The sequence below is a fragment of the Bacillus sp. FJAT-26390 genome (assembly GCF_001682865.1).
Taxonomy (GTDB): domain Bacteria; phylum Bacillota; class Bacilli; order Paenibacillales; family Paenibacillaceae; genus Pristimantibacillus.
On record NZ_MAQX01000032.1, the window covers coordinates 486,559 to 544,229 of the forward strand.

Consider the following 57,671-nt stretch of genomic DNA (forward strand, 5'->3'; position numbering starts at 1 on the left):
GAGCTCAAGCTGCTCCCAGCTCTCGTCTCTCACTCGCTCGATGAAGAGCGCCTCGTCAAACGGGCTCCATGCCGTTTTCACCAAGCTTGCGAACCGTTCTAAAAATAACCCGTCATATATTGCTTTAAGTGGTTCTGCCAACGTAAATCCCCTCCTCCAGCTATTATACCGAAAAAACCAAATTCTTCACTATCGCCCTCATAAAGCGCAGCTATAATGAAAAACAGCCCAGAAACGCTCCCGCAGGAGCACTCCCGAGCTGTCTTCTATTCGTTATCCTTCTTATGCATAACGCGAAATGATGCCGGAAAGCTGATTGGCTATCGCATTTGAACCGGCCGCCAGCTGTTCATTCGTGAAGCGAGCGCGTACGAAAGACTCATCCATATCCATCGCCTCCGCAAAAAAACTGGATAAGCCGCGCGCACGGCGATCGATCTGCAGCACCAGCTCCAGCTCGCGATCCGACGGGTAGAACATAACCTCAAGCTCATCGAGCTGCCCGCGGAACTGCGTAGTCGGCACGAACTCCAGCTCTTGAATAAACGGTATTTTGCCGCCAAGACGGGAGGAATACTCGCACTCCGCCTTGCGCAAGCGGAAGCCCAGCAGATTCAGTGCCTCCAGCACCGTATTCATCGGAGCGGTCGGAACAACTTCGATGCGGTCATTATCGCCTGGATCAACGCCGCCGCGAACGTCAAGCTCCGTCTTCACCCATACCGGCGCCCGGCCAATCGTAAGCGGAGTTTGATGCGGAAGCTGGAAGGAGAACGGAACCTCGCGGCTCTCTCCTGCTTGCAGCGTGAAAGGCGCGCTAACATGATAGCGTCCAATTTCGCCGTGATGCGTCAGTTTTGTATCGTTGCTCTCTTTTATATATTCGGTCATGACTGACAGCTGTATCGTCTCAATGCGCTGTTCCACGCTGCCGCCTTGAATCTTTACAATACCGCGAACCTCTTCACCGGGTGCATAACGAGCCTTCTCCAATACCGTATCGATCTTCGCGGAACCAATACCGATACTCGCCAAAAAACGATTAAACATCCAATCAACCCCCACTCCAAATATCGTGAATCCTCACTGCTTAAGCATATTACGGCAGCTTCAAATTTAGGTTTCAACCACAGGCTGTTCTTTGTAGGGCAATTGAATAATAAAGGTCGTTCCTACGCCCATCTGGGTCTCCGCCGAGATATGTCCCTGATGGTTGTCCACAATTTTGTAGGTAACCATTAAGCCTAATCCCGTTCCTTTATCCTTTGTCGTATAAAATGGCTGCCCGATCTTGGACAGCTGCTCCGTCGGAATACCCGAGCCTTCATCCTTGATTCGTATCAATACCCCGCGAGCTTCATCCAGCGACATATTAATCGTAACCACGCCTCCGCTAGGCATCGCTTCGATCGCATTTTTAAGTACGTTAATAAACACTTGCTTCAATTGATTTTCCACGCCAAAAACCCATAATGGGCGATAATCGGCATGGAACTCAATCACGACGTTGTGCAAGATGGCCTGCGTATCCAGCAGGTTTACCGTCTCCGACATGATTTGGCGCGAATCCTTATAAACAAACTCATAAATTTGAGGCTTGGAGAGCATAAGCAATTCACTGACGATGGATTCAATCCGAACAAGCTCGGACTTCATAATCTCGTAGAAGTTGCTGCTGTTGCCTCTGCCGGTTGAAAGGAGCTGCAAAAAACCTTTTAACGAGGTAAGCGGGTTCCGAATCTCATGGGCGATGCCGGCAGCCAGCTGGCCTGCTACGTAGAGCTTCTCTGAGTTAATCAGCAGCTCCTCGTTCTTTTTCCGTTCGGAGATGTCCCGAATAATAACCTGCACAATCTGCTTTCCCGAAAAAGCGGAGCTAGCCCTGACCATTTCCGTATGGAGGAGCTTGCCTTGAACCGACAGCCATTGCAGCTCAATCGGCTTGTTCGGCGCGTCCTCACCCGCTTGTCCTGCAGCCATCCATTCCGCCATCTCAAGATGGTGCTTCTCGTCCAAGAGTTCGAATATGCTTGTTCCGATAATTTCATTCTCCGACTGCACCTCGAACATACGCAGGCCGGCACTGTTCATAAATTCCCATTTGCTGTTGCTGATCAAGGCAATTGTATCCATTGAGTTCTCGACAAGAAGCTTGTACCGCTCATCGATCTGGCTGTATTTGCTCGCATTTAGCCAAGTCGTCAGACTAAAGCTAAGAATGATTAAAGTGGACAGCCCGAGCAAGAAGGCAAGCATCCGCATATATTCGTTTAATAAGTCCGTTGATAAAATGTCGTTGTAATCGACCTTTAGCGCGTACAGGCTAATCTGATGCATCACCATGCTGGAGATGCCAAGCGAAAGGCAGCTCTTGAGCTTGTACATTCGCGTCTTGGTCTCAAGCCTTCGGAATGCAATATAAGCACCGATGAAACTAACAGCGTAAGAGAGCAAATAGAGCAGCCAATTCATTTTTAAAATAATAATGGAATCGGACAGCATCGACATATATTGCAGCGTCGTAGCTCCAAGCGCCATTAATAGAGCACTAAACAAATAGCGCCCTCGCACAAGCTCCTGTTTCCTTAATACAGATAATGCACAATAAACGATAATCGCGCACACGATTAGTACAAGCAGCATGCTCCAATCCATCAGCATCCGATAATCGGAAGCAAGCAAAGATACGACATGCATCGTCCATAGCCCGAGCCCAAATACGAAGGCCCCGCCAATCAGCCAGTTGAATCCGGTTACCCGTTCACGCAGCTGCGGCTGCTCAATCATATTGACCATCGTATAGGCGGCAAAGCACATGATAATAATAGACAACACTAAATAGTAAGGATTTCCAATAATAATAGATTGGGTCATAAGACTCCTTGAATATCCATAAATTTACTTACTAGTAGTAAAGTTCGACAATTTTCAATAAAACCCTCTCTTTTTTGTGCAAATTTTTGCATGATGCTGTCATAATGCTAGAGGCTGTTTCTCTTCGTCTCGTCTTCGGCTATTATGATAGGATGACAGAAGTCAAAAAGGGCAATACTAGATGATATATTAATAGACTTCTGTAAGGCAGCCCGTTTTGCTTCACAACATTTTTAGGAGGAAATGCAATGAAAATCATCAAGGAATTTAAAGAATTTGCGATGAAAGGCAATGTCATCGACCTAGCTGTCGGTGTCATTATCGGAGGAGCGTTCGGCAAAATCGTCACCTCGCTCGTCAATGACATTATTATGCCGCCTATCGGCAGGATACTCGGTGGGGTTGATTTTAAGGATTTAAAGATACCTCTTTATTCAAAAGCAAATGAGCCAGTGGATCAGGCAACGGCACCATACATTAATTACGGTCAATTCATCAACGTCATGCTCGACTTTTTGATCGTCGCTTTCTGTATCTTCCTGCTTGTCAAAGTCATCAATGTTCTGCGTCGCAGCGAGAAAAAACAAGAAGCTCCCGTAGAGGTAACGGAGAAAGAGTGCCCTTACTGCTTGTCTAAGGTTCCGGTGAAAGCTACGCGCTGCAAGCACTGCACGTCCCAGCTTGAGGCTGTTGCACATGGCTGAGGAGCTGTTCGACATCTATGACGAGCAGCTTCGGCCGCTTGGCACGGCGACGCGCGCGGAGACGCATGCGCAGGGCTATTGGCATCGGACCTTCCATTGCTGGCTGACTCGGCGCGAGGAGAACCGCCGATTCGTGCGGTTCCAGCTGCGCCAGGCCAGCAAGGATACGAATCCAGGCTGCTTCGATATTACAGCTGCCGGTCATTTTGCCGCAGGCGAGACCCTTCGCGAAGCAATGCGCGAGTTGGAGGAAGAGCTCGGCGTAAGCGCCTCATTCGAGCAGCTTATCCCGCTCGGGCAAATACGAGAAGATGCCCATGGCGAAGTAAACGGCAAGCCCTTCATCGACCGTGAGGTCAGCGACGTTTTTGCACTCGTTTGCGAAGTGCCTTTGACTGAACTGAAGCTCCAGCCAGAAGAAGTGGCCGGCGTGTACGAGGCCGATTTGGATGAGCTGATTGCGATGTTCGAAGGCTCATTATCCGAGGTGTCTGCGATTGGCGTCGAGCTTGACGCGCAGTCCGGGCAGCTATCGCGCGTTTCTCGCCTTGTACAAGCGAATCAATTCGTGCCTCGCGATTATTCTTTTTATGCGAACGTGCTTCAGGCGCTGCATGGCTGTACTTAGTCCGTGCGGCGCTTTCGCTCTCTTGCCCGCGAACTCCCCATGTCCGCTCCCAATTGGTGTACCACTGATCAATTAGTCCGTGGATGTTATAAAACTCGGTATTGCGCGGCGCCAGGTCAAAGTCATTCAGCTCAGGCTGGTTGTAGATCCGCGCCGCCATTTCATGAAAGCACCCGTGCAGATTGCTTTCAATAAAGCTGCCCAGCTGATCGACAGACGTAAACGATTGCGGATCGAACTGCACTCTCTGCTCCGCTCCCGCATCGAAACAACTGGAACGGCGAATGCCTTCCGGAACCTGATTCCATCCCGCAACCATTCTTCGATCGTAGCCCATTGAGTCATACCAGCTATAGACCCGATTAATAAAGTACCGATGAAAGCGCAGAAAGCGATCTCCATAACCCGGCGGCGGCACTGTCCCAGGAACCAAATGGTTCGTATGATGCCATACTTTGTGTTCTTCGAGCAATGCTTGCGGAAAATTAGGTATTCGCGGCATCCGATTCCCCTCCCTGCTTGTTCCTTCTTAAGCTCTCACTCCTATAACGTATGCGCCTTGCGCAGCCGCTGTGATATACGCCAATCAACAAAAAAAGAACCGCCCAACTAGCCCGGGCAGTTCTTCTTGTGGAATACAATTACCAGAAATTACGGCGGCGCTCATCGAATACTCTTCTTACGCAAATATCGAACGTAACCGTTACATCATGATTTCTTCCGAATGAGCAGCAAATTCTTACACAATCTTTATCACGCGTACAGAAGAAGTGGACGACACGGCAGTGGCAGTCAAGCAGGTGCTGGATCGCTCTTGCATCACGGCAGCGAATAGCTCTGACAAGCATTTCCGCAGTGCGTTCGTCTTTCAATTGCCTGAAAATATCGCTTAGCTCTTTTCCTGCTTCTTGCATAGCTTCGACTGCTGGATCCTGTCTGCGGCCACAGCTTTTATGATCGTCTTTGCATTTGCAGTCAGAAGAGATGCGTGCGCGGCTGGATGATTTGCGTGCAGATTTAACACTCTGTACTTTCAATTTCAATTTGGCGGACATTTCTATCCCCCCCTCCCTCTCGAACTTACTCTATTCTATGCAAAGTTGAGAGAGTGGTATGGACGAGTGGCACCCGCCAAACGTTGGAATTTGACTATCCCATTTTTTGTATGACACGACTCGCTCCTGCATACCTATATGTCATACCATTCGAATGGAGGTCTTTGGCTTGGCAGAAAATATGACGAACATGGGCAGTATCGGCAACATGGGAAATATGCCGAACTTAGGCAATATGGGCAATATGGGCAGTATGGGACAGATGAGCGGTATGCCGAATGCCGGCAACATGGGCCAGATGGGGCAGATGAGTGGCATGCCTAACTCCGGCAATATGGGCAACATGGGGCAAATGGGCGGCATGCCGAATGCCGGCAACATGGGCCAGATGGGGCAAATGGGCGGCATGCCTAACGCCGGCAATATGGGCAACATGGGGCAAATGGGCGGCATGCCTAACGCTGGCAACAAGGGCAATATGGGGCAAATGGGCGGTATGCCGAATGCCGGCAACATGGGCAACATGGGGCAAATGGGCGGTATGCCGAATGCCGGCAACATGGGCAACATGGGGCAAATGGGCGGCATGCCTAACGCCGGCAACATGGGCAACATGGGGCAAATGGGCGGCATGCCAAGTGCCGGCAATATGGGCAAAAAGCCGGTTATGGGGCAAATGGGCAAGGAGAATACCGCGCCGATACTCTATGAAGCTGAGCCGAAGCATACGGCTATGGTTATGGAGATTCGCGATCGCGTAATGGGCAAGTGCGGCGGTCACATGCATAAATATGTGTGCGTCCAAACGGTGGATGGCCATGTCTTTGAGGGGACGATTATGCACATCGATAATTGTATTTTGTATTTGCAATGCACGATGAGTGATCCACGCGCCTTTATGAATCCCTACAGCGCCGTACTCCCGCTCGTTCTCTACGAGCTCCTAGTCATTACGCTTTTGTAGCTTAAATAAGTGCCTTTAGAACCTCTGTCCATTCGACAATAGGCTGTCCCTTTTGACACCGACGGTCTACGGTAGCGAAAGCTGTCATAGATATGAATAAATGGAATTGTCGATGAAAAGAGGTGAGCATGCTCATGATCGAACGAATAAACCGGCTTCAGATCGAGCTACCGCCTTCCCCTTATGCGGATGCGAATGCTGCGGCAGCGGTGCAGGAGCTGCTTGGCGGGAAGTTTGGCGAGATGTCGACATTAAACAACTACATGTACCAATCCTTTAATTTTCGCGAGAAAAAGAAGCTGAAGCCGTTCTATGATCTTGTATCCAGCATTACGGCTGAGGAGTTTGGCCATGTGGAGCTTGTTTCCACAGCAATTAATATGGTACTTACTGGGACGACGACTACGGGCGACCCGAATTCAACGCCGCTGAGGGAGGGAGTCAATAAGCGAAACAGCTACTTTTTTATCCAGACCGCTCAAACCTCCTTGCCCGGCGATTCAATGGGCCGCGCTTGGACGGGTGATAACGTGTTCAGCAGCGGGAACCTCGTGCTTGACCTGCTCCATAATTTCTTCTTGGAGTGCGGGGCGCGAACGCATAAAATGCGCGTCTACGAGATGACCGACCATCCGACAGCTCGCGCAATGATCGGATACCTGCTTGTTAGAGGCGGCGTACATGTGCTGGCTTACGCCAAAGCGCTGGAAATCGCAACGGGCGTTGACGTGAAGAGGCTCATTCCGATACCGGATCTTAGCAATAATAGCTTTGAAACGGCGCGAAAATATGAGGCTATGGGGCTAGGCAATAAGCTGTATACATTCAGTCCGAACGACTACAAGGACATCGTCCTCATTTGGAACGGCCAAAATCCGCTTACCGGCGCTCAGCTCGAGGTCATTCAAGGCTCCCCGCAGGGTGCGCCGATGCCTGATTTGAGCGAGGTGCCGGAGGAGTTCGCGCCGGGCATCTCTCAAGAGGACTTTATTGAAATTGCACGGCGGCTCCAAAAGAACGCAGGCCTATAGCCGGCTCAAAATCAACCAACGAAGACCTCCTTATTCGCGCAAAGCGGCTTGGAGGTCTTCCTTGTTCATATTCTCTCGTATTCTTTGTGCTATACTGGGTGCAAAACGAGAGAATGAAGGTGGTTTCCATACAATTTTTGGCGATGCTTACGATGCTTATCGATCATATTGGGCTCGTATGGTTCCCTGATCATATGGCATGGCGAATCATTGGACGGCTGGCGCTGCCCTTCTATGCATTCGCAATTGTGCTTGGCTATTATCGAACCAAAAACGTTCAGCTTTATTTGAAGAGAGTCGCATGGATCGCGCTTCTCTCGCAGCTTCCCTATCAATTTGCCTTTCATCGGCTTGAAGTCAATACCGTAGGCTCGTTGTATGTATGCCTGCTGCTTTTATACCTTCTTGATAAATGGAGAGGACGCCTCCCCCTTCAATGCCTTCTAGCTGCTGTCTTCGCTGGATTGCTGGAATTTTTACCGTTTAGCTACGGTGCTTACGTCCTTCTGCTCGTACTCATCTATCGCTATGCTCAGGTTCACTGGTTTGCTTTGTTTCACTTCTCGCTGAACGTGGTAAGCTTTCTGATAAAGGGCTGGTTCATTCAAGCTTTTAGCATCTTTGCCACTGTACTGATCGTATTTTTGCCCGACTTCATGCGCAGCGCTGACAAAGTGAAAATACCACGTATGGTGTGGCGAAGCTTTTACCCGCTTCATCTGACCCTTATTGCAATCATCTACTATGTTGGAAGCAACCAAAGCTTTAAAGAACTGATACGTACGCTATCGCTCAGCTAATTAATCCGGCAAAGCTGCAATAAGCTGCTCAAGCTCCTGCTTGCAATGCTCGGCGGATTGCCATCCCGGCTCGCTTTGCTGGAGCAGTCTGCGCACGAACATCTTCACGGTCGGCGGAAGCTCCAGATCCTCCTCCCAGCTAAGCTCCGGTTGCCCTTCGCGGTATTCGTAGCCTGCATACATCATGAATAGAAACAAATGCCCGAGTCCAAACAAATCGCTAGCAGGTTCAGGCCGCCTCATATGGCGCTTGGCGCCTGACCAGCTGCTGCTCCGACCGTTATCGTTTTCAATTGGCTCCATTTCCTTAAGCGCTGAGCGCAGCTCTGCTGGCAGCTGCTCCCCGATACGGCAGGAGAGCCCATAGTCGATTAAATACAAACGGCCGCCTTGGTCCATCACATTCGGAATACGTACGTCACGGTGCACGTATCCGGCTTGGTGCAAATAAGCAAGCGGCTGCAACAGCTCCTTAATGACGGTTAACGATTGTTTTAGCGAATAAGTTTCGCCCTGCTCCATTAGCTTATGCTCCAAATTATCGCCTGCTACCAGCTCCATAACAAGCGCTGCATGACGGCCTTGCTTCACATAACGGAGCCACTTTGGAATTTGGGGATGATTCAATTGCTGCAAAATCAAGCTTTCCCGCTCCAGCAGCCATTTGCCGGTTTCTTTCTTGCTAGGCATGCTGCGTTTGAGTAAAACCTGATGACCCGTGACCATATCGGAGCATGCATAGGCTTGGCCATAGCTGCCCCTCCCGATAAAGTGTTCAATGCGGTATCGTCCCAACCAAACCTTTCCGTTTGGAAGCGGATAATCCCGCCAATGGCTGATCATATCCTTACATTTGCTCGCCACTAAAGTCCACATCTTTATTTCACCCCCAGCAGCTATTGCTGTTGTCGATTATCCGCCTTGCAGAAACTTTGACGATAAAAATTCGTACTACTTCCATATGAGAGCGTACGCTTTCGATCCATGCAATGTTTCAATAAACATGGGCATTGCATTCCGTTTTTTTCACAAACTCTCTTTAGGGGGCTGCAAATATGTTAAAACATCTTCTCAAACGTTTATTATATTCATTAATGGGACGCAAGCAGCATCGTCATCGCCGTTACAGCAGCAGCGATTACCGGAATAGCCAATATCGTCGTCCGCATCGCGGGCATGGCTATTATAAGAAGAAGTACAGCAGCTATTCCAGCTAACACATGCAGAAAAAGTCGAATATGTTAGAAAAGTGTATGCAAAATAAACAAAATCCTGACGAGAGATTCATAAGAGGCTAAAAGGTTTACGTTAGAATAGGGGAAATTGATCGGAGGTGTTATAGGAAATGATGAAAATCGTTACCTTCAAAAGTCGCTCTGTCCCTGTTTATTATCCTAACGAACAATCCGCATCCTTAGAATTGCTTCATCATAAATTGTACGAATTGGAATTGGATTTTGATTTCCGCAAAAAGTGGAGAAGAATTAAATCGGTAGAAATGGTACGTGATGTAGCCATTTTCCAGTATAACGACGGCACGAAGCTTTATCTTGAAGTATGCTGAATAACGATAGAAAAAAGACCTGATCGCGCACGCTTCATGTGCCTTGTCAGGTCTTTTATATTTTTGCCCCTTCCGGCGTGTAAAAAAAAAGAATGCCCCGCAGCCAGTTCCTATCGCTGCCGGGGCATTCTTGCCGCTATTATCAGCTATACCTTGAACCTCAAAATTTCCTTTTGCAGGTGCTCCGCCATATTGGCAAGCATAGCAGACGCCGCTGCTATTTCTTCCATAGAGGCAGTCTGCTGCTGCGCGGCGGCAGCCACCGTCTGCGTTCCTGAGGCACCCTCCACCGCTATATCGACAACCTCTTTTATAGACTGCATGACTTGCTCCGTGCCTGCTGCAATGCCTGTTGCCGCTTCTGACACCTCATCGATTTGCTGGGCAACCTGCATAACCTCATCCCGTATCGAGCCGAACATGCGTCCTGCACCCTCAACGGCATCAATACCGCCGGACACCACGTTGCCCGCTTCATTCATCGCAAGCACGACGCGCTCTGTCTCCGTGCCGACTGCCATTACGACTTTAGCAATGTGCTCGCTGGACTCCCGCGTTTGCTCCGCAAGCTTACGTACCTCGCCTGCTACAACCGCAAACCCTTTTCCATGCTCGCCTGCCCTTGCCGCTTCGATCGAAGCGTTAAGCGCGAGCAGATTCGTTTGCGCGGAGATGTCGGATATGACTTGTACCATTCTAACAATTTCATTAGAGCGAGTGCCCAGCCCTTGAACCGCTAAAGCAAGACTATTAAAGGATTGCTCTATCGTTTCCATTTGAGAAACAGCCAGCGAAAGCGCCTCGCTTCCTTCTATTGCTTTATCGGATGTTTTCTTGGCCAAATGCGATACTTGGTCTGTGCTGTCCGCAATTTGCCTTACGCTCGCAGACATGCCATGAATAACCTGATAGCTTTGCTCTGCGGTAGCTGATTGCCTCTCCGCTCCGTCAGCAACCATCTGGATCGTATAGGCAATATGCTCGCTTGCCTCACTCGTTTGCTCGCCGCTAGCCATCAGCTCCTCGGAGGATGAGGCTACCTGATCGACGCTCCGACCAACCTCGCCCACGAGCGTCTTCAACTGGACCACCATAGCATTAAAGCTATTTGCAAGCAGGCCTACCTCGTCTTGGCGCTTGCATACGATAGGCTCGATTTGCAGATTTCCCAGCGCTACCTCATTTGCGAGCTTTGAAACCTGCTTAATCGGCTTCGTCAAACGGCGGGTAAAGAGCATTGCCGCTGCTATTCCGACTACAATCGTGATCAACAACGTAACGACTGTCACTTTAATGATTTGATTGGCGCTTTGATTAAAATCCATCATATACGTGCCTGAAGCCACAATCCAGCCCCAGTGCGGGTCCTTCTCCAAATAAATAACTTTAGACGCCATTTCATCCACCGTACCCGGAAGCGTCCAATCATAATAAACAAATCCGCCGCCGGATTCCGCTTTCTTGAGGAAAGCTTCTGTAATGGGAAGCCCCAGCTCCGAATCGACTGCAAGCTCGCCATGACTGTTCTTCAGCCCAATAAGGCTAGTTCCTTCCGTACTCGGATGAGCCACCATGATGGAATCAGTGTCAAAAGCAAAAGGATAGCCATTTTTACCAAGGTCAATATTTTTGTTGATAGGCCGCTTGCCTGCTGCATCCTTCGGACCGAGCATCGACACCTTCACGAATTCCTCTGCCGCTGCGCGGTCAATCGCGCCCGATTTCACCTGCGAATCCAGCATTGCGATTAAACCAATCGTGCTTTTCACACTGTTTTTAAGCTGTTTCTGACCGCCGCTATCAAGCCCCTTCACCGCGGATTCATAGCTGAGGGCGCTAACTAAAAGGCTAGGTATAAGCAAGAGCGACAAACATAGCAGCATGATCTGCAAACGAATGTTTGGTTTCATGGATCGGAAATTGTTTCGCATACGGAATCGTTTCACTGGACAATACCCCTTTTGGTCTATTTCTCTGTTGTAACACTCGAGTGCCGAAACATAGACAGGTCAAGCACATCAGGCTCCTGCGGTTTGCCGAGCAGATATCCCTGCACGTAATTGCAGCCCCATTCGCTCAGCAGCTCATATTGCTCCTTGTATTCGACACCCTCGGCGATAACCTCAAGTCCCAGCTTATGAACAAGCTTAATTATGCCTTCGACGATAACCCGTTCCGCACTATGCCGATCAATCTGTTTGATAAAAGACTTATCGATCTTCAGGGCTTGAACCGGAAGTTGCTTTAAATTCGATAGAGAAGAGTAGCCGGCGCCAAAATCATCAAGCACGATGCGCACGCCTGCCGCGCGCAGCCAGCTGAGATTGGACAAGGCCACATCCGAGGAGTTCATCATCGTATTTTCCGTAATTTCGAGCTCAAAGCAGGAAGGGTCCAGCTTATGCTCCTTTAGCGCGTTTAGAATCATCTGGGAAAAAGTTGTATTCTGCAGCTGCAATGGCGATACATTTATCGACATTATCAAATTATTGAGGCTGTATTCACTCATATTTGCATGCATTCTGCATGATTCCCGCAGCACCCATTCACCGATAGGAACGATCAGGCCGCTATGCTCGGCAATGGGGATAAATTCCGAAGGCGTAATCTCGCCCAGCTCCTCGTGATGCCAGCGAATCAGCGCTTCGAATCCTCTCAGCTTGCCATCGCTGATCCGATAGATCGGCTGATAGCTGAGGTGGAACTGCTGCAAATATAGTGCCGGCCTAAGCGCCGCTTCGATATCGATGCGCCGGTTAAGATGAATGGTGTCCTCCGTATTATAAAACCTCGCCCGGTTGCCGCCTTGTTCCTTGGATTGGTATAAGGCCGACTCCGCCCGGCAAATCAGCTGCTCGCTGGTCCGTCCATCCTGTGGAAATAATGTCGCTCCGATACTGGTAGTCAAATATAGCTCCGTTCCATCGACATCAATTGGACGCTCGATCGCATTTTTTATTTCTTCTACCGCTTGCAAGCTCTGATGCTCATCATGCTCAACCGGCATCGCAACCAAGAACCGGTTTCCTCCGACCCTGCTCACCGTTGTTGAAACCGCTCTTGCATCAGCCAGTCGCTTCCCCATGATGATCAGCACATCATTGCCAAATTCCGTTCCCTTTGTTTCGTTCACGCGATAAAACCGATCCAAATCGACCAATGCCACCACCATACGCTTACCTGTCGCACGTACGACATTTACGGCCACTTCAAGCTGTGCAAAAGCTTCGTTGCGACCAGGCAAACCGGTCAACGCATCCATTTCCTCCAACCACCGTCCTAGTTCTAAAGTTACAATCATTCTGTCATACATTCATTAGAAAAATTTAGGGGATATCTTTAGGAGAGTGTTAGATAATTTAATAACTGCCTTAACAACCTTGCTTATAAACAAAAAAAAGAACCATTCCGCTGACGCGAAATGGTTCCTCAAGAGAAAAACAATTTAACCGTAATTAGCTTTGGCTCATGCTGCTTGTATGCTCAGCCATATACTTGTAACCGAATCCCCAAACCGTACGGATCAACCTTGGTTCCTTCGGGTTCTGTTCGATCTTCTTGCGAAGATTGACGATATGTACGTCAATGGCACGGTCTGTCACGAAGGAGTCAAAGCCGCGAATCGTATTTATTAGTTCTTCCCTGCTGAACACCTTGCCGGGGTAAGCTAGAAATAGCTTCATCAGCTCGTACTCCGAGAAGGTTGTCTCAACGAGTTGGCCGCGAACAAGCAATAGACGCCTTTCAAAATCAAGCTGGATCGGCTCACGATCGTCAAGCACTTCTACCGCTGCTGCAGATTGCTGCTTCGTTTCTGCCTGCATCGTATTCGAACGACGAATTAACGCTTCTACCCGAGCTGTCATTTCATGCATGCTAAATGGCTTGCACATGTAGTCATCTGCCCCAGCCTTCAAGGCTTGGACCCGCTCAGACACTTCACTCTTCATAGAAAGAATCATAATGGGTACGTTAGAGCGCTTTCTAATGAGTGAACAAACCTCCATACCGTCCAAATCGGGCAAAATCAAATCAAGCAGCACCAAATCAGGCACAAACTCTGACGTGAGCTTCAACCCTTCGTCCGCTCTGTAGGCTTGCATGACGGAATAGCCTTCTTCTGATAAATACATAGACAGCATATCACTCATCATGACGTCATCTTCAATAACTAAAACTTTATACATTGTCGTCACCCTTTTTGAGGATTGAAGATTTCTGTCGAATATTTAACGTATCTCTACTATACAATACGGAAATTAAAGGAACAACAACTTGTTAGAAATTTGTTAGGATTTATTGTCGAATACTTCTTTAGCATAACGAAGTTCCGCCAACAGCTGCTTCAGCTTCAACTCCAGTTGGTCAATCGCCGTATGAAGCGTCTCTATTTCAAGCTGCGGCTGCTTAACGATACGTTCCACCTCGCATACCGCCTCTAACAACTCATAAGCAGACAAATAACCCGCTGCTCCCTTTAAAGTATGTGCCATGCGCTTGACTATCGTTATCTCTGAATCTTTGAGCGCGATCCGCAGCTTATCGGCAAAAGAGTCATAATCGAGCATGAACTGCTCCATCATATGAAGCAGGATCGGAAGCTTGCCGTTAACTCTTGCCAGAGCGCCCGCCACATCCATTCCGGCAATGGCCGGCAACGAGCTGCCTTCTGCTGCTTCCGATAGATTGGAACGCTTGGACTTGGCATGACCCTCATGCATCGTCTCCGTCTTCTCGACTGGCTCTTTGCCCTTCTTCAGCCAATAGGCAATGACCGTATGCAGCCGATCCGAGGAGATCGGCTTGGTCACTACATCGTTCATGCCAAGCTTCAAGTAACGCTCATGATCGTTGCGAAGAACGTTGGCAGTCACTGCAATAATAGGAAGATCATCGTATATCGGCTGGGTCCGAATTAAGCGAACCGCTTCCGAGCCATCCATCACCGGCATATGAATATCCATCAATACCAGATCCCAGTGTTCTTCCATAAGCCTGTGAAGCACTTCCTCGCCATTCTCTGCTAAGCCTACCTCGTAGCCCTGCTCCTTCAAAATTTCAATCGCTACCAATTGATTGATCTTATTGTCCTCGGCTAACAGAATGCGCGTATTCGAACCGTTTCTCCGCTTCTCTACAATTTGAGGCACTGTTTCCTGCTCGCTTACGCCGGTCCCTTTCTGCTCAAGGACACTTTCGATCGCGCGCAGCATGCCTTTGCGCATGATCGGCTTGATAAGCAGCGTGACCGGCCTTTGCTCGGCAGGCAGCTGCATCATCTCATCGCGCCCATAGGAAGTTGTCATCGCAATCGTCTTCACGCCAGCCGCTTCCGCATCGCTGTGGAACTCAAGCCAGGTTTCCGCGCCATACATATCCGGCATTTCCATATCCAGCACGATGAGCCTCGGCAATGCGCCCGCTCCAATGCGGCGTAGGCGGTCACGGGCCATTTTCCAAGAATGGAACGCGATAGGGGTTAAGCCGAAGGATTCGATAATTTCGCTCCAATGCCCTCTCATCTCGTCGTCGTCCTCTACGATCCACACCAGCTGCTCCTTCAAATCCGGCCGAACTTGGCTTCGCTGCTCCGTATACTTGTGAATGACGGTGAACGGCAGCGTAAAGCAGAACTGGCTGCCCACGTAGGCTTCGCTAGAAACCTCTAGCCTGCCGCCCATCAGCTCAACCAACGTTTTGGAAATGACCAGACCAAGGCCGGTTCCGCCAAACTTCCGGGTCGTTGACCCATCCGCCTGCGTAAAGGGCTTGAACAGCTTGTCCACCTGCTCTGCGCTCATGCCGATGCCTGTATCCGAGATGCTGAACCTTAGGCTTACCCCCTTATCCGACTCCTCCGCAAGCTCTACCTTCATCCTCACGCGTCCCCGGTTCGTAAACTTAATGGCATTCATGCACAGGTTGAGAAGAACCTGCTCAAGCCGCAGCGCATCTCCAATGATCGTCTGAGGCATGTGCTCGGGCATATCGACAATAAATTCGAACTGCTCCTTGCCTCCCATAAAGACGCTTAATTGGTCAGTTATGCGGTGCATGAGCTCATCCGGTTGGAACGGCAAACGTTCAATATCCACCTTGCCTGCCTCGATTTTGGAGAAATCCAAAATATCATTAATAATGCGCAGGAGCGTCTCGGAGGATGTATTCATCTTATCCATATAATCCTTCTGTGACGCAGAAAGCCCGGTCTTGCGCATCAACTGAGTCAAACCTATGATTCCGTTCAACGGGGTTCGAATCTCATGGCTCATCAGCGCAAGGAACCGGCTCTTCGCCTGATTCGCCTCCTCCGCTTCAAGCGTGGCGCGCACAAGCTCCTCTTGCACGATTTTCTGCTCGGAAATATCACGGGCGATGCAGGAGAAAAACAGTTCTCCCGTATTTTCATCCAAATGGGCAACGACGACCATCGACACATGCACCGTCTCGCCATTGCTCTTCAGCAGCTGCGCACCGCTCTCCCAGAAGCCATATTCTTTAGCCAGCATAGCGCCATTCACAAGCTCGGAATACATCTCCGACTGGGAATGCTGCTTAACGGTATATTCGCCGTCAATCGCGTCTTGCAGGCCTAACATCTCTCTGCCGGCTCGATTCATATAGACGACTTTGCCGTCGGAGTTGACGGAAGCGATCAGGTCCTTTGCCGATTCCACAATGTCGAGCAACCGGTTGCGCGTTTTCTCCATGTGCTTGCGATCTGAAATATCCAAAACCATGCCTACGACACCCGAGAAGCGGCCATTCCGGTCACGCAAGCCATTCGAGCTGTGCAGCGTCGGAATCCGCGTGCCGTCTTTATGTATAAAGGTCCACTCTCGCTCATAGGAGAAGGACTGTCCGCGAAGCTCCTTAAAGAGATCAATGCCAGGCTGCACTTCCCTGCCAAGCTCGATGGACAGCTTCTCCGCTTCCACGCGAATTTCATCCAAATCCATGAACAATAGCGGCGTTGCGATCCCGGCCAGTTCCTCGCTTTTATAGCCCAGCATCTCTTCTGCCGTTTGGTTCAAATAGGAAATTTTATATTGATCGTCAAGCACGATGAAAGCATACTGGTTCTGGTTAATAATTGCCTCAAGCCGGTCGAACATTTCCTGCAGATGCTCCATCATGCCGTTGACGGAATGGCCTAGCTGACCGAGCTCATCATGCGGCTCAACCTCCAGGTGCTCAGCCTCGAAGCGCCCAGCCGCAGCATGCTCCGTCACAACAAGAATTCGCTCCAAGCGCTTAACAATACGTTCAAAATAAAGAAAGAAAAAGATAACAATGATGACCTCCGAGACGGCGATGGTCGTAAAAATCCGCCAAAAGATCGGCTTCATCTTCTCTTGCAGCTTCGACATCGGCTCCTGCAGCGCAAAACGCCATGGCGTATCATTCACCTTCGTGTGGAAGACCGCGTAATCCTTGCCTTCTATCGTTAAGCTCGTCATACCCTCTTGCGAGTCCAACAATTTGTTAGCAATCGGGTGCAAGGGGGACTGCTTATCGAACAGGCTCGCAAGCGTCTGCGTATCGGCATCCGAATGATAAAGGATGCCGCCCCGGTCATTGAATAAACGAATGATCGAGTTCTCTTCTGCAAATTCAATAAATGGCTGCAGCGTCGAAAATACGAAAGAAGCATATACGACCCCTTTTATTTCATTCTTGGCCCCATAAACAGGGACAACGATAAGCGATTGCCTCGTATCCGAGAACGTTGGCGTTACAGGGTCTGTAATGACTACCTCCCCTTTGATAGCCTCTTGGAAGAATGACTCGCCGCTCATATCCACCCTTCTGCCATCGGTACGCAGGCCGAGTCCATTCTCGTCGACGAAGCCAATCGCGTGATAGATGAATCCGCCGCGGATAAGCTCACGCCCAAAATAATTAAGCCGCTCCTCATCCGTACCGAATCGCACCACTTCCGTGCGGCTCATGACGACAACCTCCGCCTTGCGAATAGCCATCCATGACGCCAAAATGTTAGCGCGATTGCTTTGCCGGCTGCTTGTCTTCTCGATTTCCGATTGAAGCATCGCTTCCTTCACTGCGGAATAGTTGCCCACCCCGGCAATCAAAAGCGGGATAAAAGAAATGAGAACAATCAATATCAACCCTTTTGTGCGTAACGACACTTTTTTCAAGCCGCTTTCTCCTCCCGCTCCGCCTTATCTTTACCGAAATTGTCGAACTTTGACACTATTATACCTCTTTTAACTTGCACCGGGAGAATAAAAAAACGCTAGATCCAGCATGCCGCATTAGCGCGGTCAGCTTCTCTAGCGTTTCATTTGTTTCAGTCTGCAACATATAGCCTGCAACAAGAATTATATCCTTACTCAGAGGCAAGAATCGATTCAATGCGGCTAAGCTCGTCATCGCTGAAATCCAAGCGGTTAAGGGCTGCAACATTGTCGTCTACTTGCTCAACGCGGCTTGCGCCGATCAAGGCTGATGTCACCTTGCCGCCTCTAAGTACCCATGCAAGCGACATTTGGGCAAGCGTTTGACCTCGCCCCTCGGCAAGCTCATTAAGCAGCTTGACCTTATTCAGCTTGCTATCCGTAATATGATCTGCCTTAAGGAATACGCTTGGTCCTCCGGCGCGTGAATCAGCAGGAACCCCGTTCAAATAACGGTTAGTCAGCAAGCCTCCTGCAAGCGGCGAGAACACGATAGAGCCAATGCCTTCTTGCTCCAGCACATCCTGCAGTCCATCCTCGATCCAGCGATTAAACATCGAATACGATGGCTGATGAATAAGGAATGGCGTGCCGAGATCTTTCAAAATAGCTGCCGCGCGAGCCGTTTGCTCCGCGTTATAGTTAGAAACGCCGACATACAGCGCTTTGCCTTGCCTAACGATATGATCAAGCGCTCCCATGGTCTCTTCAAGCGGCGTGTCCGGATCCGGACGGTGATGGTAAAAAATATCGACATAATCTAGCTTCATGCGCTTCAAGCTCTGATCCAGGCTTGAAACCAAAGATTTCCGAGAGCCCCACTCGCCATAAGGCCCGTTCCACATATGATAGCCTGCTTTTGTCGAAATGATAAGCTCATCCCGATAGGCAGCAAGGTCTTGCTTTAAAATTTGCCCGAAAGTTTCTTCGGCTGAGCCCGGAGGCGGTCCATAGTTGTTCGCAAGGTCGAAATGGGTGATGCCTAGGTCGAATGCGCGGTGAATCATAGCTCGTCCGTTCTCCAAACGGTCAACCCCGCCGAAATTATGCCATAGCCCAAGGGAAATAGCTGGCAGCTTCAAGCCGCTGCGTCCGACGCGATTATACTTCATGCCCTCATACCGATTGTTAGCCGCTAAATAAGTCATGTTCGATATCCCCTCAACCATTTATTAGTAAATCTCATCCCATTTGGAATAAAAATGAAGCTACGTCTATTGTACATCTGTAAGCGGACAAAGGAAACTCTCTTTATCTTGCAAGTTTTTTGTCCAGCTTAAGGTGCGGACTGTTTCGAATCGTTTCCTCGAAGAAGCCTGGCTGCTCGCTCACGAGCCGCACCCATGCCTTCACGCAGAGCGGATCAAAGTGACGCCCGCTCTCCTTCACAATAATCTCCATGGCATCCTCATGCGACATTGCTTTTCGATAAGAACGCGAAGAGGTTAAGGCATCATAAACATCTGCCACGGCGGTTACTCTTGCCAGCAGCGGAATCTGCTCTCCAGCCAGTTGATCGGGGTAGCCGCTGCCATCCCATTTCTCATGATGAGAGCGTATAACGGAAAGCTCTTCCGGCATAAAGCCTAATCTCTTGCACAGATCGTATCCCGAAACGGGATGCTCCTCAATTACGCAGCGCTCCTCGGGAGTAAGCTTCCCGGGCTTGTTCAAAATCGTATCCGGAATGCGCAGCTTGCCAACATCGTGGACAAGGCCGCCCTGCGCGATAGCTCTTAGATCGCCGGAAGTAAGCTCAAGCTCCTCGCCTAGCTTCAGAGCATATAAAGCAACCCGGTAGTTATGGCCTGCCGTATACGAATCTCTCGCCTCTGTTGTCATGACCAGCTCCCTTACGCTGGTTGACATGTAGGTGTTGATCCAGTCGCGCGGATTAGCCCGGAACATCAGCTTAACGGAAGCGGAAATCGACTTGGAGCTGACATACTGATTGACAATGCCTATGACCATAACGATAACGGCGGCAAGCAGCAGGAAATGGTACAGCCACCAGCTCATATCCCAAGTATGGCCGCTTACAATAATGATTTGAGCGATAATCATCCAGCCGGAGCTATATACAATAGCCATTTGAAGAGGGAATCGGGAGGATAAGTAAGTTTTCAAATAGCGGTATATCGTCCAGCTGTTCAGGCCAATAACGAAAATACTGATGAGCCACTTCATCGAAAGCTCTTTCAGATGGAATGTGCCGGTGATTTCAGGATTAAACCAAAGCACCGCGCAAAAAATGAGCAGCAAAAATGTCCACACCGGAAGCAGCAGCCGCTGCCAATGCGCAAACCATTTAATGAGAGGCTGATCCACGGAAACCGAGGACATCCATAGCCAGACGACCGCTAGCATTACGCTAAGCTGGGCAGCATTGCTTGCAATGCTGGCATGATGCATCAGAAACCCGGGCGTAGATAAGCCATGCAGCACAAACATCGCCGTTAGGGACACATAGGATAACGATAAAAAACTAATCTTAATATTGCGAAGCTGTATAGCGACAAATCCGACCGCGACCGCTAAAGCCAGCGAGAGAGCAGATACGAGACTGACAATATAGAAATGCTCCTGCGGCGCATTGATGCTCTTATCCATCTCAGAGCCGCGCAATATGTAATAGCCCGTCAAAGGGATAAGCATCGATAGTGACAAGCGTATGAATACTCCCGCATTTTTGCGCAAGCTTATTCCTCCTACAACTTACATAGTCATATATTTGTTTATCTAACCACAAAGGCTCTGGATGGCTTCTCTATTTGGAAAAAGACTATTCATTCAGTATTAAAAATAAGCTCGAATTTTGTAGGATAATGTTGGAATATATTCTATTACTATAATACCATCCCTCCAGCCTCCTTTAAACAGCGAAATTTATGTCGAAATATGAGGTTGCCCATTTCCAGCAAATCATTTGCAAGCACATCATGTTATGTTCTTTATTTATATCATTAATACGGATCGACAAAATCAGCAAGTTATATTTTTATGTTAGATTAAGGTTTTTTCATGCTTGTTTTGTTATAGTAATGAAAGAAAGGCAAAACGAAGGGAGTTTATGGAATGACTAACAAGGACTCGCAGTCCAACAAAGAGCCAGAAAAAGAATTGGACGCGAAAGAAGAACGTTTTACGCTCGACAAGGAAGAGCGGCAGGACAAGCTTTCAAATGAAGATGCGGCTATCGAAGCGGAGCTTCTTAATGATTCCGACGGAGATTTGCCAGAAGCATCAAACGACGATATTCGCACAGCAGCGGCAGGTGCAGAGAGCGTTCATGAAGCGCCAAAAGGCGGAGGCGGAAAAGCATGGATGATCGTCTCGGCCGTTCTGGCGATTTTGCTCATCGTCGTGCTAATTAAGCCGCCATTTGGATCCAGCAACGAAACCGTGGCAACTGTCAACGGTGTCAACATAGGCAAGGACAGGCTGTATGATGAATTGCTTAAAGCAGGCGGCCCGGCTACGCTTGAGAACCTCATTACGCAAGAGCTTATTATGCAAGAAGCAAAAGCAGCTAGCATCACGGTTACCGATGCTGACGTCGATTCCGAAATCGCGCTCATCAAGAAGAGCTTCGGAACGGACGAGCAGTTCAATTCTACGCTTGCTCAGTACAACATGACGCTTGACAGCTTGAAGAAGGATACAAAAATCAATCTGACGATCCGTAAAATTTTGGAGCCAAAAACAGATGTTACGGAAGATGAGATTAAACAATACTACGATGCGAACAAGGATCAGCTCGGCACGCCTGAGCAAATTCAAGCATCGCATATCTTGGTAGCTACCAAAGAAGAGGCTGACGCCATTCTCGCTCAGCTTAAGCAAGGCGGAGATTTCGCAGCAATCGCGAAGGAGAAATCAATCGACCCAGGCTCGAAGGATAACGGCGGCGATCTTGGATTCTTCGGCAAAGGCGCAATGGTTCCTGAGTTCGAAGAGGCTGCTTTCGCACTGAAAGTTAATGAGATTAGCGGCGTTGTTCAATCCGAGCACGGTTTCCATATTATTAAGAAAACAGCTGAGAAAGCTGCAGTCGTTCCAACCTTCGAAGAGAAGAAGGAAGAGATCAAGAAGCAGCTTGTTGCTACGGAAGCAAATGAGCTATCTGAAGCATGGATGAATGATATTCGCGCCAAAGCGAAAATCACAAATTCATTGACTCCGGCGGCATCTGCAGACCCTGCGGCTACTGAAGCTCCAAAAGCTGAATAATCGAAGTTAAACAAAGGGGCAGCGCCTCGCAGAGCTTAATGGCCTGCGGGACGCTGCCCCTTTTTTGGGGTTCGAACGTGTGAAATAAAAAAATAAAGCCATCCTTTGCCCGGAGGGAGGAGCTCCGGATGGCTTTGGCTTCGGAAAATGCAAGAGGATGTCGGTAGTTGTCGTCGCATGGCTGCATGTTTTGGCGGATCGTCATAACCTGCTGCTTTCTGAAGTTAATCTATTCTATGCGAATCTCTTAAATAGGAGTAGATGTTTGATTTACTAGATTAGACTATTTTTAAACCTGCATCTTCTTTATGCTTGATGAGCCGACGGATGGCGGGGATAGAGGTATGACGCCATAGGCATGAGCAGAACGGGCACGCCAAACGAGATTGTACGAGATCGTGCATAATGAATATGATATGATGGGAACAATATGTCATTCATCTATTAATTGGAGGGAAATAAAGTGAGCAACTACGAGGTACGCAGCTACAAGGATACGTTTACGCTATATGAATTAACGGAGAAAAGCACCGACTCACGCGTGCTTGTATGTCCGGAGCGAGGCGGTATCGCAATCGGCTGCCAGCTGAATGGTTTGGAACTCTTTTATCTGGACAAGTCGACATTCGAGCATCCAACCGCGAACATTCGCGGCGGCAATCCGATCTTGTTCCCGATCAGCGGCCAGCTTGAAGGACAAGCTTATGAATGGAACGGCCAAACGTACAAAATGGCTAACCACGGGGTAGCCCGCACGGCTGTATGGGAGGTTGTCGGCACCAAAGCAGAGGACGAGGCTTCCATTACGATTCGCCTGCAAAGCAATGAAGAAACGCTTCGCTCCTACCCTTTTGACTTCGAGCTGCTGTTTACTTACGTGCTCAAAGACGGCGAACTACATACACGCCAGCAATACCGCAATTTGAGCGAAGCAGCCGCTATGCCTTTCTATGCAGGCTTCCACCCTTACTTTGCGATAGATTCAGGCAAAAAGATTGCTTACGATATCGACGCTACCCGCTACCTCGACTACAACGATAATATCGAGAAGCCGTTTGATGGCGTCATTGATTTGGAAGGGCTTGTTGAGTCCGTTACCTTGCTTGATCCTAAGAAAAGCGAAATTTCCTTCCGCGGCTTGCAAGGCGCCCTTGTTCGTCTGACTTACGATGACATTTTCAAATATATGGTGTTATGGTCAGTCAACGATCGTCCGTTCGTATGCGTAGAGCCATGGATGGCTAAGAATGGTGAGCTGAATCGCCAAGAGGAGCTCGTTATGCTAGAAGCTGGCGGAGTACTGCATGCTAACCTAACGATTAGCTGCGAGCGTTAAGCCCGTTCTACCTGCCTTAAAAAAATAGGGAAGCCTTGCTCGCTCTGAGAATATTCTCAGGGCAAGCAAGGCTTCCCTTATTTCTTAGCTATTTTGCTGCTAGATGTTAATACCCTTCGCCTTGGCCGCCTGTAACGATAGCGATGCCAGAGCTTGCCCCAATGCGCGTTGCGCCGGCCGCGAACATTTGCAGCGCCGTTTCACGGTCGCGTACGCCGCCCGATGCCTTCACGCCAAGGTCAGGGCCAACGGTACTGCGCATAAGCGCGATATCCTCTGCCGTAGCTCCGCCTTTGCCGAAGCCTGTCGACGTTTTTACGAAGTCGGCCCCTGCTTTTTTGCAAATGGCACTTGCCGTAACCTTCTCTTCGTCTGTCAGAAGTCCGGTCTCCAAAATAACTTTAAGCAAGGCATGTCCTTTAACGGCAGCCACTACTCCTTCAACGTCGCGCAGCACGCCTTCAAGATCGCCTGATTTCAGCAGCCCGATGTTCAGAACCATATCTACCTCAGTCGCTCCATCTTCAATGGCAAACTTAGCTTCCGCAGCCTTGGACCTCGTTGTGGTTGCCCCAAGCGGAAAGCCAACAACCGTTGTAATTCCGACTCCCGACCCTTTCAGCTCTTCAGCAGCAGCCGATACCCAGCCCGGATTCACGCACACCGTTGCAAACTGATATTGCTTAGCCTCGCGGCATATTTGCAATACTTCTTCCCGCGTCGCGTCCGCCTTTAAAATGGTATGGTCGATCATCGCCGCTATTTCAGCGGACGTGAAATTAGTAACATTGCCCATTATTGTTCCTCCGATTCATCTCATACTATTCTAAGTGCTGGCAAAACGCCGCCAAGGCGCATTATCACTAGCTTATCCTATCCAAATCATAGAAAGAGATATGCATATTACGTTTTATTATACGTAGCTTTCAAAAAAACAACAATAATTTACTGCCATAAATGCCATACATTCACTTTCGATTGCATGTTCAAGGAGCCTTAGACTTATGGGCTTCTTTTTTTGCCATGCCGCATAAATATTAATGCTTAAGTGCTGTGGACAAACGAATTATTGTGTTCTATTCTTTACTATATACTAACATTCTTATCCAGTATGGACAGCAGAAGAGGTGCGCAGCTTGACCCTGATTTCAAAACCGAATCGCGAAGCCGATTTATTCCGCAGCGCATTCCAATACGCCCCAATCGGTATGGCTTTAGTTGATTTAGACGGCCGCATTATGGTAGCTAATCCCTCCGCTCAAACGATGCTGGGCTACGAGGAGAATGAGCTTTGCAGCTTTAACTATGCACAGATTACCCATCCAGACGATCTAGAGCAGGATGACCGCTATGTGAAGCAGCTTTTGGATGGCGAAATAGATACGTATCAAATGCATAAGAGATATTTCAAAAAGTCCGGCGAAACGTTGCCCGTGCTGCTCTCCGTATCGCTTGTATACGATCAGCAGGGAGAGCCGCTTCATTTTATATCTCAGATAATGGATATATCCGATGAAAAGAAAGCGATATCAGAAGTAGAGCAGCTGACACTGCGAATTTCCAACATTTTGGAGAGCATCTTGGATGCCTTCTTCTCGCTCGATGAGCAGTACCGGTTTATTTATACGAACGAAGCGGCGCAGACGCTGTTTAGAAAAAGCGGGAAAGAGCTGATCGGACGCAACATTTGGGAATTGTTCCCCTGGTTAGTCGGATCTGTTAGCCAGAAGGAATATAAGATCGCGATGGAGCACAACCAGCAGCGGCTGTACGAGCAGTTTGTTCCGATGCTGAACCAATGGTTTGAAGCGAATGTATACCCTTCGGAGTTCGGGCTCTCCGTTCACTTCCGCCAAATTACGGAGCGCAAGCGGACAGCCGACCAGCTGCAGGAAAGCGAAAAAAGCTTCAGGCTGCTTGCCGAGAACTCAAGCGATATGATTTCCAAGCACAATCGGGATGGCTTATTTACTTATGTCTCCCCTGCTTGTTATACGCTGCTTGGCTATCGGGACGATGAGTTGATCGGGCTGTCGCCCTTCCAGCTGTACCATCCCGATGACCATCAGCGGATGCTCGACAATCAAGAGCTGATATACAAAAATGCTGACGCTAGCGCCATCACTTACCGAATAAGGCGCAAGGATGGCACCTATCGCTGGTTCGAATCCACGTCTCGCGTCGTCTTCCACGACGGGGATCGTACGCAAACCTTGGTCTCGGTATCCAGGGATATTACCCCGCGCAAAGAAATTGAGCTGAAGATGCTGGAGCAATATCAAATTTTGCATGCTCTCTCTCACATTGACGAGCTGACGAACATCGCGAACAGGCGAACATTCGATGAATCATGGAACAACGAGTGGGAGGATGCGCAGCGCCATCATATGCCAGTCACGCTGATGCTGGGCGATATCGACAATTTCAAAGCCTACAATGATACGTTTGGGCATCAAAAAGGCGACGAATGTCTCAGACAGATCGCCGCCGCCATGCGCAGCGCCTTGAAGCGCCCGCTCGATATAGTCGCCCGTTACGGAGGCGAGGAATTCGGCATTATTTTGCCGCAAACGAGCAAGGAGCGTGCCGCTACAATCGCGCACCGGCTGCTCGAAGCGGTGAGGCAGCTGCAAATTCCCCACGCCGAAGAAGCCAGCAATCCTTTTGTCACGATCAGCATCGGCTCTGCCACTTGGAAGCCCGATTGCTCCTATACGCAGGACGAGCTGTTCACCCAAGCGGACAAAGCGCTTTATCAAGCGAAGCGCGAAGGGAAAAACCGCTACGTCTCCCAGTAAATCTACGCGATCGTAGCGCTGCCTTGCAGAGCTACGATCGCACCCCTTCCGCTATTTGGTTCTCCCGCTTCAGCCGCCTCTCATACAAGAAGTACACGACCAAATAAATAAGGAAAAACACGCTCGACACCAAATACATCGTGGCATAGTTCGACCATGTAGCAACGAGCCCAAGCAGCATCGCACCACTGCCGATTCCAATATCAAAGGCATTATAGAACGTAGCTGTCGCCACGCCTCTGCGCTGCGGCTCTACTCTGTCGATCACCCATGCCTGCAAGCCGGGGAAAATCGCCCCAAAGCCGAACCCGTAAAACACCGCCGCAAGCAGCAGCATCCCCGTAGATTTTGTTAGAAAGAGAATCACGCAGCCCACTATGCAAAAAATAGCCGCCGGGAACAGCACCCAGAACCGCCCTCTTGTATCAAAAATCCGCCCGCTCACAAATCGAATCAGAAATTCGCTTATAGCGAGCACTAAGAAGAAGAAGCCGATGTTTTCCACGCCCGTCTCTTTGCCGAACAAAGTAATAAAACTGATAATTCCTCCAAGGGATAAGCCAACTAACGTCCCGAGCAGGGATGGCATCAAGGCTCTAGGCTCCACGAACCTAAGCATCAGTGATGTGTTTGCTGCTGATGCCACCTGTGCCTTTGCCCGCTCTTCGCGTGAGTCCCCCTGTACAAAGGCCGTACAGATGATGGCGATAAGCAGAATACAAGCGCCGACAATGAACAAGACGGAGAAGCCAAACTCCTCCATTAACCAAATGCCAAGAAAAGGCCCGAGCGAGATCGCTACCGCGTTGCCCGTTCCGAAGAAGCCCATTCCCTCGCCTCTGCGCGTGGCAGGAATAATGTCGGAGGCGACTGTCCCGTACAAGGTCGTTGAAATACCGAAGCCCACGCCATGCACGATTCGAAGCATGAGCATCATCGTGATCGTAACCGCCGCATAGTAGCTGGCCGTTCCGATTAAGCAAATCGCTACGCCGACGAGCAGCAGCAGCTTTTTGCCGAATTTATCGGATGCCATGCCGACAAAGGGCCGCAACAATACAGCTGAGAACGTAAATAAGCCGATGATAAGTCCGATTTGTGCATCCGTGCCGCCTTTATTCGCCGCAAACATCGGCAGCGTCGGCAGCAGCATTTCGAGCGATAAAAATAAAAACAGGTTGGATAAAATCAACAAAATAAATGGTTTGGTCCAAAGCGTTTCCTTCACTGTTGTTTTCCTCTCGTATTGCCCGTATTTGCGTGCAGCTTTTACTCATTATATCTAATATACAATTTCAAAATGCCGATTTATACTATAGGTACTGTGTACTAGTCTAACAGACATTTCGGGAAAAGAGGTCACCATTTATGCATTTACTTAGCGAGCGCGAACAAGCCGGGGGCCGTATTTTCGCCTCTTTCCTGACCCAGCTCCTTCGTAATTATATTTTCGGATCAACGGTCGCAGTGCTCGGAGTTGGCGGCATCGTCGTGTTTTCCACGCTTTCGATCCCGGCCAATGAACGCTTTCTGTTAGGCATCATCATGATTAGCTCGCTTCTCATTATGTTCGTTTGCGAGCTCTTTGTCTTCTATCGGCAGCTTCGCCCTATTCAAGCTATTTTCAAAAATGCACATCCGACGTCCGAGCAGCTCAAAACGGCTTATCTCCAAACGCATCAATTTCCTACATTAGCGGTTAAACGTACCTTTGGTCCGCATTTTCTCGGTTTGCTGCTGCCTGCTGTCAGTATGGCATTCGCGTTCATAAAGCTAGGGTTTCTAAAGCTGCCCTATTCGTACATCGGGATTGCAGCCGCGGTCGCCTTAATGATTGCAAGCATGCATGCGATGATCGAGTTTTTCTTATCGTCCAAAGCGATCAGGCCTGTCGTTACCTTTATCCGCGATCAGCATAAGCAATTATATATGCAGGATATTACGCTTGGCGGCCGCGTGCTCGTTTCCATCCGCACAAAGTTTAGGCTTAGCGCCTTTTTGATCGGAACGCTGCCTTTATTGCTGTTTGGACTGGCTTCGCAAATTAGGCTCGACCATCTTCAAAGTGAAGGCACCATGGCTTACTGGCAGTGGGCGGGCATCATTCTCATCATCGGTGTCATTTACTCGCTTCTTGGAGCATCGCTGCTGTCCCGCAGCATTGAAGATCCCATACATACGATTCAAAATGGCATGAGCAGCGTGCAAGCCGGCAATTTCAACTCGAGCGCAGCAGACGTGTACTCCGATGAGTTCTCCAAGCTTGTTGCCGGCTTTAACCATATGGTGAATGGGCTGAAGGAGCGCGAGCAGCGCAACAATCAGCTTCTGCAAAGCTATTTCATGACTTTGGCGGCAGCACTGGACGCGCGCGATACGTATACGGCAGGCCATTCCACTAGGGTAGCCCGCTTCTCCGTACAAATCGGCAGGCTGGACGGCTGGTCCGAGAGCGACATCGATATTCTTCACAAAACGGCTCTGCTCCATGATATCGGCAAAATCGGCGTACGTGACGCCGTCCTCCTTAAAGAAGGCCGGCTCACCGACGAGGAATTTGATCAGATCAAACTTCACCCTGTGCTTGGCGAAAATATTTTGAAGCAAATCGAGCCTGCCGACGCGATGGCTGATCTGCTGCCTGGCGTGCGCTCGCATCATGAGCGCTATGACGGCAAGGGTTATCCCGATGGGCTCGCCGGGACTGACATCCCGCTGTTTGGCCGTGCAATCGCCATAGCGGATGCCTTCGATGCAATGACCTCCGACAGGCCATACCGGAAGGGAATGACCTATGAGCGCGCCCTCTCGATTATAGAGGACGGCAAGGGCACCCAATGGGACCCTAAGCTCGCACAGCTGTTCATTGACTCGCTGCGTGAGAAGGCAAACGAGGGCGAAGAAGCTTCCTAATACATATAAGAGCCATCCGGCAAGGTAATATTCCTTCTCGGATGGCTCTTTCTAAGTTCTGATTATATAAGTGCTGGTAATATAAATGAAAATTACCGTTTTATGAGTTTAAAATCATCATAGTGGAAACCTGGCGCTACGACGCAGGATACGAGCACCGGCTCGTCGCCCAGCGGACGCGACATCTGCCATTCATTGGCCGGTACAAGCGCCTGCGGCTGATGCCCTGCCAGCACGTCTGGTCCAACAATGATTTCTTTTCTTGTTTCCGGCGCTTCTTTGGTTCCGCCGAGCGTCAGCATCAAAGGGCTGCCTGCATGCCACATCCATAGCTCGTCCGAATAAACGGTGTGCCAATCGGAAAACTCATCGGGATGAAGCAGGAAGTATATAGATGAAGCCGCAAAGCGTGGTCCTGAATAGGGAGCACCAAGCACCTCCTGCGGTATTTCAAATCCGGCTTTCCAAATTTCCTTGTACCATCCGCCTTCAACATGCTCCTTGAGTCCAAGCGACTGCACGAGCGGCGACAGTTGTTTCACTGTTACTCCCATCCATTTCAACCTTCTTTCTCTCTTTTGCGTTCTTGTCGTTACTTGTCGTTAATCAATGCGTTTCCTCATTCTATAACGCATCCTCTGCGATCGTCAATTCATTAAACAGGTGGGGATAGAAGGCGAATGTTCATTTTTTTGCCTAACTAATATGTGGAAACAGCTTTGTTATTTATGATTTATAAGTTATACTTATATTAACTAACTTTTTGGAGGTGGACAGATGAACAATCGCGCACTTGATTTTGGTCACATCAGTCGCAAGCATTTGATGAATTTGCTCATTATTGTTCCGCTGCTCCTAGCAGCGCTGTTCGCCTACCAAGCAGGCAATACGTTCGAGCTGACTGCTGGCGCTAGTCGTATGACCGCGTCAGCGAAATACTCTACGTCCATTGTAGGCAAGCAGAACACCACTACGAAAGTCTTTTTTCCCGAAAACGTACTGCTGGCTGCCTATATGCATGCCTTTTTGCATATGCACTGGCTATCCACAAGCTTAGCCGCACTCCGCACGACCGTTCCGCAGCGATTGCGAGATTTGCTTATGACTCCGATAAAATTCACATCCCATTTCGTTGGTTAATCCTCTCATTTGGTTCGCATACTAACCACAAATGAGGAGGAAAACACAATGAATATTAGAGAATCCGATTTGCCCGGTATTGGCCGCAAATACCAAGTTATGACGAGAAGCGGTGACAAGTTTGTCATTATCATTCATGATGATGGACGCCGCGAGATGTACCATTTTGAATATGAGGATCCAGACGATAGCATTTCCATGGTTACGTTAGACGATGAAGAAGCAAGGCAAGTTGCTGCTATCGTTGGCGGCATGACCTATAAGCCGAAGGCGCTCGAGACCATTGAGGTGGCGCTTGATGACCTGACGATTGAATGGTACAAAATCGAACCAAACGCCGCATGTATTGGCAGATCGATCGGTCAAGCCGATATCCGCCAAACGACGGGAGCGACGATCATCGCTGCTGTCGAGAAAGAAGCAAAGCATATCAATCCCGGCCCCGACTATATTTTCAAGGCAGATACGACCCTCATCGTTGCAGGTGAACGCCAGCATTTGAAGCTTCTTAAGCTTATGCTGCAAAACGGGAGCCGTTAATTATGGATCACATGGTGCTGGAAATCGGTCTTGCTGTTATTCTCATCGCCTTAGTCGGGCTGTTAGCTGCAAAAATTCGGTTCTCCGTCATCCCGTTTTATATTTTAATCGGCATGGCCGTAGGTCCACATGCGCCTCACGTAGGCGTATTGGACTTTAGGTTTATTCATAGTGCAGAACTAATCGAATTTATGGGACGGCTCGGCGTGCTGTTCCTGCTATTCTATTTAGGTCTGGAGTTTTCTGTGGGTCGATTAATGAAATCGGGTCGCTCTATTGCGATAGGCGGAACCATCTATATTTTAATCAACTTTTCACTTGGCTTGTTATTTGGCTGGATCAACGACTTCCCTATCGAGGAAACGATGGTCATTGCCGGCATTACGACCATTTCGTCTAGCGCGATCGTCGCGAAGGTGCTCGTCGATCTGAAACGGACGGCAAATCCGGAAACCGAGATGATACTTGGCATTATTATGTTCGAGGATATATTCCTCGCCGTATATATATCCGTTCTCTCAGGACTTGTGCTCAGCGACTCATCATCCTTAGGCGGCGTGCTATTGTCCGCTTCTTACGCATTAGGCTTTATGCTGCTCTTCCTTATTATTGGCAGGAAGGCTGCTCCGCTCCTGAACAAAATTTTTAATATTCGCTCGAATGAGCTGTTCCTGCTGCTCGTATTCGGCTTCCTGTTCCTCGTAGCAGGTTTCTCCGAAACGATCCACGTAGCAGAAGCAATCGGCGCGCTGCTCGTTGGCCTCGTGCTGGCTGAGACGGTCCATATGAAGCGGATCGAGCATCTCATCCTGCCCTTCCGCGATTTCTTCGGAGCATTATTCTTCTTCAGCTTCGGTCTCACGATTGACCCGTTCGCGCTTGGCGGTGCGGTATGGCTGTCGCTTGGCGCCGTTGCCGTTACGCTGTTCGGCAATTTTCTCGCTGGTATGCTGGCCGGAAAAAGCGCAGGCTTGTCGCCAAAAGCTTCCGCGAACATCGGTCTGACCATTGTATCTCGCGGCGAGTTCTCCATCATCATGGCGAACCTAGGCAAGGCCGGCGGCTTGCTTGAGCTCCTGCAGCCGTTCGCTGCCTTGTACGTCCTCATCCTAGCGATACTGGGGCCGCTTCTGACCAAAGAATCGAAGCTGGTGTTCAAAGGACTCAACACCATCTTTAGGTGGGAAAAACTGAAAAAACCTCGAGAGCCTGCTCCGGTGAAAGAACCGGCAGGAAAGAGCTGATATGAAGGGCCTGGATGCTTAGTCCAGGCTCCTTTTTATTGTTCGGACTAGTAGCTAGTGGGGTGAGCGGCACATCCCCCGCTACATTGCAGTTACTACAACAGAATAGCCGCTTGCTAGCTCATTTCCCTATCTATAAGCCATCTGGGCTGCAATTCAGCAGCGTTGCTCCTCAAATCGAATGCAATATCAGGTTTTCGTTGCGCTTTCTACAGCGTCCCCCTACTTTCTTGAATCCCCCGGCATAGCTATCCGCGAAGCTCTGCCTTATAATCTAGACATAACATCAAGCAGCAGGAAAATAATTGGAAATACGAAAGGAACTGAATCGAAAGATGACTGCTTCGCTGCTATATATTGAAGATGATCACGAAATCGGAAGCTTCGTTTACCAACACCTACAGGAGCAAGGGTATGAAGTCAAATGGCTGAAAAATGGCGAAGGCGCGCTTGAAGCCGCGGCGGGCTGCAGACTTGTCATCCTCGACGTCATGCTGCCGGGGCTCGACGGGTTTACGATCGGGCAAAGGCTGAAAAAGGCCGCGCCAGACATCCCCATCCTCATGCTGTCGGCCCGAACGTCCATAGATGATAAGCTGCAAGGGCTGCAATTCGCGGACGACTATTTGACCAAGCCCTTCCATCCCGACGAGCTTACGGCTCGTATCGAGGTGCTGCTACGCCGCTCGGGAGCGCGCCTCTCTGAGCCGCTCGTTATTAAGCATCTGCTCGTGCATGAGCAGCAGAATCGGGTTGAAAACCGCGATACCGGGGATGAAATTACGCTCACGGGCAAGCAGTTTCATATTTTCAGCTACCTGCTGCGCCATTTGGGGCAAATTATGACAAAGGAGCAAATTTACGAGTCCGTCTGGGGAGAGGCTTTTATCGAGGGAGATAAAACGTTAATGGTTCATATCCGGTACTTAAGAGAAAAAATCGAACGGGACCCGGCAGCCCCGGAAATCATCGAAACGGTGCGAGGCATCGGCTACCGGGTTCGCGCATGAAAAAACCTCGGAAGCGCCCGAGCGGCATGAGATTTCGCAAGACGCTATTGTCCCGTTATCTGCTTATCATCTTATTCGCGTTTTTATTTATCCCAATCGTTTTTCCGCTTGCCTCTGTCCTCTATCTCCTTATTCAAGAGAATACGCATACCTCTGACGCGAATTATTTAAAATACGGAAGCGGCAATGACCTAGCCGATATGTGGCATAACCAAGCGGCGCAGCTGCGTGAGAGCAATGCTGCCGATATCGACGGCAAGCTGCGCGAACTCAAGCAGAAATACCCCGAAGCCTCCTTCTTCTGGGTGGATTCCGCCGGCTTAACCAGAATTCAGCTGCCGGTTCAAGAGGGGCTGCCAAGCCGCTGGATGCCGGCGGACGCCGTTCAATTCATGAAGAAAAGCATCGACGGCGACCCTTATACCGTCGTCTCGTTTCTCGGCGCAGCACATGAAGAGCCTTCCTTCATGGTCATGCAGATGCCGCGCAGCATCATCAAGCTGGAGAGGCCAATCGGAACGGGGACGCCCTTTTACATTGCGTTTTTATTCATTATGCTCGTTTTGTTCTTCTTGGTCTCTCTGCTCTTCTTCCGCCATATTCGCAAGCGTCTGCTCGGTCTGCAAGCAGCCATGACGCTGCATGGCGAAAACGGGCTTCCGCAGCCGATCGCCTTGAACAAGCCTGATGAAATCGGACAGCTCGAGGCTGCCTTTAACCAAATGGTCGAGCAGCTGCGCGAAAGCACGGAACGAGAGCGCGCGGAGGAGGAGCTTCGCAAACGTCTTATCGCCAGCCTGTCCCATGATTTGCGGACGCCTTTAACGGTCATGAGCAGCCATCTCTATTCCTTGCGGAAGGAATCGCTAAGCATGAACGGACAAAGCTCCCTCAAGCAAATGGAGCAAAAAATCGCCAGCATTAGCAGCCTCATCGAAAATCTGCTCTCTTACACGCTTATGACCAGCGGCCGTTACCCTCTGCAACTGGAGCGGCAGGATTTGCTGCGCATCGTTAGGGAAAGCGCGGCATCCTGGTTCCCATTATGGGAACAGGAGGGGATCGCTGCGGAGGTAGAGCTTCCCGAAGAACAGCTGCTGCAGGATGTGGATAAGGCCGGATTCCGCCGCGTGCTGGACAATTTGTTTCAAAATGTGACCAGGCATGCGGTTAGCGGCAAATATATAGGCATTACGATAGAGCAGCATCAGGAGCGGACTGCGCTGGTCATACGCGATCATGGAAATGGAATGGAAGCCGCTTCTGACGGCAAAGGCGCAGGCATTGGACTCGCTATTGTCGACTATCTCCTTCATGAGATGCATTTAGAGTGGCAAATGGAAAGCTATCCTGCTGGAACAAGCGTCTACATCTATCCGAGGTGAGCTGCCCTTTTTTTAAACGAAATTTAAACTTGGAGCACGCTGGGTTTAACCTTCATCCGTTAATGTAAGTACTGAGGTGATTAACGTGAATGAATGGGTTATCGAAACGAAAGGACTCAGCAAGCGTTACAAAGGACGTTATGCGGTTTCCAATCTGAATTTGAAAATTGCAAGAGGGGATATTTACGGCTTTCTTGGACCAAACGGCGCCGGCAAAACAACGACGATCCGCATGCTGCTTGGGTTAATTAAGCCATCGGGCGGGTCTGTCCATATTTTTGGCAAGTCCCTGAACAAGGAACGGCTGTCGATCCTGCGGCGAATTGGCTCCCTTGTTGAATATCCGTCTTATTATGGGCACTTAAATGCCATCGACAATCTCGAAGCGATCAGGCGTATCATCGGGGTCCCTGCCGCTAAAATCGCCGAGGTGCTGGATATCGTAGGGCTGGCCAAAGATGCGCGGCGGCCAGTAAAGGGTTATTCGCTCGGAATGAAGCAGCGATTAGGCATCGCTAGCGCGCTGCTTGGCAATCCCGAGATGCTTATGCTCGATGAGCCAACAAATGGACTGGATCCGTCAGGCATCTTGGAAATACGCGAGCTCATCAAGCAAATGCCCAAGCAGCATGGCATAACCGTCCTCATATCCAGTCACTTGTTGAGCGAGGTAGAACTGACGGCTGGAACGGTCGGCATCATTCGTCAGGGCGAGCTTGTTTTTCAGGATACGATTGAAAATCTTCATCAGCAGGCGCAGGGCAGCATCTCCCTTGTCGTCTCCAAGCCTGAGCTGGCACTGAGCGCATTGCGGCAGCAAGGAGTGGCAGCGGTGCAAAACGGTTCAGCGCTGCTGCTTGAGCAGACGGGCAACCCTGCCATTGCGCGCATCGTAAAAAGTCTCGTTGAACGGAATCATGATATTTACCGGGTTGAGGAAAAAAGAAAGTCGCTTGAGGACCTCTTTCTCCAAATTGTCGGGGAGGGAAAGCCGCTATGATGGCCAAGGCGCTTTCGTCCGATTTTTTGAAAATACGCGGCAAGGGGCTTTGGCTTCTCATCTTTATTGGCCCAATCGGATTGATCGCCATGCAGGCGCTCAATTTCGGACTCCGTTATGACTATTTGACGCAGCAATACGCAGGAAGGCTCTGGGAGATGCTGCTGGAAAACTTTCTAATGTTTGTTCCCATCTCGCTGTTTCTTGGTGTTACCCTCGTCACTTCGCTGCTCGCCAATGTCGAGCATAGTACGAATGCATGGAAGCATCTGCTTGCCCTGCCGATTTCTAGAACCGCCGTATTTTGCTCCAAGTTTGCGCTGAGCATCATACTGCTAACGTTATCCTGCGTTATTCTTGCGGTTGGAGTCGCTGTACTTGGGTTAACCTTGCGGTTTGAGCTTGGAGATATGCCGGTGCTTGGTATTTTAAGGCTTAGCTTCCTGCCATTCTTCGCCTCCATTCCTGCGCTAGCACTTTTCCTGTGGTTATGCATGACGATCAAAAATCAAGCCGTCCCTATCACGCTTGGCGTCATGATTGCCGTTAGCTCTGTCTTCACCTTCCAACTGCCCGAGTGGTTTCCTATTAATTGGCCTATGTATGGTTATTTGGGACCGCATCAGGAATTCTTCGTCGGCGCTGGGCTGTTAACCGGCGTGATCATATGGGGCATAGGCAACATTCATTTCAACAAAAAGGATGTGGATTGAAATGAACGCCTTTTTTCGATTAGTGGCTTCGGAGCATCTTAAGCTGTCCAAATCATTCATTTGGCTGCTCCTTCCGATCAGCCCGCTCCTGTCGCTCGCCATTGGTTTATTTGTTTCTCTCGATTCGACTTTGGATCTGGAGAAATACGCCATGCTCGTCTCTGCAATGGCTGCGTTCCATGCCATGCTGTTTTTGCCAATCCTAACGGGCATTCTCTCCGCCTTCGTATGCAGATACGAGCATGCGGGCGGAGGCTGGAAACAGCTGCTCACGCTTCCTATTTCCAGAACAGGCCTATATTTCGCCAAGTTTACCGTTGTCGCTCTTTTGCTAGCCTTCACGCAATTGTTGTTCCTTGGCGCTGTTCTTCTTGCTGCTTCCTATCAAGGAATAGGCGGCAGTCTGCCATGGGGAATGCTGCTCGCGGGAATTGGAGGCGGCTGGCTCGCTTGCCTTCCGCTTGCGGCTCTGCAGCTGCTCGTATCGGTGGGCTGGAGCAGCTTCGCCGCTCCGCTTGTCATAAACGTTATGCTGACCATACCTAATATGCTGATTCTCAACTCTGAGAGATTCGCGCCGTTTTATCCTTGGGCGCAGCCTATGCTGGCGATGCTGAGCTTTAGCGACCAAGAGTTTGGCGGCTTCGGCCTGCCGCTGGTAAACATATTGGTTACCGTTACAGGCAGCTTTATTGTATTTCTGGCGGCCGGCCTGCTCTATTTTAAGCGAAAGGAAGTATAATCTTTTCTTACAAAAAAACGGCAGTATAGAGCATGCAGAACATGCTTTAGACTGCCGTTTTTTATAGAAATGAAACCGCCCTTCACTCCAGCCATTGCCTTGGTCCGATTATATGGAATAAACGGTCGGGATCAGGATTCATAGCCTCCCGTATGCGCTGTAAAGTGAAATCGCTAATCGGTCTAGGCAAATCATCTATACTCCAATACTTACACTCTAGGATCTCCGGGGAGCATAGCTGCGGAGATGGATTGCCGGTTACCTGACAAAGGAAAACAAAATGATGCATATCATTGCGCGGCTCGTAATAGATACCCGTTAACCGTCCTACGCTCACATCAAGAGCCGTCTCTTCAACAACCTCCCTCTTCGCCGTTTCCTCGGCTGACTCGCTCTTCTCGGACAAGCCACCCGGCAGCTCCCAATTCAGTTTCCCATAGCTGTGCTTAACCAATAAAATATGCCCTTCACCATTCAAAATGACCGCTGCCGCACCCATTAACTTATTGGACATTTGAACTCCCCTAGCCTCAATTTGGTAGCATTTCATCTTTTCATAGTCACAGACGGGAGAAATACAGATTTGGTTACAACTGGATTATACGGTCGGTACTACAAAAGATAGAACTACTGCGCTATTTCCTATATGCGATATGATTTAAGCATTCGAAGATGGTCTATTGAAAGAAGAGGTGTGCGGCATATGAAAAAAATACTGTTTTACATTCTGGTGGCGGTTACTAGCTATTTTGCAGGCGTTCTCGCTTATTTAGGTTATTTGTCGTTGATCTATGATCAGGGTATCGGCAGCGAGTGGAGTAAATTGCTTGGGTGGACCATCCCTCCATACCTGCTCATCATTCTCCCGTTCTATACGCTCATGTTCCGCTGGGGCCGCGCTTCGCTTTGGCTGCGGACATTGCTGTTCATCGGATTAAGTATCGCCGCGGCGGCATCCGTTCCCTTCCTGACGGGCTTTGGCTTATGGCGTCTGCAGGATCTCTTTTCTCCCGAAATGGTGCTGTTCATGCTGCTCTTTGCAAGCTCGTCACTTGTATTTACGATCGGCACTTTCATTGCGTTAAAAAAACGAGGACACAAGCTGTTTATGCTTGCATCCCTAATCATCTATATTGGCGCCATGCTGCTAAAATAAGGCCCGCACTGCGACTCATGCGTCTGCACGTAGGTCCATGTAAACGACTGATCCACGATGTAGATGTCAGACTCGCCTTCCAAATCTGCCGAGGTCAAATCAGCTGCATTTTCAATATATAAGACAAAGTTATAATGCTGATAAAAGACGTAACACTCCTGCTTCTGCACAGCAAGAAAGGCATCGGCAGCCGCCTCTCCGCTTAAGCACGGCTTTCTCTTGCAGCTGAAGACATGCCATAAAAACTGGTCCATATAAATGGTTTCTTTCTCAACAGCGTCTATTCCCTCGGCAAATGCTTGCTCCCACCTTCGTTTGATGTCTTGTCCGTCAAAATCCGCTTTCTCCGCTCTTATATTTTTAGCTTCCAGAATCGGCAACAGCTTCAGATGCCCGATCCCTTCTACCCGCTCGCCAAATAAGTACTCTTTGACCTTTTCCTTAAATTCATCGCTCGAGTGACCCAGCATCTGCAGCAGCGTGCTCGCTTGACGAATGATCAGTTCTTCATCGATGGTCGAATCCTTTTCAAAAAAACCTTCCGGGAACTGTTTAATCCGTCTGGGCTCAACCGCGCCAAAGTATTCAAAAAAGTACTCGAAGCTGCTGTCGGCGATGCTTTTATCAATCATTTCTTCGATATGCTGCCTGCTTATTTTATCTACGATAATTAATGGCTGAGCTGACCACATAAATGCACCCTTGCCTCTGCGCAAATCATCCTCTCGGATCGACTGGATACACTTTAAAGTATAAACATTAGCAAGCCATTGCGAAGAATCAGGAAAAGTGACGACTACGCTAACCTGAGCTTCCTCATCGTCCTCCACCCATTCCTCGTCATCAATCCGGATATGCCTCTTTTTGGAAAACATAAAATCACCTCTCATCTATAATTAGAGGCAGCTTCCACATTCTCCTTCAAAAATCTATTTCCGCTTTAGGTATGGAGGGTCTTCCCCTTCTCTTTTGTAAAAGGTCATGCCTGAGCGTTCTACTCGATAAGACAGGTACCGCGAGTTCGTTTCCGCATCTTTGGTCCAGCTTTCGCTAAAGGTAACGATATATTCGTTATTGGCGATCACTCTCGCGCTTGTTTCTCTAACGACCTGATAACCGTCAACCGTTCCTTGCCATCGCCCAATTTCATCAGGGAATACACCGATAGAAGTTCCATCCCCCCCAGCAGTAGCAAATGCTACGGCTTCCTCTATTGTAAAAGGCGGCATCGGCGGCGAAAGGAACTGTAGCGTTCCCCAAGACACCCCATACAGAATCACGGGAGAAAGAGCAACGATGATCATTCCCTTTGGCCCTAAAGGCCTTACTCTGAGCCACCAATCGATAATCCCATACCCTAATGCAGTCGCCATGCCGTACAAGACCAACAACCAATAAGGAAAGAGAAGACCAAGCGCCATTCCAAAAATGCCGTGCAAAACAACGATAATCCAAGAGTGTGGGATTATTCCTTTTACCCGAACCCACTCTAAAACCAGCGTTACTCCGTTCCCGAAGAAAAGGACAATCGTTCCAATGTACATGATATAAACAAACATCCATCCGATCAGCTCATTCCCGCTATTGCGGGCAAGCTCCCACTCGCCTTTCCCGAAGACGCTTGAAACGGCCATCAGAAAAGAAGCTAACACGGTTACGATATAGGTCGTAAAAAACTTTCGTATCAAGAGATGTATCGATTGGTCCACCATGCCGATCCCCATCCTTTGCAGCTATTACGCTGTTATTTATCAATCATAACGAAGCGCATGAGCTGCCGGCAGTTCTAACTTTTGTAGAACCTCCTCGTGTACATCCAAATCAAAAAAGGAGGAGCTGCCCTAAGGTCTTTTCTGACCTTTTGAGACAGCTCCTTTCCTTGAAACTGAAATTCCAGAAATAAGTGTAGCAACTAGCTTTATTTCTGTTCAGTCCCCCGCATATGAGCCGCTGGGGAGCTTCCGTATGAAAATAGAGCTAGAAACTAGCTCTATTTCACTCACACTAGCTGAAATTCTAGAAATAGGTCTAGAAATTAGCCTTATTTCTGCTCAGTCCCCCGCATATGAGCCGCTGAGGCGCATTCGTATGAAAATAGGGCTAGAATCTAGCTCTATTCCACTCATATTCGCTGAAATTCTAGAAATAGGTCTAGAAATTAGCCTTATTTCTGCTCAGTCCCTCCGCCAAACAAGCGGGCGGGCGAGGAGCCGCTCAATCTTGAGATTCGAAAATCTTTCCGAAAACATTCACTTCTTTTGAGACAGCTCCTTTCCTTCATAACTCCTTATAGCCCAAGCAGCGCCAGCTCTTTCAGCGCTTCCTCCACGTCACGCTCCGGATTTAGCGTTTGGATCATTTCAGCCGTGATCGGAAGTCCTTGATAAATTTGCGAGATGATGGCAAGCGGAAATTGTTGCTCATAGTAGCCTTTAGCGAAGTCCACATAGTCTTCAGCCGTCTGAAAGATCGTACCAATCAAGAAGCCAGATCCGTCAACATCCTGAGACACTTCCGCATTTCCTTTTTTCCACGACGTATCGCCCGTTTCCCGCCAAATACAAAAAGTAACGACCTCCCGCTCAAGCGCAGCATCATCCAGCAAATGAACGAGCGTGCTAGGAAACTTTTCATAAATTCCCGGATCTGTTTCCTCTTCATCGTTCGCATATGGACTCAGCTCCGATTCGTGGTCAAAGCCTTTTAACAATGTGCCTTCCGGCGCAAAAAGAATAAACAGGTGATCTCCTGCTCCGTTATCGATTTTCGCGAGTGAGACGTTAGGGCCCCAGCTTGGATCAAAGCTATGGTAACGAAGATAATCTTCCTCGCACAAAATCGTATCTAATGCGGCCTGAATAATCATTTGCTTTCTTAGCAATTCCGGTTCCGGCAGCGTCTCTATTATTGTCATGATGGCACCCGCTTCTTTTTGATGAATGATATTGGTTTTAAGTTATTTTATCATTAATTCACTCCATTCCAGCTAATTACAGCAAAAAAAGGAGCAGCCGCGGCTGCCCCTTTTTCAAGCCTTTTTCCATTCCTTTGCAAACCCTACTTGTGCTCGGCCAGCCATGCTGCAAGCGTGGCAATCTCCGTATCCTTCAGCTGCCCTTTGTAAGCAGGCATCCCGTTGCCGCCATTGCTGATCTGCGCGCTAATCTGATCGACGGTCATTCTGGAGCCTACCTTCTGCAGGTTGGGACCTACGCCGCCGGAGAGGTCAACCGCATGGCAGCTTACGCAGTTTTTCCCGTACAAGGACTCTGCTTCCTCCTTATTAACGGTTGTTCCGCCATTGTTCTCGGCTGGCGGCTTCTCATTTGCACCGCCATTGTTGTTCGTCTTATTGCCGCCGCAAGCGGACAGCCCGATTACCAGCGCTGTGCCGGCAATCAAAAGAATCCATTTATTTTTTCTCATTAACATTTTACCTCCTAAATTAGGGAGAATAATTGTTACGTTTCCCGAAAAACGCGGCGCATATGCAAGAGCTTCCCAAAGATTTTCAAAATAGGAAAGGCAGCGCATAACCGTAGGGTTACTGGTTATCCTAAGGAAATGTCATGGGGGATTAACAGTAAAATGCTTGTGATGCGGGGTGATAATGTGGATATTCAGGGGGATCTGGTCAACCACCTGACCGAGCTGCGAAAGAGGCTGATCATCGTAATCACCTGTTTTTTCGTGGCGATGAGCGGAGGGCTGTACGTGTCCCCGGCCATTTTGCGATACATCAAGTCAGGACTAACCGCCAAATCGGTGGAGTGGAACGTCTTCTCGTTTACGGACGGTCTGTTCATCTATTTGCGCTGCGCCTTCCTGTTCGCCATTTTGTTCACGCTGCCTGTGCTGCTCTATCAGACATGGGCATTCGTGAAGCCTGGACTGACGGAAACGGAAGCAAAGGGGACGCTGGCCTATGTGCCCGTATCGTTCCTGTTGTTTCTTGCAGGCGTATCCTTTAGCTACTTTCTCGTATTTCCGATGATGCTTGGCTTCATGATGGAAATGAACCAAAACGTAGGCGCCGTTGAGACGTATGGCATCGATCGGTATTTCAGCTTTCTGTTCAGCGTCGTGTTCCCGCTAGGCGTCGCGTTCGAGATGCCGCTCATCATCTTGTTCCTAACGAGGCTAGGGCTGCTGACTCCTGAACGGCTAAGCAGCTCGCGCAAATACGCTTATGTCAGTCTAGCCGTTGTTGGGGCCTGCATTTCCCCGCCGGACTTTGTCTCGCATCTCTCCGTAACCGTACCGCTGCTTCTGCTCTTCGAGATCAGCGTGCTCGTTACCCGGAGGTACGCCAAGCGGCTTGCCGCTGTCCCTACACCTACTTGAACTATAAAGGAGATCTGCACATGTTTAACAATATCGGCGTATCAGGGTTAGTTATTATTTTGCTTATCGCGCTCATCGTATTTGGGCCGGCCAAGCTTCCGCTGCTCGGCAGAGCATTCGGCGATACGCTTCGCGAATTCCGCAGCTCAACGCGCGGCATTGTTGACGAGGAACAAGCCGATCCATCCACGGACAACAAGGATGACATTAAGAAGCTGCTTTAATCTGAAACAACAAAAGGGCCGCTCCCGTATCGCTTCGGGAGCGGCCCTTTTGTGCGTTTAGCAGGCGCCTCATTCCTTTAAACCAGCAGGCCGCCCTTTTCCCTATACTTTAAGATCCCTTCAGCCGCGCGGTAAGCGAGCGCCCCAACCGTATTCGTCGGGTTATAGCCGGCGTTCTGCGGGAATGAGCTCGCGCCAACGACAAAGACGTTGTCCGCATCCCACATTTGGCTGTACGTATTAACAGCTGACGTATCCGGTTTCGTTCCCATCATGACGCCCCCCGTATTATGCGTCGACTGGTAGGTCATAATTTCGTACGGACCAAGATCCTTTAAATAATCCACTTTATCCGCGCCCATCTCCTTCACAATCTGCGAGCAGCGCTGGGACAGAAACTTCGCCAGCTCGCGGTCCTGCTCCTCGAAATCGAAGGTTATGCGAAGCAGCGGATCGCCATACACATCCTTATACGTCGTATCCAGATCGAGAAAATGATGCTTGAACGCCATCGAGGACCCTTGCGCGCCTACACCAATCGTACGATTTGCATAATGGACCGACTTCTCCTTAAATTCATGGCCCCAAGAAGCCGTACCCGACGGAATGGGATTGTTCTGTATCGGACGGGAGCCGGATTGGCCAATCGCGATGACGCCCCCATGGATAAAATTAAGCTCGGAGTGGTCAAAATTATCGCCATTGAAATCATCGATCGAGACGCCCAGCGCGCCTGCGCCCGCGAAGTTATTGAACTGCTGCTTTTCGAAAAAGCCTATCGCGCTGCCTTTGGCAACCTGGTATGCGTAGTTCCTGCCGATAACGCCCGTGCCAGTGGACGGATCATACGGTTTCCCAAGCCCCGACATCAGCAGCAGGCGCACGTTGTTGAACACATAGCTCGTCACGACGACGATATCCGCAGGCTGAATGATTTCCTCTCCCGTCGTCACATCCGTGTACATGACCCCAGTCGCCTTGCCGCCCTTATGTAAAATGCGGCGAACGTTTGAATGGGTGCGGATTTCAAACTTCCCCGTCTTATTGGCAACCGGTATAACGGTCACCACAGGATCGGCTTTCGCCCCGTATTCGCAGCCGAAGCGCTCGCAATATCCGCAGTACTGGCATGCCGCGCGGGCAATGCCGTCGGGATTCGTATAGTTTTCCGATAAATTCGCCGATGGCATCATATACGGATTCAGTTTCATGCGGGTGGTGGCATCCACGAACATCTGCATAGCCGGCGTCTTTTTCATCGGCGGAGTCGGAAAAGGCTTGCTTCGTTTGCCGCCGAGCGGATTCTCCTCCCCAGAAATACCGGCCATACTCTCGAATTTATCGTAGTACGGCTCCAGCTCATCGTAGGTAATGCCCCAATCCTGAATCGTCATATCGGCTGGGATTTTATTTTTTCCGTATTTCTCAATCGTCTTGCTGCGGATTTCAAAATCGTACGGCAAAAACCGGTACGTCTGGCCGTTCCAGTGAACGCCGGCTCCGCCGAGACCGTCTCCGATTAGAAAAGAGCCATATTGCCGCATCGGCAGCGCGCGAATCTTCTCATTGCTGCGGAACGTAATCGTCTCCTTGGACAGATCCTGCATCATTTCGTACCGCAGCGCGTAACGCAGCTCGTCGTGCACCATAAAATAGTCCTCGGTCTTGCGTTCCTTGCCTCGCTCTAGTCCGACGACGTTTAGCCCTTTTTTCGTCAGCTCCGCTGCGATGATGCCGCCGGACCAGCCGACGCCTACGATGACGACATCGGTTTTCGGTAATGTTTTGGCCATGTTATCCTCCCGATTCGCTAGTGAGAAACCAAATGATCTTGCAGGCTGCTCGGCTCGATTTTCGTAAATTCCTTATCAATGATGTTCGTATAACTCATCTGATTGCCCGGATAGCTGCGCATTTTCCACCCGTTCATGTTCATATTGCCACCATATAGCGGATCGCTGTACGCACCTTCAAGCGTGTTGCTGCGCAGCATTTTGAAGAAGCTGCTTGCCGAGATCGTCGTCAGCTTCACAGCGTCAGACTCGAAGCTCTTAAGCACCTCATCTTGTTCCTCGCCGGACAATTCTACAAAGCTCTTCTGGTATTTCGTCTTGCTGTAGTTTTCCATCTCGCGCAGCCCGATTTCGAATATTTCCCTTCGCTTCAAACGCCCTTGATAGCCCTGCTCCTTCTCCCCTGTGAAGAAAGGCGGCGTCATATAATCCCGGCCATTAAAGCCCCATTCGCCTGCCAGCTGGTGGTCGATGAAGAACGCTACCCCCAGTGACTTCGCGCCAGGACCATTCTCATCCTCGGGAAAAATACGCTCAGTCGCGCTCTCGGCGATCCGGAACTGCTCCTGTGTAAAAAACATGAGCGCGCGATTGTAGTTTTTTGCCTCAGCAGCATTCCCGTTCCCCGGCGCCGCTGGCGCAGTCTCCGCAGCGGGCTTTCTTTTGATCAGAGAACCGAGCGCGCCGCCCACAACGATACCGCCGAGCGCATAACCGGTATTGACTAGAAACTTACGACGGGAGTTGCTGTCTACCGCTCGTTTGCCTGGGTCTTTCTGTTTGTCTATCCGATCCAATGCTTGCACCTCCTGGAAACTTCATTCTTTCCCCTTTATTATTTTCCAAGAAGTCATGAATATTCATTTCATGGAAAGGGTCATCCTAAAAAGAAATTGCAACCTATGGAGGATGATTCTTCAATGACTACCACCCGCAAACTGCTCGTACTGACATCTGCCGCTTTGGCCTTGGCCTTAACCGGCTGCGCCACGGGGACAGCGCCAAAACCGCAAACAAAAGCAGAGGTGAAGCAGCAGGCTCATATGCTTCATGATCCCAACATCATTCCAAGCGAAGGCGGGCCAAAGCTGCATACGACCAATGAGCATGGCAAAACCACTTACGGCATGGGAACTTCCGTTTACAGCATGATCGGCAGCTCCGGGCTGCACGCGAACGGCTTCTCCGCGCATCTTGAATCCCGGCTCAGCGGCATTGGCATTCCCGATGTGCGCGTATTCGTCTTCGACGATACGGTCGTGCTCGCCGCGGAGAAGCATGCCGCGTCTGCTTCGCAGTACGACAGCGTGCAAAGAAAGCTGCTCGATCAGACCGAAGGACTGTCCGGCAAGGGCTACTCGCCGGAAAATGGTCTCGGCGGCATTAGCGGCACAGACAAAAGCAGCCATGATAATCTGGCGATGGCAGCAAGCCAAATTAAGACGTTCATGGGCGGGGACGTGAAGGTGCTGACCGTTACGGGCGCGAAGGCTGTTAAATTGATCGAGCAGATTCGTACGGACGCGATGGCTAAAAATATTTCTCCCGACAAGGTAGCAAACGGCATTCGGGAGCTGCTGAGGCTGGTGAAGGCGGAGCAAAGCCGTTAAGCCTATATAAAAAACGGCTGCCGGCAATTGATAGGCCGGCAGCCGCTTTTCAGATTATAATTAGGCTGATTTGTACTTTATGCAATAGAAGCTCTTCTTAAGGCGACAATTCGCCAGCTGCGTTGCAGCACACGCTCAGCAATCAAGAAAAACGCCGCCAAAACCACTATGGATGTGGAGTTGACGGCGTTTTTTCGTTAGAAACGCTCTATCATTTGAAATGGATATTCTACTTGATTAACCGCCAAGGAGCAGCGCTCTTATTTGGCGCCGAACTGCGCATGATGCAAGCGGCTGTAAATACCGCCCGCCGACACAAGCTCTTCATGACGGCCTTGCTCGCTAATCCCTTCCTCCGTTACAACAACGATACGGTCCGCGTTTTTGATCGTCGCTAACCGATGCGCGATAACAAGCGTCGTCCGGCCAACGGAAAGCTCTGCCAGCGACTGCTGAATCGCCGCTTCCGTTTCCGTATCGAGCGCCGATGTCGCTTCGTCGAGAATAAGGATTGGCGGGTTTTTGAGGAACATCCGCGCAATCGCAAGGCGCTGCTTCTGCCCGCCGGACAGCTTCACGCCGCGTTCGCCGACAACCGTATCCAAGCCATGCGGCTGCGCATGGATGAATTCCTCCAGCTTCGCTCTGCGCGCGGCCTGCCAAATATCCTCGTCGGACGCGCCCAGCTTGCCGTAAGCAATATTTTCACGAATCGTGCCCGCGAACAAGAACACATCCTGCTGTACGATACCGATCTGCTTGCGCAGCGATTCGAGCTTCAGATCACGTATATCGTAGCCGTCAACCGAAATGCTGCCGCCATCGATCTCGTAAAAACGCGGCAGCAAGCTGCAAAGCGTCGTTTTACCGGCACCGGAAGGCCCGACAAACGCAATCGTCTCGCCTGCACGAATGTTTAGGTCGATATTTTGCAGCACCTTCGCTTCGCCTTCATAGCCGAACGTCACATTGCGATAATTAATATTTCCGCTTAAACGATCTACTTCTACCGCATCCGGCTTATCCGCAACGTCTGGCGCTGTCTCCAGCAATTGCACGTAGCGCTTAAAGCCTGCGATGCCCTTTGGATAGCTTTCGATAACGGCGTTAATCTTTTCAATCGGTTTAAAGAAGATGTTCGTCAGCAAAACAAAACTAATAAACTCGCCGTATTTCAGGTCTCCCTTAATGACAAACCACGTGCCCGCCACAAGCACAAATACCGATACGAGCCTCATCAGCATGTACGTAATCGACGAGTTCAAGCCGATAATTTTGTAAGAAATCAGCTTTGCTTCGCGGAAGCGCAGGTTGTTCACCTTGAACAGCTTCTTCTCATGCTTCTCGTTCGAGAATGCTTGAACGACACGAATGCCGCCAACCGTATCCTCGACGCGAGCGTTAAAATCAGCCATATCCGAGAACAAACGATTCGCTGCCTTCGTCATTTTACCGTTGAACAGCAGGACGAGCCATATAATGATAGGAACGATAACGAACGTTAGAATCGCCAGCTCCAAATTAATATACGCCATGATCCCGAATGCTCCGACCAGCGTCATCCCGGCAATGAACATATCCTCCGGTCCATGATGGGCAACCTCGCCGATCTCGAACAAATCATTCGTAAGACGAGAGATAAGATGACCGGTTTTGGTATTATCAAAAAATCGGAAAGACAGCTTCTGAATGTGATCAAACAGCTTCTTCCGCATGTCCGTCTCAATGTTAATGCCTAGCATATGGCCCCAATAGGTAACAACATATTGCAAAATGGTATTAATGACATAAACAACAAGAAGAATGGCACAGGCAGAAATAATCAGGCCCCAGTTCTCGTCCGGCAGCAGCGTATCAATGACATAGCTGACCGCTAGAGGGAAGCATAGCTCCAGCACCGAGAGCAGAACCGCACAGCAGAAATCGAGCAGGAACAGCTTTTTGTAAGGCTTATAGTAGGCAAAAAATCGTAAAAGCATCATAAACTCCTTCACTTTCGTAGTGATAATCATTTTCATTAAAATGATATACAATCACTACCAACCTGTCAATCAATTGCCAAAATCTATCCGTTCATGATGCGTATAGACGTTCATCTCTCCGCCGCGTATAAATCCGACGCAGGTGATGCCCAAATCGTCCGCGAGCCGAAGGGCAAGATCGGTAGGCGCTGACTTGCTTAGCAAAATGCCGCAGCCGATCTTCGCCGCCTTCAGCACCGCTTCGGAGGAAAGCCGTCCGCTGAATGCGATCACTTTGTCCGAGGTGCGGAGGCGATGCAGCAGACAATACCCGAAGAGCTTGTCGAGCGCATTGTGGCGCCCAATGTCCGTTCGCACGGCGAGCAGCTCCGCGGGCGTTCCGATGGCGGCGTTGTGAACGCCGCCTGTGCTGCGGAAATCCGCCGAGCTGTCCTGCAGCGCCCGCATAAAGCGAATGCACTGCTCAGCCGATATGGTTGTGCGGGTCATGATCGTTTTTGCCGTGAGCATGTCATTGTGCAAATAAAACTGGCGCCCTTTACCGCAGCAGGAGCCGATAAAACGTTTGGAGTAGTGGTCAAGGCTCACCGTATGCTTATGTTCAAGCTCGACATAGGCAAACCCCGTATCCTCATGGATAGACATGGACTTCACCTGCCCGGCCGCGCGTATAACGCCTTCGGAAGCGAGGAAACCAATGACCAGCTCCTGAAGGTCAGACGGCGAGCATACTAAAGTGGCAAACTCTTCGCCATCCAGCTTTAAGGTAAGCGGAAATTCCGCGGCGATATCGTCATCCTTCTCCCAATGCCCCTTACCGTCGTATTTGAGTATCCGCCATTTTGTCGTGTTAGATAGATCCATCCGTGTGCCCCTTCCCTGTCAACGTACCTGCCTAAGCCGGCGGCTCGGTCTCAAGCTCCACGACCCGCTTCTCGATATATTTCGTATCCTTAAAGGCATGATACGTGTCCGCCCGCTCCACAATTACCGATGTATTGTACTCGGGAATGCCCGCAAGCGGCTCATAGACCCCTCTTGGAAAAAGGCTGTTGCCCTCCGGCCAGTACAGCTCGATATTTCCGCGCGCGATATCCTCTCTTTTGGCCCTGCCATGGAAGGCGCCGTTCCGGTTGTAGACGACAATCGCGTCTCCTTCTACGATTGCGAGCTCAGCCAAATCCGCTTCATTCAACAGCACATCGTAGCGCCCGGCATCGTTGAAGGCATCCTTCTCTCCGTAAATCATGGAATTGAACTGCTTGCCTCGCCTCGTCGTCGCATAGAAATGCCCTTCGGGAATGCGCAGCTCAGGCAGCTCAATCGACAATAGATTGCCTTTGCCATCTGCCGTAGGACAAATGCCGTCCTCGCACAGCCATGCCCCGCCCCACTGAAACACATCGCCCTGATTGCTCAGCTTCTGGATGCCATCGTAATAGGGCGCTGCCAGGGCAATCTCCCGCCTGACCGCATCGGCATCTTTGAAGGTTACCAACACTCCCTGCTCAGGACGAATGCGCGCAGCCAGCTCCGCGTAGATCTGCCATTCCGCACGCGCCTCCTCCATACGAGGTCCTTCAATCGTAGGCGAGTAATAAACCATCCGCTCTGTCGAAGTGGACGTGCCGCCGCCGGGCTGCTCATAACGGGTCATAGCTGGAAGCACGATGACCTCCTCCTGCGCGTCAAGCAGCGTAGAGCTGTTCAGCATAATATCCTGATGCACCCTCAGATCAACCGCTTCCAAGCATCGCTTCACAAAATCAGGATCAGGCATCGTCTCGATAAAATTGCCGCCTGACGTATAGAACAGCTTCAGCCTGCGCTCGTGCTGCTCTGGCAGCAAGGCGTTCTCCAGCGATACGCCAACGATATCTCCTTGCCAATCCGGCAGCTTGAAGCCCCACAGTTGCTCCACCCGCTTTATATCCGCGCCTTTAAATTCACCGCCGGGCAGGCTGAACGGATCGGCTCCCATCTCGCCAGAGCCCTGCACGCCGCTGTGTCCGCGAATCGGCATCAAGCCGCAAAACTCGCGGCCGAGAAAACCGCGCAGCAGCGCAAGGTTCGCCACCTGCGAAATATTGTCCGTTCCGAACCGGTGCTGCGTAAGCCCCATGCTCCAGACGAAGACGCCGGACTTCGCTGCTGCCAGCAGCTCCGCGAAATCCCTCATCCGCTCTCTGGTCAGACCGGAGGATTTCTGCAGCAGCTCCCAGTCCTGCTTCAATATATGAGCCCTCAGCTCCTCGTAGCCATTCGCGTGCTCCTGCACAAAAGCATGATCAACAGCCGAGCCCGGCCGCTCCTCCTCCATCTCGAACCAGCACTTCATCACGCCATGCATGAACGCAATGTCGCCGCCGATATTCACCTGGTAGAAGTCATCGGCCAGCTTCGTGCCAAACAGCGCCGATTCCGGGATGGACGGAATCCAGTAGCCCTCCATCGCCGGCTCGCGGTAAGGGTTGATGACGATGATTTTGGTTCCCTTCCGCTTAGCGGCATACATATACTTCGTTGAGACCGGCTGGTTGTTCGCAGCTACGCTGCCCCAGAACACCAGCACATCCGTACCGATCCAATCCTTATAGTTGCAGGTGGAGGCTCCTACGCCAATCGAGCGTTTCATCGCCGTCTTCGAGGGAGAATGGCAAATACGCGACGCATTATCAATATTGTTGGTTCCGATAAGCCGCGCCGCTTTCGCCGCCACATAATATGATTCATTCGTTATGCCGCGCGCCGTTAAATAAAAGGCCAGCTGCTTCGGATCGATCGACCTTGCTTTCGCCGCAATTCTATCCAGCGCATCTTCCCATGACAGCCTACGGAAGCTGCGCTCCCCCTTCGCCCTTATAAGCGGATACGGCAAGCGCCCCAGCTTGCGCAGCTGCGTACTGTCCAGCTTGCGCAGCTCATCGATATCGGAGTGAAGCGTCGCTGCTTTAATGGCCGGCATCGTATTAAGCCGAAGCACGTTCAGCCGCGTCGTGCAAATATGCGGGCCGCTCAGCGTCTGGTCATATAATCCAGATACGCCTAAAGCGCAGCCATCACATACCCCCTGCGTCAAAATCCGGTAAGCATACGGCAGATTGTCGCGGTTATCCCACGCCACCTTGAGCGTATCGCGTATATGATGCGGCTTAATTCGTCCCAGCCCAAACGGCGCTTTGCTGACCCAGAGCTTCGGGTCCGGCCGCTTTGGCAGCTTGATAGGTCCTGTATGAACGGTTTTCTTCATTAATGATTCACCTCGTTAATAGCATCGAATGAATACCATTTAGCACATTAAGCTGTTCATGCTGCTTCAAACTCTTCTGCCTCTAATACGTTTGGCTGCGTCAGCTGGCTGCCCGTTAAGTAAGCGCATACATAGCGTAACGGATGGAGATGCAGGAAAACCCCGAGCAGCCCAAGAACGAAAACGATACTTTCCGTGCACATTCAAGACACCGCTCAGATTTTTTCCTACAAAAGCTTCCGCTCAATCGCTGCCTACTCACAAAGGCTGCACTTGCACCGCCGCTTGCTTCCCGCTCACTTGAATACCCGATTGCTTCTTCCCGCTCTCCGCCAGATCCTTCAGCATCCGCTCGAGAAGCTCCTTCGCTTTCGGACCTTCCTTGCCTTGAATCTTAACGACGAGCTGCACGCCGTTGCCCGAGCCAAGAAGCTTCGCCGCCTGCCGCAGCTTCGTATCATAATCATGCTCCTCAATATGCGGTGTTAAGCGGAGCTCCTTTACCTTGCTTGGCTGTTCCTTCACCTTGGAGCTGCGCTTCTCTTGATCCGCCTGCTGCTTCGCCTGGCCCTTGCCTACCAGCTTGCACGGCGGCGGACTGCTCATCAGCGAGGTGCAGACAAGATCAACCTTCAGCTCGCGTGCCTTCGCCAGCGCTTCATCGCGCGAGACAATGCCAAGATCCTCGCCCCGAAGGCCGGTCAGCCGCACCTCGGAGGCGCGTATTTTTTCATTCATAATGACCATGGATGCCATATCAATCTATCACTCCTATGCCGTGAATAAGGAAAACAGCAGCCTTTACTAGCAAAGCCGCTGTCATTTCCTACTCCTATTATACGCTTTTATTAAACGTCTAGCGCGGTTTGTTTTGAAAGCGAGCCGCCAGCAGTATCCACCCCTCTTACTCTAGCCTCCGCCTCATTCTGCTCCGCTCTTCGAAGAAACTTCTTCCCTCGCCAGCGAATGAGCGACAGCACCCCGCGCACGTACTCATCTAGAATCATACATAAGTAAATGCCGACCAAGCCCCAGCCGAGATGGATCCCGACAAAGTAAGCCAGGCCTGTCGCGATCAGCCACATCGAGAACACCGACGTCCACATCGTAAACCGTGTATCTCCGACTGCATTTAGCGCGTTGCCAAGCGCCATATTGATCATTTTGCCTGGCTGCAGCACCAGGTTAAGCCCCAGCAGCGATACGCCAAGCGCCACGATTTCTGTATTATCCGTGAACAAGCCAAGCAGCTGCCGGCCAAACAGATAGATGAGGAACGCATTGACCGTGACTACACCGAGGCCAATCCACATCGCCTTGAAGGCAAGGCCATAGGCTTCCTTCACCCGCCCTGCGCCGAACAAATGCGCAATTTGAATCTGCACCGCCAGCGCAATGGAATAGCCCAGCATGAAACAAAACGACTCCAGCGTGTTCATATACGTCCGCGCTGCCAGCTCATTCGAGCCGAGGATAGCCAGGAAGGTGAATATAAGCAGCTGCGTAAACACCCAGCAGGACATATTTACGCCAAGCGGCCAGCCGATGCGGATGATGTCACCGAATAGCTTGCGGTTAAATACGTTAAGGTCACGCAAGCTAATCGTACGCTCGAAAGAGCTGAGAAACATAATAAACAGCACGATCGTTGCCAGCAGGCGGCAAAGCACAGTTGAAATCGCTACGCCCATCAAGCCCCATTTTGGAAAACCAAACGCTCCAAATATAAACGCATAATTGAAAAAGACATGCACGACGTTCATGCCTATCGCTGTATACATAGGTCCCTTCGTATTGCCCGTGTTACGAATCGATGTGCTGAGTGCCGACATGAGCGCAATAAGCACCATGCCTCCGCCAACTATCGAAATATACGTTTTGGCAAGCGGGAGCAAATGCTCCGGAAGCTGAAGCACCGATGCGATTTGTCCCGGCATCAGGAATAGTATAGCGCTAAGGACAAGACCGATCACCGCACTTACGTTAACCGCCATAATCGCAATCGTACGCGCATCCTCGCCGTTTCGCGAGCCGATCTTCTGCGCGATGAGAATGCCCGCCCCGCTCGCCACCGTTATAAACAAAGTCGTAAGCGCCTGAAACAGCTGATTGGAGAAGCCGACAACCGCTACGGCATCATCCGAAATCCGGCTAACCATCAGCGTGTCCGCCGCTCCGAGCAGAAATTGCAAAAACAATTCAATGAATATAGGCCAAGCCAGTATCCAGAGTGAAAATTTTTTGTCTGATAAAGCCATTCTAGTGTCCCCCTGCGACGGTCTCTCATTAGACCTCATCCGTTGTTCTTTCATCGTTCGTCATTTCAAATTATAGATGCTATACTGAGCTTGATGTATCACTTTTACAACCGAAACTATAACGATTCCAACTTCGAATATACAAGGAGCATTCCATGCTATGACGATCATTCACTTGACGATTCCGCCGCTCCCTCACTATATAATCGGAGGGTATACCGTGGCTCCTACAGGCCGTAAACATCCGAGCCGGCGCAATATCGGCGTGTTCGACCTGCTGGTCGTAACGCGAGGGTGCTTATATATGGGAGAAGAAGAGCAGCACTATGAAATCAGCGCCGGCCATGCTCTTATTTTGAGACCGGATGCCCATCATTACGCCACGCTGGCCTGCCAAGAGCAGACCGCTTATTACTGGATTCATTTTCAGACGACCGGCGCATGGAGCGTGTCGGATCAATCCGTGACGGAGGAGCCGGGGGACAGCAGCAAAGTGAGAGCGCTTACGTCGAACATTTATACTACGCAAACCTTCACGAAGCAGCTACCGCAATTCGCCAAGCTTCTCCAGCCCTCCAAGATGGACAATCTGCTGCGCCAGCTCGTGCAGCTAAATATGAATGACCATATTCCAAGCGTAAAATGGAAGCAGCAGCTCGCTTTTCAAGAGGTCATCGAGCATCTGTCCGCTTCTATGGAGGCGCAAGGCCCGTCGCCATCAGCGCTATGCGCAGAGCAAGCCGCCTCGTATTTGCGAGAGCATTACCGTGACCATATAACCGCGCAGGAGCTTGGCGAGAGCATCAACTTTCATCCCGTATACATTGCCAGGTGCATGCAGAAGGAGTTTGGCTGCGCTCCATTCGATTACTTAATGCGGTTCCGCATCGAACGGGCGAAGCTGCTGCTGCTCCAGACGGACCTCCCGATCGCCCGCATCGGCGAGGAGGTCGGCTTCAACCACGCTGCCTACTTCACCTCCTGCTTCGCCAAATACGAGAGCATCTCCCCGCGCAAGTATCGCCAGCGATTCTCTCATGGGTGAGCGTGCCGCAGCATGCAAAGAAGGGAATGGCTCCCGCTAGGCGAGCCATTCCCTTCTTCTATTTCACGCTATTAACCTGCCGACGTAGTTGTGCTCTCTCCGCTGCCCACAGCTGCCGCTATCGGCTTCTTGCCTCCGCTTGTGAGCCACCTGCCTAATCGAATGGACGGCAGCTCTATGAAATAGTAGCTTAGCGCTCCCGCTCCGAACGAGGCAACAAAGGCGAGCATGACGATAAACGGCGCATCCAGCTCTCCATTCAGCAGATGAATGAGCGACAACAACACGATCATATGATAGAGATAGAGGCTGTATGAGATTTTGCCCAAAAATAGCAACGGCTTCCGCTGCAGCTGCCGCGACAATCGAACGGACGATAGCGCTGCTATAATAAAGATGGAAGCGCCGACCGCGGTCATCCAATCGCCGCCATGCGGCATGAACCGGTCATGGAAATCCTCGCCATAGCCGATCCATTTGAACGAATAGAAGCATAACGCCGCTACAAGAAGCAAGGCTGTCCACCAGCCATTCAGCTTCGAGAAGGCCGCCCTCAGCTCTTTCTGATACTTCGCAAGCAGCGCGCCTACGATAAAGAAGGAGGCATAATGCAGCGATACAACAAAATTGGTCATAAAGCGGGTCTCTATATTTTCGAGCATAATCGCAGCCCCATAGGATAAAACGATCGCAAGCGGAAGTCCGAATTTCCAGCCTCCTTTTACAATCATGAACATAATAAACGGAAATAATAACGAGATGCGCATCTCATGAACGAGCGTCCAAAGAATCGGATCATACCTCGTCGTATTGTAATTTCCAATGAACAGCAAGTGATGCATAATCGAGCTCATATCCGGCGGAATGACCCACAGATTATTATAATAAGCCGTAAAGTCCGACAGCTTCGATACGTAGACGGCTTCCCTCATCACAATGGCAATCATTAAAGCAACTAGAAAAGGAATATAAATGCGGCATATACGCTTGATTACATATTTCGTATAGTTCTGCTGGCGGTTGTTGAAAAACGGCAAGGAAAGCACGAACCCGCTAAGCAGAAAAAACATAATGACGGCTTCATGGCCGCCCCAAATCGCATGCAGCGGCGTATATTTCAGCAGGTTTAGCGGATAATCCCAAAAGCCTAAGCCTGATGTATTTTGCACGATTGGCGTAAACACCATTAAGAAATGTCCTACCATAACGGCAAGCGCTGCCAATCCTCTAAGCGAATCTAACTCTTCATAGCGCTGCAAGCTGCGACTCCTCCACATTTACCGAATCTTTAAAGTACAAAGACGATTATAAGGGATAGCATGCCGCTTTGTCCGCATTTATTTTTCACATTCTTCCAGACCATTCCAAACCATTCAATGAGCATTTGATGCCGCAAACTGTACAACAACGCAGCCATCTTTGGCATCCCACTGCACATTCGCTCCTAGCGCCTCTGAAATAAACCTGACAGGCACATACGTTTTACCCTGATAGGAGGTCACCGCTGCGTTCATTTTGATATTTTCGCCGTTCCAAACGGCATTTGTATCGTATACCTTTATCTGCAATACTTGATTAATGTATGTAACCGCGATCTTGTCATTAACGTAGTTAACCTTTGCGCCAATCGACTCAAATAATACACGAAGCGGTACGAAAGTGACTCCGTTCATTTGGATAGGTCCGGGATCCGACGGTATATATTTCCCATTGATTTTCAAAGATAACTGCCGCAGAGCAGGCTTCGCATCTACCTTGCTCAAGATTTTGTCCGGTATTCCAGCATAAGGCATATTACTGCGATTCCCCCACGTCCAGACTATACCATTATTATCCAAGGCTGTGCCGCTATTTAAGGCGATCGCATGGGCCTGAGCGATATTTTTCAAAGGTTGTATCTGCTGCAGCGATCCATCCACCCAGTCCGACTTGCTCCATACTGTGCCATCTTGCTTCAAATATAACGAATAAAAGCTTTCATAGCTCACACTAAGCTTGTTAAATTGAGCATTCGGCAGTGCTGATACCAGCTCTTTATCTGGAAGCATTTTCACTTCCCCGCCTCCAACCACATCGGTGTCAAAGCCGGTAAAATCAGTTACGGGCGCCTGTGAAACCACCTTATGCATTCCCATGTCCATGATGTAGGTATTGCCATACCATTGTACCGTTTTCCCATCACTCATCAGCACCATTAGACTTTGCAGCGAGCTCCGAATCGCCTTCACCTTCTCAAGCGCAACCTTAGGAATATTCGCTAGATCCACATCTGCTTGCGAAGCTTGGCTGGGATTCACGCATGACGGTCCTTGGCGATCCTGAAGGTCTGGCCTCATAAGCGACACATAACATACGTTGCCCCATACATATACTCGGTCTTTATTATCTAAAGCCATAAACGCAGGCCCCGCGCTAATATCTTGAATACCGGATAGCTCCGGAACTCGCTTCGGATGATCGGCAGGATTGGTGCTCCAAGTCCATACGTCTCCCTTAGCGGTAAGGACAAGATTGCCCGAGATTTTTACGGCTCCTTTGATTTGAGGTCCTCTAATAGCAGGAGCATGATCAGAGCCTATCCATATCGTACCGTCCTCCTGTAAGGCGTAGAAGTACTCCGAATAGCTTCTATCATCGATATCAATAACTTGGGTTAGCGGAATCGCTTGGAGGATTTGGACCTTCGCTCCGTACACAAAGTTGTTGTTTCCTAATGACAGCATAGACAATAAGACGAGCAGCAAGGCAATGGATCGTTTCAATTACGTCACTCCTAATTAACAAAGTTTGAATTTTATACCATTTAGACGAATTTGCTTTAAAAAAGTTGTGATATGAATCGATTGAGATTTTTAAAAAGAATCGCATATAAAAAAAAGCGCCCTTCAAGCCGCTCTCAGCGGTTGAATGGCAGCTCTAGCAGGCGTGCGCCTAGTAATGCCTATTTCTTGATCGAGACCGCGTACGGGAGCGCCACAGCTTAACAACCCCTAAAATACACAAGCAGACAAGCAGCCCCGCACAGCCTCCTGCAAAATCAAGCACCACATCCGTCGCGTTGCCCGTGCGCTCATCAGAGCCCAGCTGATTCCATTCATCTAGCGCCGGGACGGCAACGGCAACCAATAGCGTAAGCACAA

Annotated in this window: 54 protein-coding genes (2 of these 54 only partly in view); 24 read left to right on the plus strand and 30 right to left on the minus strand. The window is 50.0% G+C overall.

The window, feature by feature from the left end; genetic code table 11:
- The 3 genes from A7975_RS22975 to A7975_RS22985 all read right to left on the minus strand — a co-directional run.
- Positions 1-141, minus strand: the start of a protein-coding gene (locus tag A7975_RS22975; protein WP_065386653.1) for a DNA alkylation repair protein. The gene continues 987 nt to the left of window position 1, outside the view; only the first 141 of its 1,128 coding nucleotides appear in the window; its start codon is at positions 139-141; its stop codon lies off the left edge, out of view.
- A gap of 141 nt (positions 142-282) precedes the next feature.
- Entirely contained in the window at positions 283-1,050 is a 768-nt protein-coding gene (locus tag A7975_RS22980; protein WP_065386654.1) for a sporulation protein, read from the minus strand.
- Positions 1,051-1,116: 66 nt separating this feature from the next.
- The gene (locus A7975_RS22985) at positions 1,117-2,874 is read right to left on the minus strand and encodes an ATP-binding protein (RefSeq protein ID WP_053372950.1); all 1,758 of its coding nucleotides are present in this window, start codon (positions 2,872-2,874) and stop codon (positions 1,117-1,119) included.
- 248 nt (positions 2,875-3,122) lie between these two features.
- Between A7975_RS22985 and mscL the strand changes: the two genes are divergently transcribed.
- A complete protein-coding gene (gene mscL / locus A7975_RS22990) occupies positions 3,123-3,578 on the plus strand; it encodes a large-conductance mechanosensitive channel protein MscL (RefSeq protein ID WP_065386655.1) in 456 nt (151 codons plus the stop codon).
- Entirely contained in the window at positions 3,571-4,206 is a 636-nt protein-coding gene (locus A7975_RS22995) for an NUDIX hydrolase (RefSeq protein WP_053372952.1), read from the plus strand. The genes mscL and A7975_RS22995 overlap by 8 nt, the downstream gene beginning before the upstream one ends.
- A 641-nt stretch (positions 4,207-4,847) precedes the next feature.
- Here A7975_RS22995 and A7975_RS23005 read toward each other — a convergent pair.
- A complete protein-coding gene (locus A7975_RS23005) occupies positions 4,848-5,261 on the minus strand; it encodes a hypothetical protein (protein WP_053372953.1) in 414 nt (137 codons plus the stop codon).
- Between the two features lie 169 nt (positions 5,262-5,430).
- On the opposite strand from A7975_RS23005, the gene A7975_RS23010 reads away from it, so the two are divergent.
- The 3 genes from A7975_RS23010 (at position 5,431) to A7975_RS23020 (ending at position 8,056) form a co-directional block, all read left to right on the plus strand.
- On the plus strand, positions 5,431-6,225 hold the full coding sequence (locus A7975_RS23010) for a hypothetical protein (RefSeq protein WP_065386657.1): 795 nt from the start codon (positions 5,431-5,433) through the stop codon (positions 6,223-6,225).
- 134 nt (positions 6,226-6,359) lie between these two features.
- Positions 6,360-7,256 (plus strand): manganese catalase family protein, encoded by an 897-nt coding sequence (locus tag A7975_RS23015; protein ID WP_053372954.1) that lies wholly within the window; start codon positions 6,360-6,362, stop codon positions 7,254-7,256.
- Positions 7,257-7,369: 113 nt separating this feature from the next.
- The gene (locus A7975_RS23020) at positions 7,370-8,056 is read left to right on the plus strand and encodes a TraX family protein (protein ID WP_082198393.1); all 687 of its coding nucleotides are present in this window, start codon (positions 7,370-7,372) and stop codon (positions 8,054-8,056) included.
- Here A7975_RS23020 and A7975_RS23025 read toward each other — a convergent pair whose 3' ends face one another.
- Positions 8,057-8,932, minus strand: coding sequence for a serine/threonine protein kinase (locus tag A7975_RS23025; protein ID WP_065386658.1), 876 nt, complete (start codon positions 8,930-8,932; stop codon positions 8,057-8,059). It abuts the gene before it with no gap.
- Positions 8,933-9,111: 179 nt separating this feature from the next.
- On the opposite strand from A7975_RS23025, the gene A7975_RS34295 reads away from it, so the two are divergent.
- Together A7975_RS34295 and A7975_RS23030 are read left to right on the plus strand one after the other, a co-directional pair.
- A complete protein-coding gene (locus tag A7975_RS34295) occupies positions 9,112-9,273 on the plus strand; it encodes a hypothetical protein (RefSeq protein ID WP_176707789.1) in 162 nt (53 codons plus the stop codon).
- A 128-nt stretch (positions 9,274-9,401) separates the two neighbouring features.
- Entirely contained in the window at positions 9,402-9,620 is a 219-nt protein-coding gene (locus tag A7975_RS23030; protein ID WP_053372957.1) for a hypothetical protein, read from the plus strand.
- Between the two features lie 146 nt (positions 9,621-9,766).
- On the opposite strand, the gene A7975_RS23035 is transcribed toward A7975_RS23030, so the two are convergent.
- The 6 genes from A7975_RS23035 to A7975_RS23060 form a co-directional block, all read right to left on the minus strand.
- The gene (locus A7975_RS23035) at positions 9,767-11,551 is read right to left on the minus strand and encodes a methyl-accepting chemotaxis protein (RefSeq protein WP_065386881.1); all 1,785 of its coding nucleotides are present in this window, start codon (positions 11,549-11,551) and stop codon (positions 9,767-9,769) included.
- A gap of 35 nt (positions 11,552-11,586) precedes the next feature.
- Entirely contained in the window at positions 11,587-12,882 is a 1,296-nt protein-coding gene (locus A7975_RS23040; protein ID WP_065386659.1) for a putative bifunctional diguanylate cyclase/phosphodiesterase, read from the minus strand.
- Between the two features lie 193 nt (positions 12,883-13,075).
- Entirely contained in the window at positions 13,076-13,807 is a 732-nt protein-coding gene (locus tag A7975_RS23045) for a response regulator transcription factor (protein ID WP_053372960.1), read from the minus strand.
- 102 nt (positions 13,808-13,909) lie between these two features.
- A complete protein-coding gene (locus tag A7975_RS23050) occupies positions 13,910-17,770 on the minus strand; it encodes a response regulator (protein ID WP_255314526.1) in 3,861 nt (1,286 codons plus the stop codon).
- Between the two features lie 200 nt (positions 17,771-17,970).
- Entirely contained in the window at positions 17,971-18,966 is a 996-nt protein-coding gene (mgrA, locus tag A7975_RS23055; protein WP_053372962.1) for an L-glyceraldehyde 3-phosphate reductase, read from the minus strand.
- A 103-nt stretch (positions 18,967-19,069) separates the two neighbouring features.
- A complete protein-coding gene (locus A7975_RS23060; protein WP_141680390.1) occupies positions 19,070-20,515 on the minus strand; it encodes an HD-GYP domain-containing protein in 1,446 nt (481 codons plus the stop codon).
- 378 nt (positions 20,516-20,893) lie between these two features.
- Here A7975_RS23060 and A7975_RS23065 point away from each other — a divergent pair, with 378 nt between their 5' ends.
- Together A7975_RS23065 and A7975_RS23075 are read left to right on the plus strand one after the other, a co-directional pair.
- On the plus strand, positions 20,894-22,048 hold the full coding sequence (locus A7975_RS23065; RefSeq protein WP_065386661.1) for a peptidylprolyl isomerase: 1,155 nt from the start codon (positions 20,894-20,896) through the stop codon (positions 22,046-22,048).
- A gap of 463 nt (positions 22,049-22,511) precedes the next feature.
- Positions 22,512-23,384 carry an aldose epimerase family protein gene (locus tag A7975_RS23075; protein WP_065386663.1) on the plus strand — a complete coding sequence of 291 codons (873 nt, stop codon included), beginning with the start codon at positions 22,512-22,514 and terminating at the stop codon, positions 23,382-23,384.
- A 106-nt stretch (positions 23,385-23,490) separates the two neighbouring features.
- Here A7975_RS23075 and deoC read toward each other — a convergent pair whose 3' ends face one another.
- Positions 23,491-24,180 (minus strand): deoxyribose-phosphate aldolase, encoded by a 690-nt coding sequence (deoC, locus tag A7975_RS23080; RefSeq protein WP_053372964.1) that lies wholly within the window; start codon positions 24,178-24,180, stop codon positions 23,491-23,493.
- A gap of 340 nt (positions 24,181-24,520) precedes the next feature.
- On the opposite strand from deoC, the gene A7975_RS23085 reads away from it, so the two are divergent.
- The gene (locus tag A7975_RS23085; protein WP_053372965.1) at positions 24,521-26,182 is read left to right on the plus strand and encodes a PAS domain S-box protein; all 1,662 of its coding nucleotides are present in this window, start codon (positions 24,521-24,523) and stop codon (positions 26,180-26,182) included.
- A gap of 31 nt (positions 26,183-26,213) precedes the next feature.
- On the opposite strand, the gene A7975_RS23090 is transcribed toward A7975_RS23085, so the two are convergent.
- A complete protein-coding gene (locus A7975_RS23090; protein ID WP_053372966.1) occupies positions 26,214-27,410 on the minus strand; it encodes an MFS transporter in 1,197 nt (398 codons plus the stop codon).
- Between the two features lie 140 nt (positions 27,411-27,550).
- Between A7975_RS23090 and A7975_RS23095 the strand changes: the two genes are divergently transcribed.
- Complete coding sequence (locus tag A7975_RS23095) at positions 27,551-29,095, plus strand: HD-GYP domain-containing protein (protein ID WP_065386664.1); 1,545 nt, start codon at positions 27,551-27,553, stop codon at positions 29,093-29,095.
- Positions 29,096-29,187: 92 nt separating this feature from the next.
- Here A7975_RS23095 and A7975_RS23100 read toward each other — a convergent pair whose 3' ends face one another.
- Positions 29,188-29,649 (minus strand): cupin domain-containing protein, encoded by a 462-nt coding sequence (locus A7975_RS23100; protein WP_053372968.1) that lies wholly within the window; start codon positions 29,647-29,649, stop codon positions 29,188-29,190.
- A 223-nt stretch (positions 29,650-29,872) separates the two neighbouring features.
- Here A7975_RS23100 and A7975_RS23105 point away from each other — a divergent pair, with 223 nt between their 5' ends.
- The 8 genes from A7975_RS23105 to A7975_RS23140 all read left to right on the plus strand — a co-directional run bounded on the left by A7975_RS23105 (position 29,873) and on the right by A7975_RS23140 (position 36,869).
- Positions 29,873-30,235, plus strand: a complete 363-nt coding sequence (locus A7975_RS23105; RefSeq protein WP_053372969.1) for a hypothetical protein — start codon at positions 29,873-29,875, stop codon at positions 30,233-30,235.
- A gap of 48 nt (positions 30,236-30,283) precedes the next feature.
- Positions 30,284-30,775: a cation:proton antiporter regulatory subunit gene (locus A7975_RS23110; RefSeq protein ID WP_053372970.1), complete on the plus strand. Its 492-nt coding sequence runs from the start codon at positions 30,284-30,286 to the stop codon at positions 30,773-30,775.
- Between the two features lie 2 nt (positions 30,776-30,777).
- Entirely contained in the window at positions 30,778-32,019 is a 1,242-nt protein-coding gene (locus tag A7975_RS23115; protein WP_053372971.1) for a cation:proton antiporter, read from the plus strand.
- Between the two features lie 335 nt (positions 32,020-32,354).
- Entirely contained in the window at positions 32,355-33,029 is a 675-nt protein-coding gene (locus A7975_RS23120; protein WP_053372972.1) for a response regulator transcription factor, read from the plus strand.
- A gap of 26 nt (positions 33,030-33,055) precedes the next feature.
- Complete coding sequence (locus tag A7975_RS23125; protein WP_082198433.1) at positions 33,056-34,414, plus strand: HAMP domain-containing sensor histidine kinase; 1,359 nt, start codon at positions 33,056-33,058, stop codon at positions 34,412-34,414.
- A gap of 85 nt (positions 34,415-34,499) precedes the next feature.
- The gene (locus tag A7975_RS23130) at positions 34,500-35,414 is read left to right on the plus strand and encodes an ABC transporter ATP-binding protein (protein WP_053372973.1); all 915 of its coding nucleotides are present in this window, start codon (positions 34,500-34,502) and stop codon (positions 35,412-35,414) included.
- A complete protein-coding gene (locus tag A7975_RS23135; RefSeq protein ID WP_065386666.1) occupies positions 35,411-36,127 on the plus strand; it encodes an ABC transporter permease in 717 nt (238 codons plus the stop codon). The genes A7975_RS23130 and A7975_RS23135 overlap by 4 nt, the downstream gene beginning before the upstream one ends.
- A 1-nt stretch (position 36,128) precedes the next feature.
- The gene (locus A7975_RS23140; RefSeq protein WP_065386667.1) at positions 36,129-36,869 is read left to right on the plus strand and encodes an ABC transporter permease; all 741 of its coding nucleotides are present in this window, start codon (positions 36,129-36,131) and stop codon (positions 36,867-36,869) included.
- 82 nt (positions 36,870-36,951) lie between these two features.
- On the opposite strand, the gene A7975_RS23145 is transcribed toward A7975_RS23140, so the two are convergent.
- Positions 36,952-37,383: an NUDIX hydrolase gene (locus tag A7975_RS23145; RefSeq protein WP_065386668.1), complete on the minus strand. Its 432-nt coding sequence runs from the start codon at positions 37,381-37,383 to the stop codon at positions 36,952-36,954.
- Between the two features lie 189 nt (positions 37,384-37,572).
- Between A7975_RS23145 and A7975_RS23150 the strand changes: the two genes are divergently transcribed.
- Positions 37,573-38,025 carry a hypothetical protein gene (locus tag A7975_RS23150; protein WP_065386669.1) on the plus strand — a complete coding sequence of 151 codons (453 nt, stop codon included), beginning with the start codon at positions 37,573-37,575 and terminating at the stop codon, positions 38,023-38,025.
- Here A7975_RS23150 and A7975_RS35080 read toward each other — a convergent pair.
- The 4 genes from A7975_RS35080 to A7975_RS23175 all read right to left on the minus strand — a co-directional run bounded on the left by A7975_RS35080 (position 37,998) and on the right by A7975_RS23175 (position 41,451).
- A complete protein-coding gene (locus A7975_RS35080) occupies positions 37,998-38,900 on the minus strand; it encodes a DUF4275 family protein (RefSeq protein WP_255314470.1) in 903 nt (300 codons plus the stop codon). The genes A7975_RS23150 and A7975_RS35080 overlap by 28 nt on opposite strands.
- 54 nt (positions 38,901-38,954) lie before the next feature.
- Entirely contained in the window at positions 38,955-39,737 is a 783-nt protein-coding gene (locus tag A7975_RS23160) for a hypothetical protein (protein ID WP_065386670.1), read from the minus strand.
- Positions 39,738-40,312: 575 nt separating this feature from the next.
- Positions 40,313-40,939 (minus strand): hypothetical protein, encoded by a 627-nt coding sequence (locus tag A7975_RS23170; RefSeq protein ID WP_065386671.1) that lies wholly within the window; start codon positions 40,937-40,939, stop codon positions 40,313-40,315.
- A 143-nt stretch (positions 40,940-41,082) separates the two neighbouring features.
- Positions 41,083-41,451 carry a c-type cytochrome gene (locus tag A7975_RS23175; RefSeq protein ID WP_053372982.1) on the minus strand — a complete coding sequence of 123 codons (369 nt, stop codon included), beginning with the start codon at positions 41,449-41,451 and terminating at the stop codon, positions 41,083-41,085.
- A gap of 162 nt (positions 41,452-41,613) precedes the next feature.
- Between A7975_RS23175 and tatC the strand changes: the two genes are divergently transcribed.
- A complete protein-coding gene (gene tatC, locus A7975_RS23180) occupies positions 41,614-42,369 on the plus strand; it encodes a twin-arginine translocase subunit TatC (RefSeq protein ID WP_255314472.1) in 756 nt (251 codons plus the stop codon).
- A 20-nt stretch (positions 42,370-42,389) separates the two neighbouring features.
- Positions 42,390-42,593 carry a twin-arginine translocase TatA/TatE family subunit gene (gene tatA, locus A7975_RS23185; protein WP_053372983.1) on the plus strand — a complete coding sequence of 68 codons (204 nt, stop codon included), beginning with the start codon at positions 42,390-42,392 and terminating at the stop codon, positions 42,591-42,593.
- A gap of 77 nt (positions 42,594-42,670) precedes the next feature.
- On the opposite strand, the gene A7975_RS23190 is transcribed toward tatA, so the two are convergent.
- A complete protein-coding gene (locus A7975_RS23190; protein ID WP_065386672.1) occupies positions 42,671-44,386 on the minus strand; it encodes a GMC family oxidoreductase in 1,716 nt (571 codons plus the stop codon).
- A gap of 17 nt (positions 44,387-44,403) precedes the next feature.
- Positions 44,404-45,183: a gluconate 2-dehydrogenase subunit 3 family protein gene (locus tag A7975_RS23195; protein ID WP_065386673.1), complete on the minus strand. Its 780-nt coding sequence runs from the start codon at positions 45,181-45,183 to the stop codon at positions 44,404-44,406.
- Between the two features lie 123 nt (positions 45,184-45,306).
- Here A7975_RS23195 and A7975_RS23200 point away from each other — a divergent pair, with 123 nt between their 5' ends.
- Positions 45,307-45,996 carry a hypothetical protein gene (locus tag A7975_RS23200; protein WP_065386674.1) on the plus strand — a complete coding sequence of 230 codons (690 nt, stop codon included), beginning with the start codon at positions 45,307-45,309 and terminating at the stop codon, positions 45,994-45,996.
- A 260-nt stretch (positions 45,997-46,256) separates the two neighbouring features.
- Here A7975_RS23200 and A7975_RS23205 read toward each other — a convergent pair whose 3' ends face one another.
- The 6 genes from A7975_RS23205 to A7975_RS23225 form a co-directional block, all read right to left on the minus strand.
- Entirely contained in the window at positions 46,257-47,975 is a 1,719-nt protein-coding gene (locus A7975_RS23205; protein ID WP_065386884.1) for an ABC transporter ATP-binding protein, read from the minus strand.
- Between the two features lie 72 nt (positions 47,976-48,047).
- Entirely contained in the window at positions 48,048-48,842 is a 795-nt protein-coding gene (gene fdhD, locus A7975_RS23210; RefSeq protein ID WP_065386675.1) for a formate dehydrogenase accessory sulfurtransferase FdhD, read from the minus strand.
- A 31-nt stretch (positions 48,843-48,873) separates the two neighbouring features.
- Positions 48,874-51,228 (minus strand): FdhF/YdeP family oxidoreductase, encoded by a 2,355-nt coding sequence (locus A7975_RS23215; RefSeq protein WP_065386676.1) that lies wholly within the window; start codon positions 51,226-51,228, stop codon positions 48,874-48,876.
- A 56-nt stretch (positions 51,229-51,284) separates the two neighbouring features.
- The gene (locus A7975_RS34300; RefSeq protein WP_176707790.1) at positions 51,285-51,431 is read right to left on the minus strand and encodes a hypothetical protein; all 147 of its coding nucleotides are present in this window, start codon (positions 51,429-51,431) and stop codon (positions 51,285-51,287) included.
- Positions 51,432-51,486: 55 nt separating this feature from the next.
- Positions 51,487-51,975, minus strand: coding sequence for a translation initiation factor IF-3 (gene infC / locus A7975_RS23220; protein WP_065386885.1), 489 nt, complete (start codon positions 51,973-51,975; stop codon positions 51,487-51,489).
- A gap of 101 nt (positions 51,976-52,076) precedes the next feature.
- Complete coding sequence (locus A7975_RS23225) at positions 52,077-53,486, minus strand: MATE family efflux transporter (protein ID WP_065386677.1); 1,410 nt, start codon at positions 53,484-53,486, stop codon at positions 52,077-52,079.
- 160 nt (positions 53,487-53,646) lie between these two features.
- On the opposite strand from A7975_RS23225, the gene A7975_RS23230 reads away from it, so the two are divergent.
- Positions 53,647-54,531: an AraC family transcriptional regulator gene (locus tag A7975_RS23230; protein WP_065386678.1), complete on the plus strand. Its 885-nt coding sequence runs from the start codon at positions 53,647-53,649 to the stop codon at positions 54,529-54,531.
- 71 nt (positions 54,532-54,602) lie between these two features.
- Here the strand turns inward: A7975_RS23230 and A7975_RS23235 are convergent, their stop codons facing one another.
- The 3 genes from A7975_RS23235 to A7975_RS23245 form a co-directional block, all read right to left on the minus strand.
- Positions 54,603-55,790, minus strand: a complete 1,188-nt coding sequence (locus A7975_RS23235; protein ID WP_176707791.1) for an acyltransferase family protein — start codon at positions 55,788-55,790, stop codon at positions 54,603-54,605.
- A 114-nt stretch (positions 55,791-55,904) separates the two neighbouring features.
- Entirely contained in the window at positions 55,905-57,293 is a 1,389-nt protein-coding gene (locus A7975_RS23240; protein WP_065386680.1) for a stalk domain-containing protein, read from the minus strand.
- A 169-nt stretch (positions 57,294-57,462) separates the two neighbouring features.
- A protein-coding gene (locus tag A7975_RS23245; protein ID WP_053372993.1) for a VanZ family protein crosses the window boundary here: on the minus strand, positions 57,463-57,671 show its final stretch. It continues 334 nt past the right edge of the window; 209 of the gene's 543 nt are visible here — the last part of the coding sequence; its start codon lies off the right edge, out of view — the gene reads right to left on this strand; it ends in the stop codon at positions 57,463-57,465.

Bases quoted from the DNA above. Each gene is read 5' to 3' on its own strand.
- infC (WP_065386885.1), bottom strand. From the start codon at position 51,975: ATGGTCATTATGAATGAAAAAATACGCGCCTCCGAGGTGCGGCTGACC.
- A7975_RS23020 (WP_082198393.1), top strand. From the start codon at position 7,370: ATGAAGGTGGTTTCCATACAATTTTTGGCGATGCTTACGATGCTTATC.
- A7975_RS23215 (WP_065386676.1), bottom strand. From the start codon at position 51,228: ATGAAGAAAACCGTTCATACAGGACCTATCAAGCTGCCAAAGCGGCCG.
- A7975_RS23140 (WP_065386667.1), top strand. From the start codon at position 36,129: ATGAACGCCTTTTTTCGATTAGTGGCTTCGGAGCATCTTAAGCTGTCC.
- fdhD (WP_065386675.1), bottom strand. From the start codon at position 48,842: ATGGATCTATCTAACACGACAAAATGGCGGATACTCAAATACGACGGT.
- A7975_RS22985 (WP_053372950.1), bottom strand. From the start codon at position 2,874: ATGACCCAATCTATTATTATTGGAAATCCTTACTATTTAGTGTTGTCT.
- mscL (WP_065386655.1), top strand. From the start codon at position 3,123: ATGAAAATCATCAAGGAATTTAAAGAATTTGCGATGAAAGGCAATGTC.
- A7975_RS23025 (WP_065386658.1), bottom strand. From the start codon at position 8,932: ATGTGGACTTTAGTGGCGAGCAAATGTAAGGATATGATCAGCCATTGG.
- A7975_RS23035 (WP_065386881.1), bottom strand. From the start codon at position 11,551: ATGCGAAACAATTTCCGATCCATGAAACCAAACATTCGTTTGCAGATC.
- A7975_RS23120 (WP_053372972.1), top strand. From the start codon at position 32,355: ATGACTGCTTCGCTGCTATATATTGAAGATGATCACGAAATCGGAAGC.
- A7975_RS23200 (WP_065386674.1), top strand. From the start codon at position 45,307: ATGACTACCACCCGCAAACTGCTCGTACTGACATCTGCCGCTTTGGCC.
- tatA (WP_053372983.1), top strand. From the start codon at position 42,390: ATGTTTAACAATATCGGCGTATCAGGGTTAGTTATTATTTTGCTTATC.
- A7975_RS23005 (WP_053372953.1), bottom strand. From the start codon at position 5,261: ATGTCCGCCAAATTGAAATTGAAAGTACAGAGTGTTAAATCTGCACGC.
- A7975_RS23105 (WP_053372969.1), top strand. From the start codon at position 29,873: ATGAACAATCGCGCACTTGATTTTGGTCACATCAGTCGCAAGCATTTG.
- A7975_RS23030 (WP_053372957.1), top strand. From the start codon at position 9,402: ATGATGAAAATCGTTACCTTCAAAAGTCGCTCTGTCCCTGTTTATTAT.
- A7975_RS34295 (WP_176707789.1), top strand. From the start codon at position 9,112: ATGTTAAAACATCTTCTCAAACGTTTATTATATTCATTAATGGGACGC.
- deoC (WP_053372964.1), bottom strand. From the start codon at position 24,180: ATGGGCAATGTTACTAATTTCACGTCCGCTGAAATAGCGGCGATGATC.
- A7975_RS23100 (WP_053372968.1), bottom strand. From the start codon at position 29,649: ATGGGAGTAACAGTGAAACAACTGTCGCCGCTCGTGCAGTCGCTTGGA.
- A7975_RS22980 (WP_065386654.1), bottom strand. From the start codon at position 1,050: ATGTTTAATCGTTTTTTGGCGAGTATCGGTATTGGTTCCGCGAAGATC.
- A7975_RS23110 (WP_053372970.1), top strand. From the start codon at position 30,284: ATGAATATTAGAGAATCCGATTTGCCCGGTATTGGCCGCAAATACCAA.
- A7975_RS23170 (WP_065386671.1), bottom strand. From the start codon at position 40,939: ATGACAATAATAGAGACGCTGCCGGAACCGGAATTGCTAAGAAAGCAA.
- A7975_RS23115 (WP_053372971.1), top strand. From the start codon at position 30,778: ATGGATCACATGGTGCTGGAAATCGGTCTTGCTGTTATTCTCATCGCC.
- A7975_RS23190 (WP_065386672.1), bottom strand. From the start codon at position 44,386: ATGGCCAAAACATTACCGAAAACCGATGTCGTCATCGTAGGCGTCGGC.
- A7975_RS35080 (WP_255314470.1), bottom strand. From the start codon at position 38,900: ATGTTTTCCAAAAAGAGGCATATCCGGATTGATGACGAGGAATGGGTG.
- A7975_RS23040 (WP_065386659.1), bottom strand. From the start codon at position 12,882: ATGGATGCGTTGACCGGTTTGCCTGGTCGCAACGAAGCTTTTGCACAG.
- A7975_RS23065 (WP_065386661.1), top strand. From the start codon at position 20,894: ATGACTAACAAGGACTCGCAGTCCAACAAAGAGCCAGAAAAAGAATTG.
- A7975_RS23095 (WP_065386664.1), top strand. From the start codon at position 27,551: ATGCATTTACTTAGCGAGCGCGAACAAGCCGGGGGCCGTATTTTCGCC.
- A7975_RS22995 (WP_053372952.1), top strand. From the start codon at position 3,571: ATGGCTGAGGAGCTGTTCGACATCTATGACGAGCAGCTTCGGCCGCTT.
- A7975_RS23205 (WP_065386884.1), bottom strand. From the start codon at position 47,975: ATGCTTTTACGATTTTTTGCCTACTATAAGCCTTACAAAAAGCTGTTC.
- A7975_RS23230 (WP_065386678.1), top strand. From the start codon at position 53,647: ATGACGATCATTCACTTGACGATTCCGCCGCTCCCTCACTATATAATC.
- A7975_RS23150 (WP_065386669.1), top strand. From the start codon at position 37,573: ATGAAAAAAATACTGTTTTACATTCTGGTGGCGGTTACTAGCTATTTT.
- A7975_RS23175 (WP_053372982.1), bottom strand. From the start codon at position 41,451: ATGAGAAAAAATAAATGGATTCTTTTGATTGCCGGCACAGCGCTGGTA.
- tatC (WP_255314472.1), top strand. From the start codon at position 41,614: ATGCTTGTGATGCGGGGTGATAATGTGGATATTCAGGGGGATCTGGTC.
- A7975_RS23045 (WP_053372960.1), bottom strand. From the start codon at position 13,807: ATGTATAAAGTTTTAGTTATTGAAGATGACGTCATGATGAGTGATATG.
- A7975_RS23135 (WP_065386666.1), top strand. From the start codon at position 35,411: ATGATGGCCAAGGCGCTTTCGTCCGATTTTTTGAAAATACGCGGCAAG.
- A7975_RS23160 (WP_065386670.1), bottom strand. From the start codon at position 39,737: ATGGTGGACCAATCGATACATCTCTTGATACGAAAGTTTTTTACGACC.
- A7975_RS23225 (WP_065386677.1), bottom strand. From the start codon at position 53,486: ATGGCTTTATCAGACAAAAAATTTTCACTCTGGATACTGGCTTGGCCT.
- A7975_RS23125 (WP_082198433.1), top strand. From the start codon at position 33,056: ATGAGATTTCGCAAGACGCTATTGTCCCGTTATCTGCTTATCATCTTA.
- A7975_RS34300 (WP_176707790.1), bottom strand. From the start codon at position 51,431: ATGTGCACGGAAAGTATCGTTTTCGTTCTTGGGCTGCTCGGGGTTTTC.
- A7975_RS23145 (WP_065386668.1), bottom strand. From the start codon at position 37,383: ATGTCCAATAAGTTAATGGGTGCGGCAGCGGTCATTTTGAATGGTGAA.
- mgrA (WP_053372962.1), bottom strand. From the start codon at position 18,966: ATGACTTATTTAGCGGCTAACAATCGGTATGAGGGCATGAAGTATAAT.
- A7975_RS23015 (WP_053372954.1), top strand. From the start codon at position 6,360: ATGATCGAACGAATAAACCGGCTTCAGATCGAGCTACCGCCTTCCCCT.